Consider the following 57,009-nt stretch of genomic DNA (forward strand, 5'->3'; position numbering starts at 1 on the left):
TCGCTTTCGCTGCGCATACGCCTATCGGCTTAAGCTTGCTCGTTAAATTAAGTCGCTGGCCCATAATACAAAAGGTACGATGTCACCCAGAACGTATCTTGGGCTCCATCTGTTTGTAGGTGTCCGGTTTCAGGTCTATTTCACTCCCCTCGTCGGGGTGCTTTTCACCTTTCCCTCACGGTACTGGTTCACTATCGGTCGCTGAGGAGTACTTAGGCTTGGAGGGTGGTCCCCCCACGTTCAGACAGAATTTCACGTGTTCCGCCTTACTCAAGGATACATCATTGCATTACCCGTACGGGGCTATCACCCTCTGAGGCCCTGCTTTCCTGACAGGTTCCGGTTGTCTTTGATGTATCACTGGCCTGGTCCGCGTTCGCTCGCCACTACTAACGGAGTCTCTGTTGATGTCCTTTCCTCCGGGTACTTAGATGTTTCAGTTCCCCGGGTTCGCTTAAAACCTCCTATGAATTCAGAAGTTTCATACCTTCACTTGATAACTGGAAATCCAAAACCTTACGGCTTGGTCTCACACATTGCTGTATGAACCCCAAATCACAAGGACTTGGAGTTCCAGCTATCGAAGGTGGGTTTCCCCATTCGGAAATCCGTGGATCAAAGCTTCTTCGCAGCTCCCCACGGCTTATCGCAGCGTAGCACGTCCTTCATCGCCTCTCAGCGCCAAGGCATCCACCGAACACCCTTAAGGCACTTGATTGCTCTCATTATCAATGTCCACACACTCGGCAGAATGTAATCCGCACACTTGCCTCAAGACCGAAATCTTGAAGGCGCGCATCCTCGATGAATGCTGCATGCGGATGGACAATGATTAGAAAGACCAGCTTGCTTCGTAAGATCAACCCGATAGCGAGGCGGTCAAGCTTCGCTAAAAAGATCATTTACAACTCATGCATCTTGCGATGAACGAGCGCCGAAATGATCTGGAGATTATGAATTGAATTCCGCAAATTGCTTTGCATATCCAAAACTCGGATCAATCTCCTCTTTACGATGTCAGAAATCCCGCACGCACATCCGAAAGGATGCGACATGCGAAGTGATGTTTCGCGGACGATGTTTGAACGGCAAGCTTTGCTTAAAAGCGTCGATCTTCAATTCCATCTGGTGGAGCCAGACGGGATCGAACCGACGACCTCATGCTTGCAAAGCACGCGCTCTCCCAGCTGAGCTATGGCCCCGTACCAGAAGACGAATGCTTTAACGCTGGATGAGACGCATACGCTCGATCAAGGTGGTGGGCCTGGGAAGACTTGAACTTCCGACCTCACGCTTATCAAGCGCGCGCTCTAACCAACTGAGCTACAAGCCCCCTACACAAGGAGCCGCTCGCGCGCACCGGCTTTCACACCAATGCATCGCACAAGCGCAGCCCCTGGCGCGTGTTCGTCCGCGAAGAAAGAGAAACGAAGACGGCGAAATCCCGCCAATGCAGCTCAACAATCCTGACGATTGTTGGCCACTGATGTTTCTAAAACGATCCGATAGATGGCCGAAGCTATCTGAAGGATCATCCTTAGAAAGGAGGTGATCCAGCCGCAGGTTCCCCTACGGCTACCTTGTTACGACTTCACCCCAGTCGCTGACCCTACCGTGGCCGGCTGCCCCCTTGCGGTTAGCGCACCGTCTTCAGGTAAAACCAACTCCCATGGTGTGACGGGCGGTGTGTACAAGGCCCGGGAACGTATTCACCGTGGCATGCTGATCCACGATTACTAGCGATTCCAACTTCATGGGCTCGAGTTGCAGAGCCCAATCCGAACTGAGACGGCTTTTTGAGATTTGCGAAGGGTTGCCCCTTAGCGTCCCATTGTCACCGCCATTGTAGCACGTGTGTAGCCCAGCCCGTAAGGGCCATGAGGACTTGACGTCATCCCCACCTTCCTCGCGGCTTATCACCGGCAGTCTCCTTAGAGTGCTCAACTAAATGGTAGCAACTAAGGACGGGGGTTGCGCTCGTTGCGGGACTTAACCCAACATCTCACGACACGAGCTGACGACAGCCATGCAGCACCTGTGCTCTAGGCTCCGAAGAGAAGGTCGCGTCTCTGCGACCGGTCCTAGACATGTCAAGGGCTGGTAAGGTTCTGCGCGTTGCGTCGAATTAAACCACATGCTCCACCGCTTGTGCGGGCCCCCGTCAATTCCTTTGAGTTTTAATCTTGCGACCGTACTCCCCAGGCGGAATGCTTAAAGCGTTAGCTGCGCCACTAGTGAGTAAACCCACTAACGGCTGGCATTCATCGTTTACGGCGTGGACTACCAGGGTATCTAATCCTGTTTGCTCCCCACGCTTTCGTGCCTCAGCGTCAGTATCGGGCCAGTGAGCCGCCTTCGCCACTGGTGTTCTTCCAAATATCTACGCATTTCACCGCTACACTAGGAATTCCACTCACCTCTCCCGCACTCAAGATCCTCAGTATCAAAGGCAGTTCCGGAGTTGAGCTCCGGGATTTCACCCCTGACTTAAAGAACCGCCTACGCACCCTTTACGCCCAGTAATTCCGAACAACGCTTGCCCCCTCCGTATTACCGCGGCTGCTGGCACGTAGTTAGCCGGGGCTTATTCTTGCGGTACCGTCATTATCTTCCCGCACAAAAGAGCTTTACAACCCTAAGGCCTTCATCACTCACGCGGCATGGCTGGATCAGGCTTGCGCCCATTGTCCAATATTCCCCACTGCTGCCTCCCGTAGGAGTTTGGGCCGTGTCTCAGTCCCAATGTGGCTGATCATCCTCTCAGACCAGCTACTGATCGTCGCCTTGGTGAGCCGTTACCTCACCAACTAGCTAATCAGACGCGGGCCGATCTTTCGGCGATAAATCTTTCCCCGTAAGGGCTTATCCGGTATTAGCACAAGTTTCCCTGTGTTGTTCCGAACCAAAAGGTACGTTCCCACGCGTTACTCACCCGTCTGCCGCTGACGTATTGCTACGCCCGCTCGACTTGCATGTGTTAAGCCTGCCGCCAGCGTTCGCTCTGAGCCAGGATCAAACTCTCAAGTTGGACTTGAAACTTTAAACCGGCTGATCACAACGTTTGACGAGGTCCCACCATTTTTTGTCAGCCGAAGCCAACAAGCTGCCTGCGATTCACATCGCGGGCAACGATGGTGTAACCTATGTAAACGTGTACCGCCGAAGTCTTTCGTCCAGCCTCAATACTCAAGAACCGAAGTTCTTAAGTGATCGAGACTCGCAAGGACTCCGCCGTCCACGTTTCTCTTTCTTCATCTTCACTTGTCAAACAGCCCGGGTCCGAAGACCCACTTCCATCTCTGGAAGATTGCGAAGCCTCATTTCGACGGCAAATGACAACCGATTACTGTCGGCTGTTGATTCACTCATCTTAATGAGGAGCTTCACAGGCACGGCAACTTGCCTTGACCGAGGGTCAAAGCGGCGCCGCGCTCAGTGGCCGGGTTATAGTCCCCCCCGATCGAAGCTGTCAACACCTGTTGTCAACAAATCGTCGCATCAGGCACGAGAATCTTTGGAGGCCCAAAAGCCCCGATTTTTAGGGACTTTACGCCGTACTTGAGCCACAATCCTGCGACGTTCTGGCATTATCAATGCATTGAATCGCCGATGCCGTGGGGGCTGGCGGCGATTCAAATCTCGGGGGAGCGGCGATTACCCATGACTTCGTCGTCTTTTCCTTGCGACCGACAAACATCGAGAGATCTGCACATCATTGACGTTCGAGCTTCTGGTCATTCTGTTGGCCTTTGATTCCCGAACGTCCACGCTTTACGCCGTGCTCCCGGCTCGTCCATTGAGAGGACGTCAACGGACCACGAATGGGTACAGGTCTTGTAGAATGTCGATGAAATTTGGGGGGACGGCGGTTTGAGCCAGAGGACGTCACGCGGGGGCGGGTACGGACGCGAGACCGGGATCATTGATCTCGGCCACGAGCCGCCACTTTCCGTCGATGGCTCCGAGGCTGCGGTGATCGATCGCCGCCGCGTCTCCGTACAATGGTTTAGCGGCACTATCCTGACTGGTCTGTGCGGCGCAGCTCTGATCGGCGGCGCCGTTTTTGCGTCGCTGGACGGCGAAATGACCTTCGCCAAGGTCCCCGAACGCGTCGAAGGCGCGCTGCGCGGCGCCTTTGGCGCCAACGACCGCAGCGCCAGCCTGCGTAAGAGCGATCGCCTGCCGCCGCCGAGCGAGTCCACCGCCGCCCGCAATGTGGTGCGGGTTTCGACGGTGACCCGGGTCGGCAACCGTGACGTCATGCGGGTGCGGCCGTTCATTCGAATCTCCGGCAATCTGTCGATGACGACGAGCGATCTCAGCGCCAAGATCCCGCCGTTCAACGCCCAGCGCATGCTGAGCGATGTCGGCGCGCCTTCGCCCGCCGCCTCCGACGATGCCAATAATGCGGACGCCGCCGAACCCGATGCCGAGGTCTCGTTCGTCACTAAGGACCTCGCGCCGATCCTGCCCAAGGCCAAGCTCGCCGCGGTAGTCGCGATCGACGAAGTCCTGATGCGGGTCCGCGATGCCTCGAACTGGCGCGGCAATAGCGGCGGCGTGCGCTATACCGCGCTTGCCAACGCGACAGCCGATGCCAGCGGCGCGCAACCCGACCTCAAAATGGCCTATGCGGCCGAGGGCACTGCCGCCGACCCCTATGCCGGCTTTGAAACCCGGGTGGTCCCGGAAAACGTCACGCTATTGGCCAAGACCAAGGATCAGGTCACCGGCGGTAACCCGTCCGGCGAACGTATTCACGTGGTCAAGAAGGGTGACACCATCACCTCGATCATGCGCGATCAGGGCGCCACGCCGGAAGAAGCCAAATCGATCGCCACCACACTCGGCGTCCGTGGCCGCGACGGCGGCCTGAAGGAAGGCGAGAAAGTCCGCATCCTGATGGCGCCCGCCGGCCCGGGCGCGGGCCAGCGGCTGCAGCCCTACCGCGTGATCGTCGCCAACGATTCCGCCGTCGAAGCGGTGGCCGCGCTGTCCGATCTCGGCAAATACGTCGCCGTCGACGTCCAGAGCATGAACACCACTACCGAGACGGCCGAAGCCAGCGACGATGACGATGATGACGGGACCGGCGTGCGGCTCTACCAAAGCATCTATGAGACCGCGCTGCGCAACAAAGTCCCGGCGGCCGTGATCGAAGACATGGTCCGCATCTACTCCTACGACGTCGATTTCCAGCGCAAAGTGCAGCCCGGCGACTCTTTTGATGTATTCTTCGCTGGCGAAGACGAAGGCGCCACCATCACCGAAAAGACCGAAGTGCTGTTCGCCTCACTGACGGTCGGCGGCGAAACCAAGAAATACTACCGCTTCCAGACCCCTGACGACGCCGTCGTCGACTACTACGACGAGACCGGCAAGAGCGCGAAGAAGTTCCTGGTCCGCAAGCCCGTCAACAACGCGATCATGCGATCCGGCTTCGGCAGCCGCCGCCATCCCATCCTCGGCTACGTCAAGATGCATACCGGCGTCGATTGGGCCACGCCCTACGGCACGCCGATTTTCGCCTCCGGCAATGGCGTGGTCGAAACCGCCGGCTGGGAAGGCGGCTACGGCAAATACGTCAAACTGAAGCATAATAACGGGTATGAGACCGCCTACGGCCATATGTCGGCCTTCGCCAAGGGGCTCGAACCCGGCAAGCGGGTACGGCAGGGCCAGGTGATCGGCTTCGTCGGCTCAACCGGCCAATCGACCGGCGCCCACGTCCATTACGAAATCCTGGTCAACGGCCGCTTCGTCGATCCGATGCGCATCAAGCTGCCGCGCGGCCGCTCGCTCGACGGACCGCTGATGGCCGGCTTCGAGAAAGAACGCGATCGTCTCGATGCCATGATGAGCAATCGCGGCGGCGGCCCCGCCCGCGTATCGGACGCCACCGGCACCGCCGGGCCGCGACAAGTCAGCAATCGCTAGAGTCTTCCGCATTCCGCCCCTGATATCGCGCTGATCCCGCTCCAGTTCGGCGTGTCATTTCGCAACCGCGAGAGCCTTCCCTGCGGTAAGTTTCGTTTGCCAAACCATTTCGGCGGACGAATACTCACGCAATATAAAAAAATCGGGAGGGCGTCATGACAAGCAGGCTTGCACTGTATGCGGCTGTCGTAACGACAGTCTTTTCAAGCGCCGGAGCGTCGGCGCAAACATATGAAGTCACCAAACTCGTTCCCGGCTCGGCATTCCACGGCGTACATGGGCTCGGGATCGACAAGGCCGGGCACATGTTCGCCGGCAGCGTGGCCGGTGCAACACTCTATGAAGTCGATCGCACTAACGGCACCGCGAAAATTGCGATACCGACGCCCGAGGGTATGGCGGACGACATCGCGTTTGCGCCGGATGGCACCATGGCGTGGACCGGTTTTCTCACCGGCGAACTCTATGCCCGCAAGGGCGACGGCCCCATCAAAAAGCTCGCTTCGGGCCTGCCCGGGATCAACTCGCTGGCTTATCGCAAGGACGGCCGGCTCTATGCCACCACGGTCTTTCTTGGCGACACCCTCTACGAGATCGACACCGAGGGCGTCAAACCACCGCGTATGATCATGGAAAAGATGGGCGGCCTTAACGGCTTCGAATTCGGTCCGGACGACCTGTTGTACGGGCCGTTGTGGTTCAAGGGCCAGGTCGCCAAGGTGGACGTCGACAAAGCCCAGTTGACCGTGGTTGCCGACGGCTTCAAGACCCCTGCCGCGGTCAATTTCGATTCCAAAGGCAATTTGTGGGTTGTGGACACCGCAACCGGCCAACTGGTTCGGGTCGATCCGAAAACCGGCGCGAAGAAGACGGTCGCGCAGCTCAAGCCATCGCTCGACAATCTCGCGATCGACGACAAGGATCGCATCTACGTCTCCAACATGGCGGATAATGGAATCCAGGAGGTCGATGCCGAGACCGGCGCCGCCAAGCAGATCATTATCGGCAAACTGGCGCTTCCTGGCGGCATCGGTGTCGTCTCCGATAACGGCAAGGATACCATCTACGTCGCCGACGTGTTCGCCTATCGCACCGTGGATGGTACGACCGGGGAAGTCTCTGAACCCGCACGGATGCACGCGGTCGGCGTCACGCTGGAATATCCGATGAGTGCTACCGCGAAGGGCGACGACGTGATCCTGTCGAGCTGGTTTACCGGTACGGTGCAGGTGATCGATCGCAAGACCGGGGCGACGCGCGAGATGCTGCACGGTTTCAAGGCACCGCATGATGCGATCCGGCTCGACGACGGCAGCATCCTCGTCAACGAACTCGGCACCAAATCGCTGGTTCGCGCCAGCGGCGAGCATGGCAAGGACCGCACCGTGGTGATCGGCGATCTCGCCGGGCCGGTCGGGCTCGTCGGCGGCCCCAACGGATCGGTCTATCTGACGGAAGCCTTTTCGGGACAAGTCTCGAAGGTCCAGGGCAACGGCGAAAAGACCGGGATTGCCAAGGACTTGAAAATGCCGGAGGGCATCGCACTGGCGGGCGACGGTAAATTGATCGTCGCAGAGGTCGGCGCCAGGCGGATTGTCCAGATCGATCCTGCGAGCGGAACCGTCACCGAGATCGCGGGCAATCTGCCGATCGGGCTTCCCGGTACGCCCGGAGGATTGCCAACCAACATTCCGACCGGCGTCGGGGTCGGGGCATCAGGCACGATCTACTTCTCATCCGACATCGAGAACGCGATCTACAAGATAACGAAAAAGTAGATTCGCGCCGGCAGCGACCCTAGTCAGGGCCTAAAGACGGTCATGCCCGGGGACAAGCCCGGGCATGACGAGGTTGGATAATCACCCCAGCCGCAATCTCAGTTCAGCTTCCGCTTCGGAACCGGTGCATCGAACTGAGCTATCTCGGCCGTCTGCGGCGCCTTGCCGTTGAAGGTCAGCACATTGCCCTCGGATGAAATGGCGACGTGATCGCCATCTTTCACCTCGCCGGCGAGGATCATCTCCGCCAGCGGATCCTGGACACTGCGCTGGATCACCCGCTTCAACGGCCGCGCGCCATAGGCGGGATCCCAGCCCTTGGCCGCCAGCCAGTCGCGCGCGGCGGCATCCAGCGTCAGCACGATCTTGCGCTCCTCCAACAGCCTCGTGAGCCGGCTGAACTGGATCTCGACGATCCGCCCCATCTCGCTCTTCTGGAGACGATGGAACAGGATGATCTCGTCGACCCGGTTGAGGAATTCGGGGCGGAAATGCGCCCGCACCGTCCCCATCACCTGCTCGCGCACCGCCGAGGTGTCCTCGCCTTCGGGCTGGTTGACCAGGAACTCCGAACCGAGATTCGACGTCATGATGATCAGCGTGTTGCGGAAATCCACGGTGCGGCCCTGACCGTCGGTCAGGCGGCCGTCATCGAGCACCTGCAGCAGCACATTGAAGACATCCGGATGCGCCTTTTCGATCTCGTCGAACAGCACCACCTGATAAGGCCGCCGCCGTACCGCTTCGGTAAGCGCGCCGCCCTCATCATAGCCGACATAACCCGGAGGCGCGCCGATCAACCGCGAGACCGAATGCTTCTCCATGAATTCGGACATGTCGAGGCGAACCATCGCGGTCTCGTCATTGAACAGGTACTCCGCGAGCGCCTTGGTCAGTTCGGTCTTGCCGACGCCGGTGGGCCCCAAGAACATGAACGAGCCCATCGGGCGGTTCGGATCCTGCAGCCCGGCGCGCGAACGGCGCACCGCGGTCGCAACCGCACGCACCGCCTCGGCCTGGCCGACCACCCGGTTGCCCAGGCTGTCTTCCATCCGGAGCAGCTTGTCCTTTTCGCCTTCCAGCATCTTGTCGACGGGCACGCCGGTCCAGCGCGACACCACCTGCGCGATATGGTTGGCGGTGACCGCCTCCTCCATCATCTCGCCGGAGTTTTCCTTCGCTTCGATATCGGCGAGCCGTTTCTCAAGCTCGGGAATCCGGCCATAGGCCAGCTCACCCGCGCGCTGATATTCGCCGCGGCGCTGGGCGTTGGCGAGTTCGATACGCAGGCCGTCGAGCTCGCTTTTGAGCTTCTGCGCGTTCGACAGCTTGTTTTTCTCGGCACTCCAGCGCGACGTCAACGCCGCCGACTTCTCCTCGAGTTCGGCGAGTTCCTTTTCCAAGGTCTGCAGGCGGCTTTTCGAACCGGCATCGCTTTCCTTTTTCAGCGCTTCCTGCTCGATCTTGAGCCGGATGATTTCCCGATCCATCGAATCGAGCTCTTCCGGCTTGGAATCGACCTGCATCTTCAGCCGCGCCGCGGCCTCGTCCATCAGATCAATCGCCTTGTCCGGCAGAAATCGATCGGTGATGTAACGATTCGACAGCGTCGTCGCCGCCACCAAGGCGGAATCGGTGATGCGCACGCCGTGGTGCTGCTCGTATTTGTCCTTCAGGCCGCGCAGGATCGAGATCGTATCCTCGACGGTCGGCTCAGAGACGAAGATCGGCTGGAACCGGCGCGCCAATGCGGCATCTTTTTCGACATGCTTGCGGTATTCGTCGAGCGTGGTCGCGCCGATGCAATGCAATTCACCCCGCGCCAGCGCGGGCTTGAGCAGATTGGACGCATCCATCGCGCCGTCGGCCTTGCCGGCGCCGATCAGCGTGTGCATTTCGTCGATGAACAGAATGATGCTGCCCTCGGCCGAAGTTACCTCCTGCAGCACGGCCTTCAGCCGCTCCTCGAACTCGCCGCGGTATTTCGCACCCGCGATCAGCGCGCCGAGGTCGAGTGACAGCAGCTTCTTGTCTTTAAGGCTTTCCGGCACGTCGCCATTGAGAATCCGCAGCGCCAGCCCCTCGACGATCGCGGTTTTGCCAACGCCGGGCTCGCCGATCAACACCGGGTTGTTCTTGGTGCGGCGGGAAAGAACCTGAATGGTCCGGCGGATTTCCTCGTCGCGCCCGATCACGGGGTCGAGCTTGCCGTCGCGCGCCGCCTGGGTGAGGTCGCGGGCGTATTTCTTCAGCGCATCATAGGCGTTCTCCGCCGTAGCACTGTCGGCGGTGCGGCCCTTGCGCAGCGATTCGATCGCGGCATTAAGGTTTTGAGGCGTCACGCCGCCCTTTTTCAGGATACTGCCGGCATCGCTATCTTTCTCGAGCGTCAGCCCGAGCAACAGCCGCTCGACGGTGACAAAACTGTCGCCGGCCTTTTCGGCGGCTTTTTCCGCGGCATCGAACGCACGCGCGAGTTCCGGCGCGAGATAGACCTGTCCTGCGCCGCTTCCGGAAACCTTTGGCAGCTTGTTCAGTGCGTCCTCGGTCGCCGTGAGGATCGCGCGCGAATTTCCGCCGGCGCGGTCGATCAAACCGCCGGCGAGGCCTTCGCTGTCGTCCAGCAACACTTTGAGCATATGCAACGGCGAAAACTGCTGGTGGCCGTCGCGCATCGCGAGCGATTGCGCCGACTGGATAAAGCCGCGCGCCCGCTCGGTGTATTTTTCAATATTCATTTGTATTCCCTCAGCCTGCCGCTTCGCCCCGAAGGCACGACAGCAGCATCTTCAATGGGTTCGCAGGCCGCATTGACATTCCTCAACCAGCCGGCGGTCGTCGCCGACGTTGGCGCCGGCTTGAGGCAAATGTGGGAACGGGGTTCCGGGAACGGAAGAGGCAATCTCACAAATTCGTGTGCGGTGGCACCACGCCGCGGAATCTCTTAAAAGGCCGGATGTCACCGACCTCTCCAGCGCAGATTGCGAGCCTTTATCGTTATCCGGTCAAGGGCCTGACCCCGGAACCGCTGCCGCGGGTCGCGCTGGAGGTCGGCCAGACGCTTCCGGCAGACCGGCGCTATGCCATCGAGAACGGCCCGAGCGGCTTCGACCCCGCGGCGCCGAAATGGATGCCCAAACCTCATTTCCTGATGCTGATGCGCGACGAATGGCTGGCCGCGCTGGACACCCATTTCGACGACGCGAGCCATGTCCTGACGATCCGCCAAAGCGGCGCCATCACAGTTCAGGGCGATCTCGAAACCATGGAGGGCCGGGCCGCGATCGAGCGCTTTTTCGCGACCGGTTTCGCCGGCCAGATCAAGGGACCGCCCAAGGTTCTCTCAAGCCAAGGCCACAGCTTTTCGGATGTCGCACGCAAGGTCGTCTCGATCATCAATCTCGGCAGCGTCGCGGCGGTCGAGACCATGATCGAGCGCCCGGTGCATCCGCTCCGGTTCCGGGCCAACCTCTATGTCCGCGGCTGGCCGGCCTGGCATGAGTTCGATCTGCTTGACCAGATCCTCACCATTGGCGAGACGCGCCTGAAGGTCGTGAAGCGGATCGTTCGCTGTGCGGCCGTCAACGTCGATCCCGAGAGCGCGGTACGCGACCTCAGCATCCCGCAGACATTGATGCGTCGCCTTGGACACGCCGATTGCGGCATCTATGCCGAAGTGATCGCCGGCGGCAGCATTGCCGTCGGCGATACGATTGCCAGGGAAGAGCTGGCGTCAGTCTGACGATGTTTATGCCGTCTCAGTTGGTCGGCATCACGTAAGCGTAAATCCGGCCGCGCGAGATCGGCGCTTCCCGAACCCGATTGCCGTTATTGCCGGAGACCACGATCGGATTGCCTGAGGCGTCGATGCCGCTGACGATGCCGACATGGCCGCCGCCGCGCCGTCCCATCACCGCGATGGCACCGACCTGCGGGCCGGATACGCGCTGGCCGTAATTTGCGAATGAACTCGCCATATCCGAACCGGTCCCGTGATAACCGGAATGCTGCAGCACCAGGTTCATGAAGCGGGCGCACCACAGACTGCCGCGGCCGGTGGGATTGCCGCCGAGGTAACGACGCGCTTCGGCGACCACGTTCGACGAACCAAAACCGCCAGATGTGCTCATGCCAGAAGAATTCGTGTCCGGCGCAACGCTTGCATTGGTGTCGGCAAGACCGCGCGCCCGCATTTGCGCGACGCCGGCGTCCCAACGCGACAGGCGCGCCACGTGCCGATAATGACGATAAACAGTGTGCTGCCGCATATGATAGCCGCCAGACTGCACATGCGCGTATCGCCTTGCGCCGTGGTGGGGCCTTGCTGAAGCGGCGGAAACCGAGAAGGCGAATGCCGTGAAACACAACGCCAGCGCAACAAGCGACCGGCCAAACGCAGATGACTGAAACATACTCAACTGATCCTCTTTGACACCCCCAATCCCCATCGGCCCCAAGTGACGGCCGACATCCGGGGTCCGTATGCAATTTGGGGTATGGCGAGAGCAAGACGCGATGCGGCGGCGCGGAAACGGTTTCGGGGTGATTCCGCGTTGATTCCGTGACGAAAAAGAATCGCTTCCGCCTCATTGCAGCCGCGAGCATTAACTGCGATTTTCCGCGCCGATCTGGAGCACCAAGAGCAAGAACAACGGAAGGAACAGCCTATGCCCTATGCCGTCACGAGCGATAATGTCCGCCTCTATTTCGAAGAGGCCGGCAGCGGAACACCAATCATTTTCCTGCACGAATTCGCGGCCGATTACACCAATTGGGAACCGCAGATGCGCTATTTTTCGCGCGGGCATCGCTGCATCGCCTACTCCGCCCGTGGCTACACGCCCTCTGAGGTGCCGCCCTCGGCGGAGGTCTACACCTACAAGCATTTCTACACCGATGCGCTCGCCGTGCTGGATCATCTGAAGATCGCCAAGGCGCATTTCATTGGGCTGTCGATGGGCTCCTATTCGTCGCTGCAGGTGGGCCTGAATGCGCCGGAGCGCGCGCTGTCGATGACGCTGGCCGCCGTCGGCTCGGGTTCGGACCTCAATAATCTCGACGCCTTCCGCAAGCAGTGCCGGGCCAATGCCGAGCAATATGAGGCGATCGGCTCTGTCGGGGTCGCCAAAGCCACCCGCGAGGCGCCGAGCCGGATTCCGTTCATGCTGAAGGACCCGCGCGGGCATGCGGATTTCTATGACGCGCTGGCCCGGCACGATGCCAAGGGATCGGCCAACACCATGCGCAGCTTTCAGGGCGGCCGGCCCTCGATCTACACGCTCACCGACGCGATCAGGAAAGTCCCCACACCAGCGCTGATCATCTGCGGCGACGAGGACGATTCCTGCATCGGACCCAGCATGTTCCTCAAGCAACATCTGCCCGCCGCAGGCCTGACGTTCTTCCCGAAGTCCGGCCATGTGCTCAATCTGGAAGAGCCGGCGCTGTTCAACGAAATGGTCGAGCGTTTTATCGCGCTGGTCGAAGCCGGCCGCTGGCCGGTGCGCGACCCCAGATCGATGGTGGCTTGATCGTCATTCCGGGATGGTCAGAAGGACCAGACCCGGAATCTCGAGATTCTCCGATGCGCAATTGCGCATCGTAGTTCGATGCTTTGCATCGCCCCGGAATGACGAATGAGAGCTACCGCCCCTTTCCGGCACGGCTGAGCAGGAACACGCCCTGCTCGCCGAACATGTTCCAGAACCACCAGGGCGCGTTAAGCCGCAGCGGGCGGCCGTAAAGATCGAGCGCGACCGCGCGCTCCATCTTGACGTTGATCTCGTCGCAGAGCTGCACGAAATCCTTGATGGTGCAGAAATGAATGTTCGGCGTGTCGTACCAGGTCGCCGGCAGGTTTTCGGTGCGCGGCATGTGGCCGCCGACCAGCAATTGCAGCCGCATCCGCCAGAACCCGAAATTCGGGAATGACACGATGGCGCGGTGTCCGATCCGCAGCAGATTCTCCAGCACCACGCGTGGCTGACGCGTCGCCTGTAGCGTTTGCGACAGGATCACATAGTCGAAGGCATCGTCGGGATAATTGATCAAGTCGGTGTCGGCGTCGCCCTGCACCACCGCGAGCCCCTTGGCGACACAGCGATTGACGCCTTCGCGCGACAATTCGATGCCGCGGCCATCGATGCCGCGGGTTTCCAGCAGTTGCAGCAGATCGCCGTCGCCGCAGCCGACGTCGAGCACCTTCGAGCCGCGCTCCACCATTTGCGCGACCAGGAGATGATCGCCGCGATAATGCTTGGCGTCCGGTGGCTCCGCGCCGGTCAGCGGCAGGACCTGTTGCTGCGAGCTCATGTCAGCCGCCTGTCGGGATCAGGCCGCGGGCCTTGCCGGCGGATTCCAGAAACGCGCGGGAGATATCCAAGAATTCCGGTACATCCAGCAGGAACGCGTCATGGCCGCGATCGGTCTCGATCTCCGCGAATGACACCCGCGCGCCGCTGGCGTTGAGCGCGTGCACGATGGCGCGCGATTCCGAGGTCGGAAACAGCCAGTCGCTGGTGAACGACACCACGCAGAGCCGCGTCTGAATGCCGCGGAACGCCTGCGCCAGCACGCCGTCATGGTCGGCGGCGATATCGAAATAATCCATTGCCCGTGTCAGATAGAGATAGCTGTTGGCGTCGAAACGTTCGACGAACGACGAGCCCTGATAGCGCAGATAGCTTTCGACCTGGAAATCCGCGTCGAACGAGAATGTCGGCAGCTCGCGGTCCTGCATCCGGCGTCCGAATTTACGATGTAGCGCGGCGTCCGACAAATAAGTGATATGCGCCGCCATCCGCGCCACGCCGAGGCCGCGATGCGGATAGGTGCCCTCTTCGAAATAGCGGCCGTGACGCCAGTCCGGATCGGCCATCACGGCTTGGCGGCCGAGTTCGTGGAACGCGATGTTCTGCGCCGAATGCCGCGTCGCGCAGGCCACCGGCAGCGCCGAGAACACCCGCTTGGGATAGGCCGCGGTCCATTGCAGCGCCTGCATGCCGCCCATCGAGCCGCCGACCACCGAAAACAGCGTGTCGATCCCCAAGCGGTCGATCAGCATGGTCTGCGCCCGCACCATGTCGGGAATCGTGATGACCGGAAAATCCAGCCCCCACAGCCTGCCGGTGGCGGGATTGGTCGATGCCGGACCGGTCGAGCCCATGCAGCCGCCGATCACGTTGGAGCAGATGATGAAATATTTGTCGGTATCGAGCGGACGCCCCGAACCGACCATGGTCTCCCACCAGCCCGGCTTGCCGGTTACCGGGTGACGATTGGCGACATGCTGATCGCCGGTCAGCGCGTGGAAGATCAAAATCGCGTTGGAGCGATCCGCATTGAGCGTGCCGTAGGTCTTGTAGGCGATCTGGAATGGCGTCAGATCGATGCCGCAATCGAGCTTCAGCGGCTGGTCGGCGCCGAACAGCGCCACCAGCGAACTCGGATGGTCCGCTTCGTGGGCGCGCTCTTCGGCGTGGATCGCCGGACTTTGTATCGACTGCACGCTGACCATCGTGACGCGACCTCTTCAGGGGCTCGAAAGCCACCGGAAATCAGGCCATAAAAAACCCGGCCTGAACAATAGGTTCGGCCGGGATCACTTGTGTCCCCGGCCTGTTTAGCGAGTTGTTTAACGTGGCTGCAAGCCGGCCGGCTCAAATGACCACGGAATAGCTGAAATAATAGTCACGATCGGCCCTTTCGTCAAGACAATCCGATGGTTAACCGGGGCGCCAATGGGGCACTTGCGCCGCTTCCGCCCATGAGGGAGAACGGGGCTCATCCCTTGCTGGACACCACCATGTCTCAACCGCCCCCGGCCCCGCCCTCGCTCGAGGTGCTGCGCAAAGAGATCGATAGCATCGACGCGCAGGTGCACGCCTTGCTGATGCAGCGCGGCGACATCATCGACCGGCTGATCTCGGTGAAGCAGACCCAGGAGGTCGGCTCGGCATTCCGCCCGGCGCGCGAGGCCGACATGATGCGCCGGCTGGCGCAGCGCCACCGCGGCATCCTGCCGCTCGACACCGTCGAGAGCATCTGGCGCGTGATCATCTCGACATTCACTTACGTCCAGGCCCCGTTTTCGGTCCATGCCGATATTTCGCTCGGTGAGTCCGCGATGCGGGATTCGGCGCGGTTTCATTTCGGTTTTACGGTTCCCTACATCTCGCACTTCAACGCCAACGCGGCGGTCGACGCGGTGGCCTGGTCCAAGGGCGATCTGGCGCTGGTTTCCGCCACCTCCAGCCGCACCCCATGGTGGATCGCGCTCGAAGCCAGCGGCGCGCCGAAGATCATTGCGCGGCTGCCTTTCATCGAGCGCGCCGATCATCCGGCCGCCTTGCCGGTGTTCGTGGTGTCGCGCGTCGCCGACAGCGCGATGGTGACCGAAGTCGAAATGTGGAGTGTGCGGGTCTCCGGCTGGAACGCCGAGATCGCCCGCGCTTTGTCGCCGCTGGCGGAAATCGTGGCGGTGCCGGACACCGCCTTCGACGGCGCGGCGCTGCTGGTGTCGATCGCGGCCCCCAGCAGCCTCGAGAAGATAACATCGGCATTGATCGAGGCCGGGGCCTCGGTGCGCTCATCGGCCCTCGTCGGCAGCCATGCAACGCGCTATACGGTGCCTCCGAACGGGGCCGCCAAAATCTTAGCCGATAAGTCCTGATAGCCACCCCGACACTCCGGAGCTGAAGATGTCCCGACCCGTGCCGAATCCCGGCATTCTCGATATTGCGCCCTACACGCCAGGCAAGAGCCCGGTGGCGGAGCCCGGCCGCAAGGTGTTCAAGCTGTCGGCCAACGAGACGCCGTTCGGCCCGTCGCCGAAGGCGATCGCGGCCTACACGGAAGCCGCCAAACATCTCGAGGATTATCCGGAGGGAACATCGCGCGTGCTGCGCGAGGCGATCGGCCGCGCCTTCGGGCTCGATCCCGACCGCATCATCTGCGGCGCCGGTTCCGACGAAATCCTCAATCTCCTGGCGCACGCTTATCTCGGCCATGGCGACGAGGCGATCTCCACCACCCACGGCTTCCTGGTGTACCCAATCGCGACCAAGGCCAATGGCGCGATCAATGTCGTGGCGCCTGAGACCAATTTCACCGGGGATGTCGACGAGATCCTCAAACTGGTCACGCCGCGCACCAAGCTTGTTTGGATCGCCAATCCCAACAACCCGACCGGGACTTATCTGCCGTTCGACGAGATCAAGCGGCTGCGCGCCGGCCTGCCCTCGCATGTGCTGCTGGTGCTCGACGCGGCCTATTCCGACTACGTATCGCGCAACGATTACGAGATCGGCATCGAACTGGTCGCAACCACGGAAAACACCGTGATGACCCACACGTTTTCGAAGATCCACGGCCTCGCCGCGCTGCGGGTCGGCTGGATGTTCGGGCCGGCTCACATTGTCGATGCGCTGAATCGCATTCGCGGCCCCTTTAACGTGTCGACGCCGGCGATGCTGGCGGCGGTCGCGGCCATTGAAGATACCGAACATCAGCAGATGTCGAAGACGCACACCGAGAAATGGCGCGCGCTGCTGACTGAGGAGATCACCAAGTTCGGGCTGAAGGTGACGCCGAGCGTGGCGAACTTCATCCTGATTCATTTTCCTCTCGATCAAGGCAAGACCGCGGCCGATGCCGACGCGTTCCTGACCAAGCGCGGCCTCGTGCTGCGGGCGTTGAATAATTATCGCCTGCCTCATGCGCTGCGCCTGACCATCGGCACCGAGGAAGCCAACCTTCTGGTGCTCGAAGGCCTGCGCGACTTCACGGGGTCCAAGTGAATGGTGTTGAAGTGAACGACACGCCGCTGTTCAACAAGATCGCGCTGATCGGCTTCGGGCTGATCGGCGGCTCGATCGCGCGTGCCGCGCGGGCGCAGGGCCTGGCTGGCGAAATCGTCACCACCGCGCGCTCGGCCAAGACCCGCGCGCGGGTGATGGAACTCGGTATCGTCGACGCGGTTCTGGAGACCAACGCACAAGCCGTCGAGAACGCCGATCTCGTCATCCTCTGCATACCCGTCGGCGCCTGCGGCCCGGTCGCGCAGGAAATCGCCGGTCATCTCAAGCCCGGCGCGATCGTGTCCGATGTCGGTTCGGTCAAGGGTGCTGTCGTGCGCGACATGGCGCCGTATTTGCCGGAAGGCGTGCATTTCGTCCCGGCGCATCCGGTCGCAGGTACCGAGCATTCCGGTCCCGATTCCGGCTTCGCGGAGCTGTTCATCAACCGCTGGTGCATCCTGACCCCGCCCGAGGGCACGGATACTGCCGCGGTCGAGAAGCTGCGCGCGTTCTGGGCTGCGATCGGCGCCAAGGTCGAGATCATGACGCCGGACCATCACGACATGGTGCTGGCGATCACCAGCCATCTGCCGCATCTGATCGCCTATACAATTGTAGGCACTGCGGATGAGCTTGAAGGTGTCACGCAATCCGAAGTGCTGAAGTTCTCCGCCGGCGGCTTTCGCGACTTCACGCGTATTGCCGCATCCGACCCGACCATGTGGCGCGACGTGTTCCTGACCAACAAGGACGCGGTGCTGGAAATGCTCGGCACCTTCACCGAGGATTTGTCCAAGCTGACCCGCGCGATCCGCCGCGGCGACGGCGAAGCGCTGTTCGAACATTTCACCCGCACCCGCGCGATCCGCCGCGGCATCGTCGAAATCGGCCAGGATTCGGCTGCAGCGGATTTCGGCCGGCCCCATGCGCATCTCGGGAAGAAGCCGGAGTGAGCTTCTACTTTCCCTCCCCCCGCGAAGCGGTGGGGAGGGATCAAGGGTGGGGGGTAGCGCCGCGAATGCCGCCATCAGCGAATTTGCCGATAGACCCCCCACCCCCGACCCCTCCCCGCCACGCGCTGCGCGCGCGGAGGGAGGGGAGAAGGAAGCGTTGATTTTGTCGCTGCGCCGCTCGCGATGGCCGCATCCTCTCTCCCGTCGTCCTGGCCTTAAGCCGGGACCCATACGCCGCGGCCTCTCGTTAAGAGACGCCGTTCGACGATTTTCACGCAACACCACGTACTGTGGTTATGGGTCCCTGCGTGCGCAGGGACGACACCTGTTGTGTGGCGTGAGCCACTGATTCGATTCTCAAACAGCTAACAAAGAATCAAGCTTGTCATTGCCGGGCTTGACCCGGCAATCCATCCTCTTCGAGAAAATTTCTTGCGAAGATCGATGGATGCCCGGATCAAGTCCGGGCATGACGAGTGAGTGATCGCGACGCAAAGCGCCCGAGTCATGCCTAAATCTTCCCGCCCTCTCTTCAGAGGGCGCAGGGAATGCCGGGCGACCGATGCGCCCGCAGCCGCGTGTGCGAAAGTCGTAGTAAAAAAGCACACGCGTTAGTCAGGTCACACCGGAATCACCCGGCATTCCCTACGCAATGGTTTACGGCTTACTTCGCGCTCTCCCCGGCGATCGGGCTCTTTTGCCACCGTCGCCTTGCGCAGTCTCCTGCGCGAGACTTGACGCCAGCGTCGAGGCGTCAGGACCACACGACTTCGCCGTCCGCTTCAGCCGCCCTCGTCGCAAGCGCCATCCGCGTCCACCGCATCCCATCCCGCGTCCGTGACGATCGCGAACCGCCCCTCATGTGGGACAGGATGGCGGAGATATACCAATGATTTGCGATTTCTGAAAATCAGAATATTTTTCTGGAAGGGGCTGGACAGGCAGACCGGCAAAGCCCAGCGCGCGTGATTGATTTGCCCGTCGGGTCATCCGTGCGGCACCGGCCGGCAGATCAGCGGCAGGAAAATGTCGTAGACGATTTCGCGGATGACCTCGTCGCGAAGTGGCTTCAGGGTCATCATGAATTCGTTGCGCGCCAGATCGCCCGGCAGCGAGATGATGCGTGGCGTGAGGCGCATCGGATCGACCTCACCGCGCCGGATGGCGCGCTCGATGATCTCGCGGAGAAGTTGATCATTGACAATTTCTCCCCGCACTTCGGCGAGGTTGGAGTTCGCAGCCGCGAGGTCGCCGCCCATGTCGAAAGCCAGGCGAAGCAGATCGGGCCGGGCACGATCGGATAACCGGCGGAGCAATAGGCTGATCTCCGCACCGAAATTTCCAAGGTCGGGAATCTCGATCGGGTTGAGCGCGAAGTAGCGGGCTACGGCGGCTGTCGCCAGTTTGATGCGGCTTGGCCAGCGACGATGCAACACAGGCCGGCTCGTTCCCGCGCGCTTCGCAACCGACTCCAGCGTCGTGGCCGCATAGCCGTGTTCGACGAGTTCTGCCCACGCCGCGTCCAGGATTGCCTCTTCCAGCTCTGCCCCACGCCTACGGTTCTGTTCCGCGTCCATGTCGCCTCTCGATAAGATGCTTCATGCATCTAATTTTGGCCATTTTTAAATAAGATGCATAATGCATCCTATGAAGATGAGGCATGTCATGTCAAACGTCGCTGTCCATAAATCCCGCCAGAAATCCCGGTCAGTCCTGATCTCGGGCGCAAGCATAGCGGGGCCGGCCCTGGCGTACTGGCTCGACCGCTATGGCTTCGAGGTCACGGTGGTCGAGCGGGCGCCCTCGATCCGGGTCGGCGGCTACCCGATCGATATCCGCGGTACTGCAATGGGCGTGATCGACCGCATGGGCTTGCGGCCCCAAATCGAAGCCGCGCACATCGCCTCGCGCGCCCTGACCTTCGTCGATACCGAGGGCAAGACCATCGGCGCAATCCCGGTCTATGACCTGACGGGCAACGAGGCGGGCCAGGATGTCGAATTGCCGCGGGGCACGCTGACCACCCTGCTCTACGGTCTGACCAGGAACAGCAACGTCCGCTACCGCTTCGACGATTCGATCGAGGCGATAGCGGACGAGGGCGCCGGCGTGGACGTGCGTTTCAAAAGCGGCGAGCGTCAGCGTTACGATGTCGTCATCGGCGCGGATGGGCTGCACTCGCACACCCGCCGGCTGGCGTTCGGGCCGGAGGAGCCGTTCAACCACTATCTCGGCTACACGTTCAACCTCTTCTCCATGCCGAACGATCGGGGTCTTTCGCATGGTGCGATCGTCTACGCGGAAGCGGGGCGCGCCGCCGTCGTCTTCGCCGTCCGCGACAATCCGGAGCTGTTCGTCGGCCTGATCTTCGCGACCGAGACGCCGCCGTTCGGCGCGCGATTAGATAAAGCGGAGCAGATCCAGCGAACGGAGGCCGCATTCGCCGATGGTGGCTGGGAGGTGCCGCGCCTGCTGGACGCGATGCGGCAGGCGGACGATCTTTTTTTCGACACCGTGAGCCAGATTCGCATGCCATGCTGGTCGAAGGGGCGCTTGGCAGTAACCGGCGACGCTGCCTACGCGCCGTCCTTTCGATCCGGCCAGGGCACGAGCATCGCGCTGGTTGGCGCCTACGTGCTCGCCGGGGAGTTGGCCGCCCATGATGATCCGGCCGATGCCTTCGCCGCCTATGAACGCATCGTGCGCCCGTTCGTCGAGGCGAACCAGGCGCTGGCGATCAGAGAGGCCGGATCGCTCTTACTGCCGCGCACGCAGGAGCAACTGGAGACGCGCAACCGCATGCTTGCTGCGCTCCAGGACGGTCACGCCGCAAAGGCCTTGAGCGGCCATGCGCGGGAAGTGCATAGCTCGCTACGGCTCCCTGACTATTAGTGATCTGGGAAGCGGCGACTTGGGAAGTGGAGACTTGTGAAGTGGAGGCTTGGAAAGTGTAGACTTGGGATAAAGCGGCCGCATCGGTCATCTGCCAAAGGCGGCCGCTCCCTCGCCTTGATCGCGCCACCCAGCGTCGCGGATCAAGCCTCGCCGCGCGGAAGCCCGGCGGTTTGCAGGGCATCGCGCATCTTTTCGCGATAGGACGGCGCGAAGCACCACATTTTGTAATAGGCGTCCGCCTCGCGGATGGTGAATCCGGGCCGCATCCTCAATAACGTCGCGACGTGCATCCTGGCTTGTTCAGTCCGGTCGAGAAACGGCAACGTGTACGCCATGTGGAGATGGCTGATCCATAGCTGCTCGACATAGGATTCGCGAAACGCCTCAAATGCCCGCCCATAATCGCCATGTGCGAAGGCGCGTTTGGCGATGGCCCACCACCACCATCGCGGCGTGCTGGGCGCGGTTAAAGCAATCCCCTTCTCGGCAAGCGCAACGCCTTCGTCCCAAAAACCAGCATAGGCCATCAGGTTACCGAGCGGACCGAGGGTTTGCGGATCATTCGGGTTGAGCGCAATCGCCCGCTTGGTTTCGATTCGCAGCAAATCCGATTGACCCGCCATCCAGGCGGCACGGGCGACTTGTCCGCGGACGAAGGCGTCATTCGGCGCGATTTCGACGGCCCGGTTCGCGGCTTCGACTGCCATGCCGGCCAGATAGAGGCGGCTTTCGACGCTGGCCACTTCACCGGTCGGCGAAGGCAAACCCCAAGTCCGCTGATTGTTGAACACCAGAACGAGCGCGGCCCAGGCGGCGGCGTTTCGCGGCTCCGTGCGCGTCAAACGCTCAAGGCAATCGCGCGCTTTTGCGATCGGCTCCAGAACGGTCGCGTCGGTCGGCGTTCCGATCACGCCCTGCACGATGCATTCGTAAGGCGTCAGCTCCTCGCTGGACTTGCTCTGGATGCGCCTGTATTCGGCCGCGCCGATCGCGCCCCAATAGCTGCCGATCATGGCGCTGACCTGGCCTGAAATCTCGTCCTGAATGGTCAACAGATTGGCGGCGTCAACATTCGTCTTGAACGTCTTGCTCCAGACCTGCGCGCCGCTCCGCGCATCGGTGAGCTCTATGTCGATGCGGCAGAGATCGCCGTCGCGCCGCACATTGCCTTCCACCAGGTAATCGGCGCCAAGCGCGCGCCCGAGGTCTGTCGCGCCCTGGGCGCGGCCCTTGTAGGTCCTGGTCACGCCGCGCGCGAGAACGCGCAGCTCGCCGAAGCGGCCAAGCGCGGAAATGATCTGCTGGGTCAGGCCATCCGCGAACACATCCTGCCCGCCATCTCCAGTATTGTTCTCGAACGGCAGGACGGCCACCGTGGGCCCGCCGGACGCAGTTCCCGGCGACGGAAAGGCCCGCTCCGGAGGCAGGATCATGTAGCCGCGGCGGGGCACGGTTCGGATGAGATCGCGGCCGGCGTCGCCTAACAGGCGACGGATCTCGGAGATGCACTGGGTGAGCGAATCCTCCGTGACGTTTACGCCGGGCCAATTGGTGGCCAACAGCTCGTCCCTGGTAACGACCCGTCCCGCGTTGATCGCGAGATAGCGCAGCACGCCGAACGATCGGTTTCGCAAGTCAATCCGCGCGCCGGCGGCGTCGCGCAGTTCCTCTTGCCGCAGATCGAGCGTCAGGCCGGCGATCTCCAAGCGATCGACCGCGCCGAGATCACCGGATCTGACGGTTTTGGGAAGCTCGTTCATTCCTGGTTCCAGCATCGACAGCGGCTTCTCAGCGCCCCGCGAGATTGCACCCGGCTGCCTGCGCCTGCAAGGCGACCACAGCGGCAAAATCATCGAAATTTCGGAACAATTTGAGCGCGCTTCACCGCGATTTCAGGACTTCATGTGTCCTGGTCCGTTAATTGATCGCACACGCTGATTGGGAACACGCAGACATCGACAGGCCAATGCCCGTCGGACGGTGTCGCGTGACACTTCTCCTCCATGACACTTTAACGAAAAGGCGAAACACCATGTCCAAGAGCCTCGAAGGAAAGATTGCACTCGTGACCGGCGGCTCGCGCGGCATCGGCGCGGCCATTGCCAAGCGTCTGGCCGCCGACGGCGCCAAAGTGGCCATCACCTACACCAAAGGCGCGGACGCGGCTGCTTCGGTCGTCAAGGAGATCGAAGCCGCCGGTGGAAAAGCCATCGCGATTCAGGCTGACGCCACCGATGCCAAGGCCAACAAGGCCGGTGTCGAACAGGCCGTCAAAGCGCTCGGCCGTCTCGATGTGTTCGTGAACAATGCCGGCACCGCCATTCCCAAGCCGTTCGAGGAGGCCACGCTGGAGGAGCTCGACCATGTGATCAACATCAATGTCCGCGGCACCTTCATCGCGACACAGGCGGCGCTCAAGCACATGAACGACGGTGGCCGCATCATCGTCATCGGCTCCTGTGTCGGCGAACGTAACCTGACGCCCGGCCTCGCGGCCTACGCGGCGACGAAGGGCGCGGTCAAGATGTTCGCCCAGAGCCTGTCGAGGGAGGTCGGGGCGCGCGGAATCACCGTCAACAACGTCCAGCCGGGTCCGATCGACACCGACCTCAATCCCGCTTCGGGCGATTGGGCCACGCCGCAAAAGGCCAATACCGCGCTCAACCGCTACGGAACGGTTACGGAAATTGCCGCCCTGGTGGCGTTCGTCGCCAGTCCGGCGGCAGCCTACATCACCGGCGCGAGCCTGACGATCGACGGTGGCACCAACGCCTGATCGCAGGCGGTGACATCAGTCGTTATTGTTGCCTCTAAAAATGCTGCAAGAAATTGAGTTGCAGTTGCGGCTCTCGTCGTTTCCTATTGATTGGGATTGTCAATCAAGGGAGACACGCGTGATCAAGTCGAGAAATGCGGACGTCGAGGCTGTGACGGTGAGCGCCATCGAGGGCAAACCGGTGTATGGCGGCAATCTGTTCGTCAAGCCGCTTATCAAAGGCGACGAGATGACATTCCTCGAGATCCATTATGCGGCGGGAGTCGGCGCCCCGCTTCACACCCACACGCATGAATCGATTGCCTACGTTGTGAAAGGCAAAGTGAAATCGACTGTCGGCTCGGAGGAATTCATCATGGGAGCGGGCGATGTTTGCCGTCATCCCACAGGAGTCCTCCACGGATTGGAGGCCATCGAAGATTCCATCGTGGTCGAGATCAAATCACCGGCGCCGGAGATCGGCGCTTTCTTCGCTGTGCGAAAATAATAATCGGCCGCGCCGGTGAGCCAATCGGCTTTCGCCCTCAAAACAGCGGCGGGATCTGCCCCACCTTCAGCGGGCCGATATAAACCGCGCCGTCGACAAAGCGCAGCGGGAAGGCGCGCGCCTTCTTGCCTTCGAGTTCGGCTTCCTTGCCGAGCGAATTGATCCCGGCCATGACGCCGACATTGACGTTCTGCTTCACGACCTTGCCGAGACCGGGGATCGCCCGGTCGAGCGCGCCCATCAGATTGCTCACATCCTTGCTTTTGACGCCCGGCGCGACGCGATCGAGCGTCGCTTGCGGCACGCCTTCGTCGAGCATTTTATCGAGGCCGAGCGCCGGAATCACCTTCTCGATACCGGCCACCGTCATCTGCAATTCGCCGTCGAGATTTCCCTGCGCCGTCAATCCAAGCGTCCCCGTGGCCACCGCGACCAGATCGCCCTGCACGATCCGCGACTGCACGAGTTCGACATGACCGCCGCTTGCCTGAATCTCGCGGAACCGCTCCGGCCAGGGCTTTGGCGCGAAGTCCTTCAGCCCGCTGAGCAGGGCGCGCATATCGGCATCGAACGGCTGCGTCAGTACCGGATGCACGTCCTGCAAGCTGCCGGTCTGGATATTCACCACGGTTTCGATCACCGGATGATCGAGCGTCGCACCGTCCGCCAGGCGGCCATGCAGTTCGACATGCTTGGCGCGCGCCAGCGGGGTCTGGATCGATCCGCTGATGCGGTCGATCGACGGATCATCGAAAACGATCGAGGCGCGTTGCGGAATGGCCGGCAAACCGACCACGCTCGCGCGCGCGGTACGCCAGTTCACCAGCATCGACGCGCCGCTGCGATCGGAGATCCGGGCCGGCGCGGTGAATTCGGCGATCACCAGTTTCGGATCGTAGACCTGCGCGACCACGAGAATCTGGCCGAGCCGGGCCGTGACGGGCTGCGTCGGCGCCGCCGCCTGCGACTGCAATACCACGCTGGCGCCGTCGCAGCGCACTTCAAGGCGGAACGGGAACCCAGCTACCGAACGCCTGGTGCAATCATAGATCCGGCCGGATTTCGCTTCCTGCGCGCGCCAGGCGTCGGCCTTCACGTCGACCTCGGACGCGGCATAGAACCAGAACCCGCTCCACGCCATCGCGGCGATCAGAACCAGAACGGGCGCGATGAAAAGGCGCCAAAGCGGGCGCCGGCGTGGCGCGAGGGTCATATCTGACATAAAGCGACCTTTCGCGAATCATTTTGTCAATAAAGCGGTGCGCGGAGCCACTATCAGGTTAACGCCTTTTCAGGGCAGAAGAAAATCTGCTAGGCGTGCCGGTAATGGCAGCCAATATCATACCCGAAACAGACCTATCCAAAGGCGACCTGTGGGTGTTCGGCTACGGCTCGCTGATGTGGCGGCCGGGCTTCGACTTCACCGAGCAGGTTCCGGCGCGGCTGATCGGCGAGCACCGGGCGCTGTGCGTCTATTCGTTCGATCACCGCGGCACGCCCGAAAAACCCGGCCTCGTGCTCGGCCTCGACCGTGGCGGCGCCTGCCGCGGCATCGCCTTCCGCGTTGCGGCGGCACGGCGGCATGAGACCGTCGAGTATCTGCGCGGCCGCGAGCAGACCACCAACGTCTACCGCGAAGTGATGCGCTCGGTCTGGCTCGAAAACGAAGCCCGCCAGCGCGTCAGCGCGCTCGCTTATGTGGTCGACCGCGGTCACGTCCAATATGCCGGGCGGCTGTCGCTGACCGAACAGCTACGCTACGTGCAGCAGGGCCACGGCCGTTCCGGCAACAACCGCGATTATGTGCTCTCCACCGTGAAGGCGATCGAGGCGCAAGGCCTGCGCGATCCGCAATTGCATCAACTGGCCGCAATGCTGCACGAAGGGTAGATGTAGCCCGGATGAGCGCCAGCGATATCCGGGGGAACGGCCCCGCATGTCGCGTTGCTCATGCGGGCTACAGACGGACACCTCACACCTTCGCGGAAACCGCGCTTGGCACCCGGCCGAACAATTGCGCCTGCTCGCGGCGCGTTGCTTCGACCAGCCGGTTGGTGGCTTCCTCGATGACAGCGGAAACGCGCGTCAAAAATTCGCGGCGCGACAGACCCGGCGGCAGCGGATCGAGGAATTCGACCACCAGCGTGCCGGGATAGCGCATGAAGGTCCGGCGCGGCCAGAACAGTCCCGAATTGAGCGCCACGGGAATGCACGTCACGCCGCTTTCGACATAAATCTGCGCGACGCCGGACTTGTACTGCGGCGGCGCATCGACTGACGTGCGCGTGCCCTCGGGAAAGATGATCAACTGGCGGCCGCGCCGCACTTCTTCGCCGGCGCCGCGCGCCATGTCGATCAACTTGCGGCCGCCGGCGCCCCGGTTGACCCCGATCATATCGGACTTGATCAGGTACCACCCGAACAGCGGAATCCATTTCAGCTCGCGCTTGAGGATAAAAAGCGGCTGATCGAAGAATTGCAGCAGCGCGAAGGTTTCCCACATCGACTGATGCTTCGAGGCGACGATCAGCGGCCCCTTCGGAATTTTCTCGAGCCCGCGATATTCCACCCTGGTGTTGCAGATCACCCGCATCAGCCAGATGCTGCTGCGCGCCCAATAACGCGCGATGTTCATGATCGCCCAGCGCGGCATGATGTAAGTGGGAATCCCCACGATCACCCAGAACGCGAGCACCAGATAGAACAGCACATTGTAGACCAGCGAACGCACGAAAATCGAAACCATTAAAGACCCGATCAGTTTGGCAAGATCAGTTAGAGAGATCAGTTAGAGAGATCAGTTAGAGAGATCAGTTAGAGAGATCAGTTAGAGAGATCAGTTAGCCTGGGCCGTCGCCGGCCGGCGTGGCGCCAGGGAACCGGTCGGTTGCTCCTGGAGTTCGGGCATCAGTTCGAGACCGGCATCCGCCAGACGCACCCGCACCTCGGCGGCAACGTATTTCACGTATTCCGATAGCAGCAGCCGCAGCGTCGCGCCACTGGTCCACCAGGGTTCGTCGCGCCACCGGTCGCCGACGACAGCGTATGGAATCAGCGCCGTCTCGGGCATTGCATGTGACATTTCGACGATCGCCCGCGGCATGTGATAATTCGATGTCACCACGATCAGGGATTTGAAGCCGCGCTCACGCACCCAGCGCCGCGTCTCCGTCGCATTGCTGCGGGTGTTGACGGCGGAACGGTCGAGATCGACGCAGCAGCCCAGCAACGACTGATTGTCCGACAATGAGCGGGAAATATCGCTGGCGTCGTTGGTCGGATGAACCCCCGAGATCAGCAGCCGCTTGCCATAGCCGTCGGCCAGCAATTCCATCGCATCGGAAACCCGCGACGATCCGCCGGTCAGCACCACGATGCCATCGGCGCGGCGGGCGGGCTTGCTCTCGGTCCCATGCAATTGCGACAGAAACCCGACAAAGCCCACAGCGGCCGCCACGAACACGATCGCCAGCATCGCGACCACACACGCGCGCAACAAGCTGCGCGGAGCAACGGCGGACGCCTGTGGGGATGTATCGTCGAGCGGCAGGTTCATGCGGGTCTGGCAATCCTCACTTGTTCAAGTCCGTTGAAGTCTAGAGGCTTTTCCGGCGATGTGGAGTCCGGCTGACCCCATCTCCAGGCAAACCGCGTCAACCCCAAATCCCGTCAATCGATGTCATCCAGCGTGGCGAACAGTGTCCGCCGCGACGCCCAGGCGGTGATCCCTGCGATCAGCGCCGCCTGCGCCGCCAGCACCAGATAGCCCGACGGGCGCAGCGAAAGCGTCCCCAGCAACGCCACGAACTGGTCCCCGACCGGCGTGCCCGAGAACCAGCCTGCGATCGATTCAGAAAACCCGAAAGCCAGCATCGCGACGCCGCCGCCGATCATGCCGCCCTCGAGGCCCAGCCGCAGAAAATGCCGAAAAAATCGATTGGCGATGTAGCGGTCGCCGGCGCCGACGAAATGCAGCACCTCGACGATCGGGCGATTGGCCGCCATTGCGCCTCGGGTTGCGAACGACACCGAAATGATGGTCGCGATGATCACCAGCCCGAGGATGCCGATGCCGGCGATCACGGTGGCGCCGGTCATCGAGCGCATTCGCTCGATCCAGGCGCGGTGATCGTCGACGCTGGCCGACGGCGACACTGCGCTCACGCGCTTGCGCAACGCGGCCAGATCGAGCGCGGTACCGGGCTGGACCCGCGCCACGATCACGCGCGGCACCGGCAGGTCGTCGAGCGACAATCCAGTGCCGAGCCACGGCTCCAGCAACTTGGCGGATTCTTCCTTGGTGAACGGCCGGATCTCGATGATCCCTGGCTGCCCGCGCATCGCTTCGGTCACCGCCGCCGCGTCGCGGTCGAGATCGCGACCCGGCGCGGGGCGAACTTGAATGGTGATTTCGCTCGCGACGTCCGATTGCCATTCGGCGGCCGATGCGCTGACCAGCAGCACCGCGCCTGTCGTGATCGAGGCGAGGAACGTCATGATCGCGACCACGGCCACCAGCGCGCGGCCGGCGATCGAGGCGCGCGGCACGATCGGCGACAGGTTGCGCGCCCGCGCCGGCACCTGCGGCCGCTCGCGTCCGAGATCGACCAACGGTCCGTGCTGGTCTTCGGTCCTACTCATAGATATGCAGCCGTCCCTGATGCAGCACGAGGCGCCGCGCCTCATACTGGTCCATCAGGGTGATGTCGTGGGTCGCGATGATGACGGCGGTGCCGGACTTGTTCAGTTCGATGAACAGCCGCAGCAGACGCCGCCCCAAAGTGGGATCGACATTGCCGGTCGGCTCGTCCGCCAGCAGCAGATGCGGCCGCGAGATCACGGCGCGTGCGATCGCGGCGCGTTGCTTCTCGCCGCCGGAAAGAATCGGCGGCAGCGCATCCATGCGCTCGCCAAGGCCGACCCATTTCAGGAGATCGATGACTTCCTTGCGATAGCTGGATTCATCCCGGCCCATCACCCGGAACGGCAGCGCGACGTTTTCGTAAGTCGTCATGTGGTCGAGCAGCCGGAAGTCCTGCAGCACGATGCCGATCCGCTTGCGCAGGTCGGCGATTTCGTCCTTGCCGAGCAGCGAGACGTCCTGGCCGAACAGATTGACCAGGCCGCGGGTCGGCCGCAGCGACAGAAACAACAATCGCAACAACGAGGTCTTGCCGGCGCCGGAGGGGCCGGTGAGAAACTGGAAGGAATGGGCGGGGATCAGGAAATTAAGGTCGCGCAGAATCTCCGGGCCGAGCCCGTAACGCAATCCAACATTTTCGAACCGAACCAAGCTCAGCTCCGTTCGATGTGGGGCACAACGGGAAACCTGAAACCGGCGGCCCTCGACTTGCGGGTCGCGCTGTCGTCGCGAACCCAACAAAGTGGTTGTGCTTCGGTTATGGTTTCCGATTCGTTAACGCTCGCCTTGTAGCATCCTATTGCCCTGTTCCCGAAGTTCGCAAACCCTGCAGTATCCTTGTAGAGATTGCCTCCATGCACATCGTCTGCCCCCATTGTACAACGTCCTACGCCATTAATCCGGCTACCTTGGGCGCGGCTGGCCGAACCGTACGCTGTTCCCGCTGCAAGGAAGTCTGGCTGGCGCGGCCGGAGGATGCGGTCGAAGTCCCCGCCCAGATCCCCGCGATGGCGGAAGCCCAAAACCAGGACGCCGCCGCCGAATGGGAAGCCATGGCGCGCGCGGATGCCGGCGAGGCACAGGACACCCCTGTCGTCGACAGCCCCTCGATATCGGGAGACTGGCCGGAAGGTGACGACGCCAAAGCCGACTGGACCTCGATGGCTCGCGACGACGCCCCGGACGGCGGGAGCAGCCGCCTGGGCCGGCTGTCAGGGCTGACGAAGTTTTTAGGACCGGTGGGACGGATTCGCGTGCCGCCGGGAATGGCACTGCCGACAGGCTGCGCCGCGATGGGCGCGCTGGTGCTGGCGCTCTTGATCTGGCGCGTCGATGTGGTGCGGCTGCTGCCGCAGACCGCGGGCTTCTACAAGATGGTCGGGCTTGACGTTAATCTGCGCGGGCTGGCGTTCAAGGACGTCAAGATCACTTCCGAGACGGTGGAAGGCAAACCGGTGCTGGTGATCGAGGGCGTTGTCGTCGGCGAAACCAAAAAGCCGGTCGAACTGCCGCGGCTGCGCTTTAGCGTTCGCGATGCGCAGGGCGCCGAAATCTACGCATGGAACGCAGTGCTGGAGCAGGCGATCCTTCAGCCCGGCGAAAAAGCCTGGTTCAAATCGCGCCTGGCATCACCGCCCCCGGAAGGGCGCAATATCGATGTACGCTTCTTCAGCAAGCGCGATATCGCCCGCGGCAATATCTGAACAGAGCCGCTCGTGAAGCTTGCGAAACAGGTGCTTCGATGCCGCGCGTGCTGATTGCCGACGATGAAGATTCGATGCGCACGCTGGTCGCGCGCGCCATCGCGATGGACGGCCACGACACCGTCACCGCGGAAGATGGCGCCGAAGCGCTGGAAATTCTAACCAGCGAAGACGGCGCGTTCGATCTTCTGCTCACCGATATTCAGATGCCGGTGATGGATGGAATCGCGCTGGCGCTGGCCGCGGCGCGGGATTTTCCGGACCTGACAATTTTGTTGATGACAGGCTTCGCCGCCCAGCGCGAACGCGCCTCCGGCCTCAATGCCATCGTGCATGATGTGATCACCAAGCCGTTTTCGGTGGCGGATATCCGCACGGCGGTGGCAGATGCGCTGGCGGCGCGGAAGAAGGGATAGCGAGAGAGCGTGCGCGCTCCACTCGTCATTGCCGGGCTTGACCCGGCAATCCATCCTCTTCGAAGGACTCTTGCAAGAGAGATGGATACGCGGGTCAAGCCCGCGTATGACGGCTTCTCGTCATTGCGAGCGAAGCGAAGCAATCCACGCTTCCAGTTCACTGCCCGATGGATTGCTTCGCTTCGCTCGCAATGACGATGAGAGTGCGGCCCTAATAATCCTTCAGCAGCCGCTCGATGTAATCGAGTTCGATCTGCGGACGCGCCGGATCGGCGAGGCGGCGGCGCAGTTCTTCCAGAATCCGGCGCACCCGCTGCACATCGATCTCGCCGGGAATCTTGACCGTGAGATCGTCGCCGAATTCGCGGCCGTGCAGCGGCCGTCCCAACGGATCGCTCTGCTGGCCGCCGCTCTGCTGGCGTCCGGCGCGATTGCCGGGACCGTCGCCCTGGCCTTCGCCATCGCCCTGCTGCATCGCCTCGGCGAGGTTTTGGGCGCCCTTGCGCAGCGCATCCAGCGCCTTGCCTTGCGAATCCACCGCGCCATCGGCATTGCCTTCGCCGAGCTTGCCGCCAGCATCGCCCATCGCATTGTCGGCATCGCCGAGACCATCCTGACCGTCGCCGGCCTGCGGATCGCCGTCATCACCCTGTTCCTGACCCGGCTGGCCCTGCTGACCCTTTTGGCCCTGCTGCCCCTTCTGGCCGCGCTGCCCCTGCCCCATGCCGCGCTTGGCCAACTGGTCCTGCAATTTTTTGAGCCGGTCGCGCAGGGCCTGCTGGTCCTGCTGCAGGTCGCTCATGCTCTGGTCGCCCTTGCCGCGCTGGCGGTCGCGCCGCGCATCCTGACCCTGCTTGAAGGTCTTGTCGCGCAACTGCTGCTGCTTGCGGATCATGTCGCCGAGTTCGTTCTGCGCCTGCTCCATCTCGTCGTCGCCGCCCTGGCCGGGCTGGGCCATTTGCAGGTTTTCCAGCATCTGCTGCAATTGTTCCAGCAATTGCCTCGCGGCATCCTTGTCGCCGGAGCGCGACAGCCGCTCCATGCGCTCGATCATGTTGTTGAGATCCTGCTGGCGCATCACCCGCGTATTGGGATCGAGCGGCCGCGCCAGGGCCTGCGGATTGTTGCGCAACTGTTCGGCCAGTTGACGCATCAGATTGTCCAGCGCCGCGCGCAGATCCTGCGTCAGCTTCTTGATTTCTTCGTCGCTGGCGCCGTTTTCCAGCGCCTGCTTGAGCGCGTCCTGCGCGGCCCGCAGCGCCTTGTCGACATCGGTGATGTTGCCGTCCTCGATGGTGACGGCGAGCGCCCACAGGCTCGCAACCACCTCGCGCATCGCATCGTCGGTGCGTGCGGCCTCGAGTTGCCGCGCAATACTATAGAGGCCGAGATAGTGGCCGGTCTCGGGCGTGAACAATTCAGGCGCGATCATCAGCGCATCGAGCGCGTCGAAGACCTGCCCGTTCTGATTGGCGTCGAGCGCCAGAATGCGTCGCTGTTCGATCAGCGCGCGCGCCAGGGGCTTGGTGAACAGCCGCTCCGGCAGCTTCATATTGAACGGCTCGCTGCGCCCCTCATTGCCGGCCTCGTCCCTGGCGGTCAGGGTCAGCGTCACGTCGGCGCCGGCATAGGGATCCTCGCTGAGATCCTTGACGGTCTGGCCGACGCCGTTGCGGGTTCGTGCGTTCGGCAGCACCAGCGCAAATTGCGGCGGCTCGAACAGCGGCCGCGCGTCCGCGGCCTTCGGCGCTTCGCCGCGGCGGGCGGCAAACAGCGCCTTCGCTTCGGTGACGCCGTAATCATCCTCGATCTTGTAGGACATCTGCAGCGAGCCGCGGGCCTGGCGCTCCGGGTCCTTCGCCAGCGCAATGGTCGGCGCGCGATCGGGCGTGGCGCTGAATTTCCATTGCGGCTGACCGGAGGGCGCGCGGACATGCGCGGTACCATCGCCCGCAATGGTGAAATGCCGCTCATTGGTGCCCTTGGGCGCCTCTGCGGCCGGGACTGCCTCGGTCACACCACCGCCGGCCACGACATCAAGTGTGCCTCCGCTGGAGCGCACAATGAGCGTACTGCCGGCCGGAACCGGCAATGGTCCCGACGCCGGTAAAGCCGCAGCTTCCTTGTTGGCGGCCGACAGAATAACCGGCGGCTTGCCGGTATAAAGCGGTGGCGTCACCCAGGCGTCGACCCTCACATTGGCCGGCGCCAGCACGCCGTTCCAGTCGAACGCCGCCGCGACCCGCATCGCGCGTTCGTCGCCAGCCGCCACATAGGTCGCGGCCATCAGGACCGCGATCAGCGCACGCAGCGCCCAGGGATCGTGGATCGCCAGCCGGGGCGACGGCAGCCCGGCGCGGATGCGCTTGATCGAGGCCAGCGTGCGTTCGCGCTGGGCCTGCCACAACGCCAGTGCGACCGGGTCCTGCGTGACCAACGTATCGGTGAGCGAGGTCGCCGGGCGATGCCGGATGCCGGTACCACTGTCGAGTCGGCTCAGGCCCTCCTGGCGGCTCGGCCAGCGAAATCTGAGCAGCGGAAACAGCGCGCCCAAAGCCAGAAAGACAAACAGCCCGAGTCCGACCGCGCGGGCCAAAAACGGCAGCACCAGCCATAATCCGGCCCAGGACGCCACCAGGAACAGTCCGACAACGGTCAAAAGCCGGGCCAGATGCGGCCAGCTCCGCTCCCATGCGATGGCATATTGAGCCCGCTGCAGGGCCTGTGTTAGCTGCAGGCGCGCGATGGCATCGGGGTCGCGCGCTGGCTCTGACGGGTCGGGGGTGGCGCCGCTCAACAAACTCTCCAGGTTGTCGAAAGATCATCCTAACACAACGGCGGCAGTGAGGCACCTGTCCAGGACGGGTAGCCCACACCCGGAAATACGCATAGCACGAAGGCGTGACTGCGGGACGCTGACCTCGTAACGTCATCCACGGAACCACATCCAAAAAGTCTAAGGAAACACAATGGACAAGAAGACATACGACAAGGGACTGGAAGTTCGCACGGCGGTGCTAGGCGAGGCCTATGTCGCAAATGCCCTGAAAAACTCGGATGATTTCAACAAGCCGTTCCAGGAACTGGTCACCGAATATTGCTGGGGTGCGGTCTGGGGCCGCGAGGAACTGCCGCGCAAGACCCGCAGCATGCTCAACCTCTCCATGATCTCGATCCTGAACCGGCCGCACGAATTGCGGGCGCATATCAAGGGCGCGCTCACCAACGGCGTCACCCGCGACGAGATTCGCGAAATCTTCATGCAGGTCGCGATCTATGCCGGCGTGCCCGCCGGCGTCGACAGCTTCCGCATCGCGCGCGAAGTGTTCGCCGAACTCGACAAAGCCTGAGAGTTCAGGCTGAGAACCCGGCCTGAGAACTCGGGCCGGGAATTCAGGCGGCGAATAAACCAGCCGTTTAAACCGTCATTGCGAGCGAAGCGAAGCAATCCATGAAGCCGCAAGGCAGGTATGGATTGCTTCGTCGCTTTGCTCCTCGCCATGACGTTCAGAAGAAACCTCAGGGACACAGCACCATGGACATCGGATTCATCGGCCTTGGAAAAATGGGCTTTCCCATGGCCCGCCGCCTGGTCGAGGCCGGGCATCAACTCGTCGTGTTCGACCAGCGCAGGGAAGTGGTCGATCAACTGGTCGCGCTCGGCGCACAGGCGGCGACCTCGCCGAAAGACGTCGCCGACCGCGTCGAGACCGTATTGGTAAGCCTGCCCTCGCTGCAGGCCTCGCTCGACGTCGCCACCGGCAGCGGCGGCGTGATCGAGGGCAAGAAAATAAAACGCTTCGTCGATCTCTCCACCGTCGGATCGCATATGGCGGTGCGGATTCACGACCTGCTGGCGATCAACAACATCGTGCAGCTCGACTGTCCCGTCAGCGGCGGTGTCGGCGGCGCTGAAAAAGGCACGCTCGCGGTCATGGTGTCCGGCCCCAAGGCGGATTTCGAAACCGTCAAGCCGGCCCTTGGCGTGATCGGCAAGGTGTTCTTCATCGGCGAGAAGCCCGGCTCGGCGCAGACCATGAAGCTCGCCAACAATATGCTATCGGCGACCGCCATGGTCGCGACCTCGGAAGCCGTGGTGATGGGCGTCAAAGCCGGCCTCGATCCGGCCGTCATGATCGACGTGATCAATTCGGGCTCCGGCATGAACACCGCGAGCCGCGACAAGTTTCCGCGCGCGATCCTGCCACGCAGCTTCGATTTCGGTTTTGCCACGGGATTGATGGTGAAGGACGTGCGGCTGTGCCTGGAGGAGGCAAAGGCGCTGGGAATGTCGATGGAAGTCGCCGAAGCGGTCGGGCGCTTGTGGGAAGTCGTGATCCGCGAAGCCGGCGCGGAGTCGGATTTCACGTCAGCGATCAAGCCGATCGAGCAAGCGGCGGGCGTGGTGGTGGGGAAGAAGGGCTAACGCTTGTCGTCCCTGCGAACGCACATAGGGCGTCGTGTTCCGCTAAAGCCCTAGCAATATCGCATTATCACACTTGCCGTACCCAGCGTCCCGCCGATACGTTACCTTGAGGGTCGAATATGGCTCTCGCCGTAGGGCAGGCGCGTTCAAGATCTCGGACTCACGTTTGAGCGTCGGGTTTCCGGCTATGCAGAGAAACGTCGCCGCAATCGACTCTCGATGATGTTACAGGCGTTCATTGATGACAGCGGCAACGACGGAAGATCGCCCGTTTTCGTGCTTGCAGGGTTTATAGCCTCCGCTGACCAATGGAAGGTTTTTTCAGACGAATGGGACAATATCCTAAATCCGAAAATAGGCTTTCGGATGGGCGTCCTGAAGATGGCGGACGTTTATCGAAATAGGGTAAGAGGTAGCCGGTATAAGGGTTTAAGCGACGCTGAGCGTGATGCCAGGTTGAAAGCATTAATACAGCTCGTAAACCGTCACGCGATGCACGGTGTCGTTTCGGTTGTCCCATACGAACTTTATAACTGCATCATAAAAGGCAACTTCAATCTCCAATCGACCAACTCGTTGGACCGCCCATATTTTCTTTCATTTTTTGGGGTGATGACGAGACTTTTCCAAATAACTGAGAAATTGAATCTCGGCGACAAGATCGAATTTATTTTCGACACACAAGACAACGAAAGTAAAGCGATTCTGATGTCCGAATATGATCGTTTTATATCCTTAGCACCGGACAACATTGCCGCGTTGTCGGGAGGTTATCCGTCTTTCAAAAAAGATGAAGAATCGCTTCCCTTGCAGGCGGCCGACATGTTGGCGTGGCACATTAGGAAGCATTACTCCGACCAGGATAGTGGAAAAGACCCCACAAAAGAACCCTCAAACATCTACCTGGCCAATCTGTTCAAGCCCGAACATGATGTTTTTGACCTTTGGGACAAAGACCGACTAACCCAAGTAAGAGACGCACTTTCGAAAACGACTTGGCAGAAGTCGGTCGGCTTAGGCAGAGGCGTCACTATGACTCTGCCCGATCCGACTTCTATTTTTCGTCCCTAGGGACAACAGCTCACAGCCACGGCGCGGGCTTGTCCATCGCGATGAGTTCGTCGACCTCGATGCGCGGGCGCACCACGGCGTATTGATCGCCGTTGACCAGCACTTCCGGCACCAGCGCGCGGGTGTTATAGGTGCCGGACTGCACCGCGCCATAGGCGCCGGCGGTCATGATCGCGAGCAAATCACCGGGCTTGGGTTCGGGCAGCGTGCGGTCGAGCGCCAGATAATCGCCGGTTTCGCAGACCGGGCCAACCACATCGGCGACAATGCTGCGCGCGTCCCTGGCGGCTTCGGCGACCGGCAGGATGTCATGATGCGCTTCATACAGCGTCGGGCGGATCAGATCGTTCATCGCCGCATCGATGATGACGAAGTTCTTGGCATCGCCCGGCTTCACATAGATCACGCGGGTGACGAGGATGCCGGCATTGCCGACGATCATCCGGCCCGGCTCGAACATCAGCGTGCAGCCGAGATTATGCGTCACGCGCTTGACGATCGCGGCATAGGCATCGGGCGCCGGCGGCGCTTCGCGGTCCATGTAATAGGGAATGCCAAGGCCGCCGCCGAAATCGATATGCGAGATGGTGTGGCCGTCGGCGCGCAGCGTCTGGACGAATTCCGCCAGAATCCGGAACGCGGTTTCCATCCGGCTCAGATCCGTGATCTGGCTGCCGATATGCATGTCGGTGCCGGTCACTTCGATTCCGGGGAGCTTGGCCGCGCGGGCATAGACCGCGCGGGCGCGCGCAATCGGAATGCCGAACTTGTTTGCGGATTTGCCGGTTGCGATCTTGGCATGGGTACCGGCATCGACGTCGGGATTGATGCGGATCGAAATCCGCGCGGTCTTGCCGGTTTCCACCGCGAGCCGCGACAGCAATTCGAGTTCGGGCTCGGATTCGACGTTGAGGCACAGAATGTCCGTCGCCAGCGCCGCGCGCAGTTCGGCTTCGGTCTTGCCGACGCCCGAGAACACGATCTTGTTTGGCGGAATGCCCGCCGCCAGCGCGCGCTTCAACTCGCCGCCCGACACGACATCGGCGCCGGCGCCGAGTTTCGCCAGCGTGCGCAGCACCGACTGGTTGGAATTGGCCTTCATCGCGTAGCAGACCAGCGCCTTTTCATCGGCGAAGGCCTCGCTGAACACCCGGTAGTGACGCTCCAGCGTCGCGGTCGAATAGCAATAGAACGGCGTGCCGACGCTGGCCGCCAGATCAGAGAGATTCACCGCCTCGGCGTGCAGCACGCCGTTGCGATAGTCGAAGTGATTCATCGAAAGCTCAGTTGTTGGTGTTCAGCAGCGGATCGAGAATGAACGATTTCTTCTGGCCCTTGGCCGCGGCAGGGGGCGCATCTGTGCCGTAGTTCGGGTTGAACAGGCTCGGTTGGCTTGCCTGGGCCTGAGCCTCGGCCTCAGCGGGCGTCGCGGCGACCGGGTGCTGCGCGGTCGGCGGCAAATCCAGCGGCCCCTTGCGTCCGCAGCCCCCGAGCGCAAGCACGGCGGCGCTCAAAAGGATGATGGTCCATCCCCGAGATGTCGGGCGGTAGTTACGAGTCACGTCAAAATCCCCAATGCGGCGGCACCATACAAAGATTGGCTTGGTCTGGCGAGACCTGTGCTTCAGTGAATTTCCCGCGAGAATCCCGGCTCAGCCCAATTTTCGCTCTTTTTCCAGTCGCTTGAGCCAGGCCTTGGCCTGCGCCTGGACGTTCTTCGGCGCGGTTCCGCCATAGCTGACACGGCTTTTCACCGAGGATTCGACCGACAGCACCGCCAGCGCCTCCTTGGTGATCTTCGGCTCGACCGCCTGCATCGCCTTCAATGGCAATTCATGCAGCGCGACGCCATCCGCCGCAGCCTTGGCGACGATGCGTCCGGTGACGTGATGGGCGTCGCGGAACGGCATTTTCAGCGTCCGCACCAGCCAGTCCGCCAGATCGGTCGCGGTGGCGTAGCCTTCGCCGGCTGCGAGTTTCATCCGCGCTTCGTCCGGCACGATGTCGGCGACCATGCCGGTCATCGCCCGGACCGCCAGCGAGAGCGCACCGAAGGCTTCCATCGCGCCTTGCTTGTCTTCCTGCATGTCCTTTTGATAGGCCAGCGGCAGGCCCTTCATCACGATCAAGAGACCAGTCAATGCGCCGATCACGCGCCCGGTCTTGGCGCGCACCAGCTCGGCCGCGTCGGGGTTGCGCTTCTGCGGCATGATCGAGGAGCCGGACGTGAACTTGTCGCTGAGGCGCACCAGCCCGACCAGCGGCGAGGTCCAGATCACGATTTCCTCGGCGAAGCGCGACAGATGCACCGAGGCGATCGCTGCCGCCGACAGGGTTTCCAGCACGAAATCACGATCCGACACCGCGTCGAGCGAATTGGCCATCGGCTTATCAAAACCCAGCGCCTTGGCGGTCGCGTGGCGATCGATCGGGAATGACGTGCCGGCCAGCGCCGCGGCGCCGAGCGGCGATTCGTTGAGGCGCTTGCGCGCATCGGCGAAGCGGCTGCGGTCGCGCGCCGCCATCTCGACATAGGCCATCAGATGATGCCCGAACGTCACGGGCTGGGCGGTCTGCAGATGGGTGAAGCCGGGCATGACCGTGCCGGCATGTTCCAGCGCCCGCGTCGCCAGCACGTGCTGGAACGCGGCCAGCGCCGCATCTGTTACGTCGATGGTGTCGCGCACATAAAGCCGGAAATCGGTCGCGACCTGGTCGTTGCGCGAGCGCGCGGTATGCAGCCGTCCTGCGGCGGGTCCGATCAGTTCGCCAAGCCGGCTTTCGACATTCATGTGAATGTCCTCGAGCGCGCGCTTGAAATCGAACGATCCCTTGGAGATCTCTGACAAAATCGTGTCTAGACCCTTGCCGATATTTTTCGCATCGTTGGCCGTGATAATGCCTTGCGCGGACAGCATCGCGGCGTGGGCCTTGGACGCGGCAATGTCCTGGGCATAGAGGTGACGATCGACGTCAATGGAGACGTTGATTTCCTCCATGATGGCGTCGGGACGCTCGGTGAACCGGCCGCCCCACATCTTGTTGCTCATGACCTGCTGCTCGTGACCTGTTAGGGATGCCTGCGAAATTATGTCTGCCGCTCTTCATTCGCTGGCCCGCTTTCGCGGTGTGCCGCTAATGATGCAACTGAAACCCTGCATAGCCGTATCTGACACAGAATGACAAACGATATGCCCGAACAACCCTCAATTCCTCCCGTTGCCACGCGGCGGGTGCCCTATGTGATCGGGGCGGTGCTGATCGGTGTGGTGATCGGGTTTGCCGGAATGTACGGCTTCGGCCGGCTTAGACACACGGCCTCGGCGACCGATTCCGTCTGCGCCGGGGCGGTCGCGCTGTCGCAAAAGATAGCCCCTCTGGCGCATGGCGAGGTCGCCGCGCTGACCATGGCGACGGAGCCGCTGAAGCTGCCGGATCTCGCGTTCGAGGACGGCGACGGCAAGCCCCGAAAACTCTCGGATTGGCGTGGCCGCACGGTGCTGGTGAACCTGTGGGCGACTTGGTGCGTGCCCTGTCGTAAAGAGATGCCCGCGCTGGAAAACCTGCAGACCAAGCTCGGCGGGCCGAACTTCGAGGTGGTCGCGATCAATATCGATACCCGCGATCCGGAAAAGCCGAAGAATTTCCTCAAAGACGCCCAGCTAACCCGGATCGGCAACTTCAACGATCAGAAAGCCAAGGTTTTTCAGGATCTTAAGTCCATAGGCCGGGCACTGGGCATGCCTACATCCGTGCTGGTCGACGGCCAGGGCTGCGAGATCGCAACCATCGCCGGCCCCGCGGAATGGGCCAGCGATGACGCGCTCAAGCTGATCACGGCGGCAGTGACGCCGCCGGGTTAGGGGTTGGCTTACTTACCTCTCCCGCTTGCGGGGGAGGTCGACACGCTCGGAGCGCAATTGCGCTCCAGAGCGTGGCGGGTGGGGGAAATCTATCCTCCGCACCGGCGTTGCAGCCCCCACCCCGCCCTCCCCCGCAAGCGGGAGAGGGAGCGCACCTTTGTGTGATCCCGCTAAACTGGATCCCTCAAACCTCGTCAGCCACCGTGTTGCGCAGCAGGCCGATTTTATCGATCTCGACCTCGACGACATCGCCGGGCTTCATCCACAGCGGTGGGGTTCGCCGTGAGCCGACGCCGCCGGGGGTGCCGGTCACGATCACGTCGCCGGGCTCGAGCCGTGTGAAGGCCGAGCAATATTCGATCTGGCGCGGGATATCGAAGATCATCTGGCTGATGGTCGTGTCCTGAACCACCTCGCCATTGAGCCGGGTCTGCAGCCGCAGCGGCCCGAGATCGCCGGCTTCGTCCGGGGTCACCATCCAGGGCCCGAACGCGCCGGTGTCCGGAAAATTCTTGCCCGGCGTGAATTGATGGGTGTGACGCTGATAATCGCGCACGCTGCCTTCATTGTAACAGGCATAGCCCGCGATGTGGTCCCACGCCTTGGCGCGCGAAATATAGCGGCCGGGCGTGCCGATGATAACGGCGAGTTCGCCCTCGTAATCCAGATCCTTCGACACTTTTGGGCGGATGATGTCAGCGAGATGCCCGGTCTGGCTGTTGGCAAAGCGGCCGAACACGGTGGGATTCTCGACCTCGGTGCGGCCGGTTTCCTTGCGGTGGGTCTCGTAATTGAGACCGATGCAGAGAATCTTGTCGGGGTTTGGAATCACCGGCAGCCAGGTGATCGCTGCAAGCGGATGCCGTGCGGCTTTCGGCGCAGCGGCCGCCGCCTGCGCCAGCGCACCGGCCGCGATCGCGGACTTCAGATCGGGAAACTGGCTGCGCAGCACGGCGCCGACATCGATCGCTTCCGCGCCGTCGATAAGGCCCCAGGTCGTGGCGCCGTTGATTTTGAAACTAGCGAACTTCATCTGATAGTCCTGATGCTTTCGTGCGGGATTGGCACGTGGCGATACTCCCGCAGCTACGCGGGGCGCACAAGCTCAGTGATCAAGGGGATAGCGTTTTCAAGCGAAGTGGGTACCGGTTCGCGTGAAGAAAACGCGTCAAAATAAGATTTTACGCCGTGACGTCGACGCTGCCGCCGACACCGGCCGGCAGAGCGGCGGAAGGCGAACTTTGGCTACCCATGCCCAGCAGCGTCTGGACGTCGGATTTCTGCGCGTCGAGATTCGATTTCAGGATCGTGGCCGAAACCTGCGCCTGCAGCTTGCCGGCCTGAAGGGCCATCGCTGCCATTACCAAACTCATATCCATAGAACACACACCCTACCCGTGCGGGCACACTACCGGGCAAAAATTAATGATCTATTTGCTTTAAGGGTCAGGCCGCATTTGCCGAGAACGCCGCGCCAAGGGTGCGCAGCGCCCGGCGCGTCCGCGCGTCGGACAGTTTCGAATGAAGAATGACTTCGCGGGGCGGCAGCGGCGGCAAACCCAGCCGTGGTCCGAGATCGATGGTGCCCGTCGGCGCGACCCGGCGTGCCAGCGCCGCCACCGCCAGACCCGCGGAAATCGCAGCACCAATGGTGGCCAGCCCCCCGCCGACAAACACTTCGGTCCAGGGCACGCCGGCGGCATCGAGCGCATCGACCGCCATCGCGCGCACGCTGCAAGGCTCGGCCTGGGTCGCCAGCCGCAACGGCTCGCCGGACTCGCGATGAAAATCTGGCGCGGCCATCCAGCCGAATTGTTCCGCGAACAAGACCTCGCCGTCGCGGCGGCGGGCGTCATGCTTGAGCACGATCGCGGCATCCAGTGTTCCGCCGTCGAACGCCGCCAATACCTCCCGCGACGCGTCGACATGCAATTCGATCACCAGCCCCGGATCGGTGGCGTTCATCCGCTTCAATAGAGTGGCGAGTTCGGCGCCGACGATGTGATGGCTGATGCCGACGATCAGCCGGCGATGTTCGACCGCGAATGCCCCGACCGCCGACTGATGCGCGGCCACGAGATGGCGCGCCGCGCCAAGGAAGGCCGTGCCCTCGGCGGACAACCGAACCAGCCGCGGCGTCCGCTCCAGCAGTTTGCGGCCAAGGCCGTCTTCCAGGCGTTTGATCTTCAGGCTGACCGCGGACTGCGTGGTGTCCATCGCCGCTGCGGCGCGGGTGAAACTGTTGAGATCAGCGACCAGCACGAAGGCCTGGACCGCCTCGACATCGAGCGTTTTCATGGCCATTCATTTAAATATGAAATCACTGAAATAGTATTTCATATCGTTTTTAAATGGTCAAGGAGAGCCTAGGTTTGGTGGAGCCGATCCATCAACACAGGAGGTCACCATGCCGCTGGCCCGGGTTTCACTAAGGCGGGGCAAGCCCGCCGCCTACCGCAAAGCCATTCTCGAGGGCCTGTATCAGGCCCTGCGCGAGACCTTCAACGTTCCCGAAGGGGATCGCTTCATGATCGTGACCGAGCATGATGCGGATGATTTCGTCTATGACGCAAATTATCTCGGCATCGCGCGCAGCGACGATCTGGTCATCATTCAGATCACCGTCAGCAACACGCGTCCGACCGCGCAAAAGCAAAAACTCTACCGGCGCATCGTCGAGCGGCTGACCGAGAATCCCGGACTGCGCCCGGAAGATGTTTTCATCAATCTGGTCGAAGTGCTTCCGGAAAACTGGTCGTTCGGCCATGGCGAGGCGCAGTACGTCAAATGACCGCCGCCATGCCCGCGCTATCGCCGCGCATGAGCGGCATCCACGCCTCGCCCGCTTCGATTCTGCGCCGCCGCGCCCGCGAGTTGCGCGCCAGCGGCCTGGATATCATCGAACTATCGTCCGGCAATCTCGACTTTGCGACGCCGGATCACGTGATCGCCGCGGCCCACGCCGCCGCGCTGCGCGGAGACACCCGTTACACTGATGTCGATGGCACGCCGGAACTGAAGCAGGCGGTGCGTGCGGCGCTGCTGCGCGATCATCATCTCAGCTATGCGCAGGACGAAATCATCATCGGCAATGGTTCGACGCAGGCGCTCTTCAATGCCTTGCTGGCGACGCTGGCGCCGGGCGATGAGGTCATCATTCCCGCGCCCTACTGGGCACCCTATCTCGATCAGGTGCGGCTGGCCGGCGGCGTGCCGGTCGTTGTGCCCTGCCCGCACAATAACGGCTTCAGGCTGCGCCCAGAAGATCTGCAAGCCGCGATCACGCCGCGAACCCGCTGGCTTATCCTCAACAATCCGGTCAATCCCTCCGGCGCGGTGTACTCCCGCGAACACTTGTCGGATATCGCCACGGTGCTGTTGCAGCATCCGCCTCTATGGATCCTCGCCGATGGACTCTATGAACACATCGTGTTCGGCGAACGCTGCGCGCCCACCCTGGCCGAAATCGAGCCGCGCCTGACGCCGCGGACACTGACCGTCAGCGGCGTTGCCAAGACGTACGCGATGATGGGGTGGCGCATCGGTTATGCCGCCGGCCCCGCCGCGCTGATCGGCGAAATGACAAAAGTCCAGTCGCAGACCACTTCCGGTGCATCGTCGATCGGCCAGGCCGCGGCGGTCGCGGCGCTCAACGGGCCCCAGGATCTGCTGCGCGAACGGGCCATCGTGCTGCGCGCGAAGCGCGATCTGTTCGTCGGGATTCTGAACGATTGCGCGGGCCTGTCGTGCGAACCGCCGGAAGGCACGTTCTATCTGATGGTGAACTGCGCCGGCGAAATCGGCAAAGCGCCGCCGGACGGCAAAACAATCCGCACCGATCGCGATTTCGCCGCCTACCTGCTCGAACAGGCCAATCTGGTGGTGTTTGCCGGCGAGGATTTCGGGTTGTCGCCGTATATCCGCGTCAGCTTCGCCAATTCAAACGCTGCAATCGAAGAAGCCGGCCGGCGGTTGAAGCACGCCTGCGAAAGGCTGCAATGATGCGCATCTATCCCGATGATACGCGCATGGCTCTCACCGCCCAGCTACTCGGGCTCGGCGCAGGCGCGACCATGATTATCGGCCTGACGCCGGCGGCGCTGGCGTTGGTCAGGGCCTTGATCTGAGGTGAAGTCGCGAATGGGTTACCGCGTCGGAACCGGTTTTTCGCCGCGATAGTCGTAGAAACCGCGCTGGGTTTTGCGACCGAGCCAGCCGGCCTCGACATATTTCACCAGCAGCGGGCATGGCCGGTATTTGGAATCCGCCAGTCCCTCATGCAGCACCTGCATGATCGACAGGCACGTATCGAGGCCGATGAAATCCGCCAGTTCCAGCGGGCCCATCGGATGGTGCGCGCCGAGCTTCATCGCCGCATCGATCGCTTCCACGTTACCGACGCCTTCATACAGCGTGTAAATCGCCTCGTTGATCATCGGCAGCAGAATGCGGTTGACGATGAAGGCCGGAAAATCCTCGGACACGGCGATGTGCTTGCCGAGCTTGGTGACGAAATCCTTGGCCGCCTCGAAGGTCGTGTCGTCGGTCGCGATGCCGCGGATCAGCTCGACCAGTTCCATCAGCGGAACCGGATTCATGAAGTGAATGCCGATGAAACGCTCGGGACGGTCGGTCGATGCGGCGAGCCGCGTGATCGAGATCGACGAGGTATTGGAGGCGACGATCGCGCTCGGCTTCAACACCGCGCAGACATCGTGAAAGATCTTGCGCTTGATCTCTTCCTTTTCGACCGCGGTTTCGATCACCAGATCGCAATCGGCGAGGCCGTCCATGGTCTCGGAGGAGGCGATCCGCTCCAGCGCCTGCTTGCGCGCGTCCTCGGTGATGATCTTCTTGGAAACCTGGCGCGACAGATTGCCGTTGACGGTCGCCATCGCGGACTTGAGGCGGTCGGCGGTGACATCGTTGAGCACCACGTCGAACCCGGCCAGCGCCGCCACATGAGCGATGCCGTTGCCCATCTGGCCCGAACCGATCACGCCGACCTTCTTGATCATAACCGCCATTTTGCCATCTCACCGGAGCGACGCGCATCGCGCCGCTCATCCCCTTGCATCAACGCCACCGGGCTATGCTTCACGCATTCTATCGCAAATCAGTCCCCGTTTTTGCGAAATATATGCGTCGTTTCGACCTTTGTTTGGCCGTTACTTGCCGAGCTTGCCGATCGCTTCCGTCAGTTCCGGAACCGCCTGATACAGATCCGCCACCAGGCCGTAATCGGCAACCTGGAAGATCGGCGCGTCCTCATCCTTGTTGATCGCGACGATGACCTTGGAATCCTTCATGCCGGCGAGATGCTGGATCGCGCCGGAAATGCCGATCGCGATATAGAGCTCCGGCGCCACCACCTTGCCGGTCTGGCCGACCTGCCAGTCGTTCGGCGCATAGCCGGCGTCCACCGCGGCGCGCGAAGCGCCCACACCAGCGCCGAGCTTGTCGGCGAGCGGCTCGATATATTTGGCGAAGTTCTCGCGGCTCTGCATCGCGCGGCCGCCTGACACGATGATCTTGGCCGAGGTCAGTTCCGGACGATCGCTCTTGGCGACTTCCTCGCCAACAAAGCTTGAAAGCGCGGGATCGGACACCGCGGCGGCATTTTCCACCTCAGCGCTGCCGCCGTCACCGGCCGCGGCGAAGGTCGAGGTGCGCACGGTGATGACTTTCTTGGCGTCCTTGGACTTCACGGTCTGGATCGCGTTGCCGGCATAGATCGGCCGCTCGAACGTATCGGGCGACACCACCTTGATGATTTCCGACACCTGCATCACGTCGAGCAAGGCTGCCACGCGCGGCATCACGTTCTTGAAGCGCGAGGTCGCGGGCGCCACGAAGGCGTCATAGCCCGGCGCCAACGCCACAATCAGCGCGGCCAGCGGCTCGGCGAGGTCGTGGGCATAGGCGGCATTGTCGGCGAGTATCACCTTCTTGACGCCGGCGAGCTTGGCGGCGGCATCCGCGGCAGCCTTGGCATTTTCGCCGGCCACCAGCACATGCACGTCAGCGCCCAGCGCAGCCGCGGCGGTCAGCGCCTTGTTGGTCGCATCCTTGACCGAGGCATTGTCGTGTTCGGCAATCAACAGCGTCGTCATCTAGAGAACCCCGGCTTCATTCTTGAGCTTCGACACCAACTCGGCGACGTCCTTGACCTTGACGCCACCCTTGCGGCCCGGCGGTTCTGAGGTCTTGAGGATTTCGAGATGGGCGGTGAGATCGACGCTGTAGTCAGCCGCGCTCTTGTCGGCGATCGGCTTCTTCTTCGCCTTCATGATGTTGGGCAGGCTGGCATAACGCGGCTCGTTCAGACGCAGGTCGGTCGTGACGATCGCCGGTCCCTTCAGCTTGACGGTCTGCAGGCCGCCATCGACTTCGCGCGTCACCTTGAAGTCGGAACCGTCGACCTCGAGCTTGGAGGCAAAGGTCGCCTGCGACCAGCCGAGCAGCGCGGCCAGCATCTGGCCGGTCTGGTTGGAGTCGTCGTCGATCGCCTGCTTGCCGAGGATAATGAGGCCCGGTTTTTCTTCGTCGGCGATGGCTTTGAGAATCTTGGCGACCGCCAGCGGTTCGACATTGCCATCGGCCTTGACCAGGATGCCGCGGTCGGCGCCCATCGCGAGACCCGTGCGGATGGTTTCCGACGCCTGCGCCGGACCGATCGAGACCACCACCACCTCGGTCGCCTTGCCGGCCTCTTTCAGGCGCAGGGCTTCCTCGACGGCGATCTCGTCGAATGGATTCATCGACATCTTGACGTTGGACAATTCGACGCCCGTTCCGTCGCTCTTGACGCGGACCTTGACGTTGTAATCCACCACCCGCTTTACCGGCACCAGAACCTTCATCGATCCTCTTTCGCTTGAATTTCAGGTTTGATCAGCTTCGCTTTGCTTGGCTAGTTCTTGGGCGCGGAACCTAAAGCGCCCGCCAACCCCGGTCAACGCGCGAAGGCCAAAAATCGCCCCCCTGCAAGGCCCCCCTCGAACCGGCGCGGTCAGCGGTTCTGGCCTGGTACCCATAATACGTCCCCGGCGCCGTTATGATTGACGGCGCGGCTGGCGACGAACAGGAAATCCGACAGGCGGTTCATATACTGGATCGCGGCATCGCTGACCGGCTCGTTGGGCTGGGCGGCGAGTTCCACCATGATCCGTTCCGCCCGGCGGCATATCGTGCGGGCCAGATGCAGATGCGCCGCCGCCGGCGTGCCGCCGGGCAGCACAAACGAGGTCAAAGGCGACAGTTTTTCGTTCAGATTGTCGATGTCGTGCTCGAGGCGCTCGACCTGGCTCGACAGCATCCGCAGCCGCTCGGTTTTGCCCTCGCGCTGGGGCACCGCCAAATCAGCGCCGAGATCGAACAAATCGTTCTGGATCAGGCCCAGCATCGCGTCGAGTTCAGGCGCTTGAGCCAGATGCAGTCGTACGATGCCAATTGCGGCATTGGTCTCGTCGACGGTTCCATAAGCCTCGATGCGCAGATCGTATTTCGGGCGGCGTTCGCCGCTGCCGAGCGCCGTGGTGCCGTCATCGCCGGTCCGCGTATAGATACGATTGAGGACGACCATAGCGTCTCCTAAAGCTCAGCGGCCCATCGCCCAGACCGCGAGCATGGTGATGACGATCGCGACGAATTGCAGCAAGACCCGCAACCGCATCAGTTTCTGCGAACGGTTCGGCGATCCGCCTCGCATCATGTTGATGAGACCCAGCAGCAGTACCAGTGCGACGGCGCCCACTGCGACGGGAAGAACGATCATGCTCAGGAATGTAGCCATCGGCCGTACATAACACCGTGCCGCGCGCTCCGCCATCGCCGGCATTTGAGCCTGACATTGCCGCAACGATCTGGCTTTTAGCTCAATAATATCAGAAGGTAGGGAAGAATCCTGTTCCCGGGATTCGAAAAGTCCGGTTGAGCCCGTTTGCCCCCAGGTCAGGACGAATTGTGAGGCAACTCCGCTACATCTTTCATGTCAGCCTGGACGCGTTTTACACGTTTCTGGCCGATGACGGCTGGGCGATCGCCAGCCACATCGCGCTGTCGACCTTGATGGCGCTGTTTCCGTTTCTGATCGTGCTGACCTCGCTGGCCGGATTTTTCGGCTCAAAGGAACTCGCCGACCAGGCCGCCGGATTGCTGCTGCAAGTCTGGCCCAAGCAAGTCGCCGATTCCCTGGCCGGCCAGATCCACGAGGTGATGACCACCTCGCGCGGCGATATCCTGACCATCGGCGCGGTGCTCGCGGTGTATTTCGCCTCCAACGGCGTCGAAGCGCTGCGCGTCGCGCTGAATCGTGCTTATTCGATCATCGAGCCACGGCGCTGGTACTGGCTGCGGCTGGAATCGATCGGCTACACCCTGATCGCGGCCGTCACCTCGCTGGCGATGGCGTTCCTGATCGTGCTCGGCCCGCTGATCATCGAGGCGGTGCGGCGGTACGTTCCGCTGATCGTGGAAACCAACGAGCATTTTCTCAATCTGTCGCGCTACGGCATCACCATCGGCGCGCTGATCGTCGCGCTGTTTATCCTGCACGCGTGGCTTCCGGCCGGCCGCCGCAGCTTCGTACAGATCCTGCCCGGCATCATCTTCACGCTGATCGCGTCATTGGTGTCGGGCATCGTATTCGGCCAATATCTGGCGCGCTTCGCCAATAATTACGTGACGATGTATGCGGGCCTCGCCTCGGTCATCATCGCACTGGTGTTTCTGTATTTCATCGCCGCGATCTTCGTGTTCGGCGGCGAACTCAACGCGGCGATCATCAAGTCGCAACTGCCTCACGGCGTGTCGCTTCAAGCAGCGCAGTCGCTAAAGCCCTCGGAGACACAGGCTTGACCAGGAACGCGTCGGCGCCGGCCGCGCGCGACGCCGCCTCGTCGTCGCCGCGGCCCGATACCCCGATGATCGCGATGCGGCCGAGCGGATGCCCCAGCTCGCGAATGCGCTTGATGGCCTCGATGCCGTTGATGCCCGGCAACACCATGTCCATCAGTACCGCGTCAAAACCGCCTTGCGCGATTCGCTCGGTGGCGTCCTCGCCGCGCCCGATGAATTCCGCTTGATGGCCAAGCTCGGTCAATACTGCGTTGAGCACGACGCGGCCGAACGGATTGTCCTCGACGCTGAGAACGCGCAGTGGCCGCACCTGATCCGACGCAACATCGGCATTCGCCCGTGAAGCCCTGGCTTTCGCGACCTTGGCGCGGGTCAGCGACACCATCAACGTGAAGGTGGTGCCGCCGCCCCGCCGCGACGCCACGGCGATGTCGCCGCCCATCGCCTTCGCCAACGCTTTCACCGACGATAATCCGAGGCCCGCACCGCCAAAGCGCGAGGCGATGCTGACATTGGCCTGCGAAAACGGCCGGAACAGCCGTTTGATCTCGGCAAGCGTGAGACCAATGCCGCTGTCGGAAACCGCAAAGGCGACGCCGATTTTGCCTTGAACGCCGCGCACCGGCTTGACCGTCAGCGCGACGCCGCCTTGCTCGGTGAATTTAACGGCATTGTCGATCAGGTTTTCCAGTGCCGCGCGCAGGCGAACGGGATCGCCGATCACGAAGGCCGGCAGTTTATCGGAGATTTCGACCTGGCATTGCAGACCCTTGGCCATCGCCCTGCCGGCCAGCGAATCGCCGGCATTGCGGGCCAGCGTGCGCAAATCGAAAAAATCCTGCCGCGCCCCCAAACCGGAATGGCCGCCTTTGGCGGCATCGACGAACAAGGTCGCCAGACTTGCGAGATGTTCGGCGCCGGCCTTGATGGTGTCGACCCAGCGCCGCTCGCGCTCGTCGAGGCCTGACGTCGCCAGGAGATCGCTGATCGCCAGAATGCCGGTCAGCGGCGTGCGGACTTCATGCGCGAACGCCGCCAGCGCCGCCTCGACAATGCCGGGTGCGGCCGTCTTGACGGTGCGTTTACGCACCTCTTTACGCGCCTTGCGGGCGGCAAGTTTTGGAGTGCGTTTTTTCAGCGTCCGCTTAGGGCGCTGTGTGCGCGATTTCGGCGCCATGATTCCCCCAAGCCGGCTAACGCCAGCATGCCATGGCAGGCTGGCGGGAGTCACGCCGTAGCATTTTTGATGTTGCGATAGAATTCCCGCAAACCGGGCGGTTACATCAGGCCAACGAGGCGGCGGATATCGGCCGGCGTCTTGCCCCCGGCGCGGAGTTCGCGCAAGCCGGTCGCCGCGGTCGATTTCGACAGTTTTCGCCCGGAATCATCCAGCAAAAGACGATGGTGCCGGTAGACCGGTTGCGGCAATTCAAGCAGCCGTTGCAGCAGCCGATGCAGGCTGGTCGACCAGAACAGGTCCTGCCCCCGCACCACCTCGGTCACGCCCTGCAAGGCGTCATCGACGACCACCGAGAGGTGATAGCTGGTCGGCGTCTCCTTGCGCGCGAGGATCACGTCGCCCCACGCCTGCGGCCGGGCGGCGACCGTACCGGTCGCGCCATCAGGACCTTCGCCATGTTCGATCCAGCCGAGGTCACCGACCCGCGCGCAAGCCGCGGCCATATCGAGCCGCAGCGCATAAGGCGTATCTGATCGAAGCAACTTCGCGCGCTCGTCGGACGAGAGCAGCCGCGCCGAACCGGGATAGAGCGGCGCACCGTCAGGGTCGCGCGGCCAGCGGCCGTTCGCCTCCCGCTCCGCCACCAATCTGGCGATCTCCGCGCGGCTCTCGAAACTCGGATAGACCAGCCCCTGGGCTGCGAGACGATCGAGCGCTTCGCGGTAAGCGGTGAGATGATCGGATTGCCGCCGCGCAGGCTCTTCCCAGGCGATGCCGAGCCAGGCCAGATCCTCGTAGATCGCGCTCTCGAATTCCGGCCTGCAACGCGTTGTATCGATATCCTCGATGCGCAGCAGGAAACGCCCGCCAGCCTGAACCGCGAGGTCGAAATTCAGCAACGCCGAAAAAGCGTGGCCGAGATGCAGATGGCCGTTCGGGCTTGGCGCAAAACGGAAAACGGGTGGCATTGATCTCTTTCACCGGACGTGATGGTTTTAAATCGCAATGACCGTTCACCTCAACACCCAGGTCGATCTCGACAACGCCGTCCATGCGTTGGTGAAGCAGGACCCTCGGCTTGAACCCATCCTGAAGGTAGCGGGCATGCCGGCGCTGCGGCGGCGTGAGCCCGGTTATGCGGGACTGTCCGCCATCGTCTGCGGCCAGCAATTGTCCACCGCCAGCGCCGCGGCGATCTGGACCCGCGTGAGTGCTGCGTTCGACCCGTTTCACCATGACGCGCTGCGCCGCGCCCGCGCTGATCGTCTCGGCCGGCTCGGCCTGTCGGCGGCGAAGATCAAAACTCTAAAGAGTCTCGCACACGAAATCGCGGCCGAGCGTCTCGATCTTGCTGCGCTGGCCAACGAGGACGCCGACGCCGCGCACAACAAGCTGACCGCGCTGCATGGCATCGGCCCGTGGACCGCGGATGTGTATCTCTTGTTTTGCCTCGGCCATGGGGACGCCTGGCCCGCGGGCGATCTCGCCGTGCAAGAGGCGGTCAAGATCGGGCTTGGGCTGAAGACGCGGCCGACGCCGAAAGAAATGGCGCCGCTCGCCGAACCCTGGCGGCCGCTGCGCGGCGCCGCGGCGCATCTGTGGTGGAGCTATTATCGCGCGCTGAAGAAACGCGATGGCGTGATCGGTGCGACAGAGAATCCGCCGCCAAAAACGAACGCTGTTTTAAACAAGATAGCTGTTGCAAAACGGTCATCGGTAAAAGCAAAGATCGCAGCAGGAAAAATATCGAGGAAACTGCCGGGATCGAAAAAATGAAATCCACCGACTTTATCGTGGCCCGCGACGATCTTCAGCACCGCAAATTCGTCGAGAGGCAACTGCCCGATCCAGCGACGCTTCCCGACGAAGCGTTGCTGATAAAAGTCGATCGCTTCGCGTTCACCGCCAACAACATTACTTACGCCGTTGCGGGCGATACCCTGAAATACTGGGAGCTGTTTCCGGCGCCTGATCATTTCGGAAATATCCCGGTGTGGGGATTTGGCGATGTGATCGCGTCGCGACATCCCGGCATCTCCGAAGGCGAGCGCCTGTTCGGCTATTTTCCGATGGCGACGCATCTGGTGATCGAGGCCGCCGATGTCAGCAAGCGCGGCCTGCGTGACGCCGCGGCGCATCGCCAAAACGTCGCTCCAGTCTACAACGCCTATGCGCGCGTCAGCGGCGACGCCGCCTTCGCAGACCGCCAGGGCGATTATCAGGCGCTGCTGCGGCCGCTGTTCATGCTGTCGTTTCTGGTCGACGATTACCTGGAAGAAAACGCGTTCTTCGGCGCGCGCAGCGTGATCCTCTCCAGCGCCTCCAGCAAGACCGCCTTCGGCCTCGCGCATCTGCTGCACTTGCGCAAAGATATAAGCGTGATCGGGCTGACCTCGGCCGGCAATGCCGCGTTCGTCAGGTCGCTCGGATGTTATGACGAAGTCGTCGCCTATGACGAGGTGACGTCACTCCCGGCCGATCGGCCAGTCGCCTATGTCGACATGGCCGGCAGCAGCGATTTGCGCGAAAAACTGCATCGGCATTTCGGCGAGGGCATGAAATATTCCGGACGCGTTGGCCTGACTCACCGCAGTTCGTCGCCGAACGAGCCGGGTTTGCCGGGCGCCAAGCCGGCCTGGTTCTTTGCCCCCGACCAGATTCGCAAGCGCGCCAAAGAGTGGGGGCCCGGCGGTATCGACAGGCGCTTTGGCGCGGCATGGGCGGGTTTTGCTCCGATGCTGGACCGCTGCCTTGGGATAGTCGAGGGCCGTGGACGCGCGGCCGTGGAGCAAATCTATCGCGACACGCTCAACGGCCGCGTTCCGCCCGATCAGGGTCACATCCTGTCGGTGTCGGAATAAGGCCAAGCATTCACCGGCCCTTTCTGTCCGGTCCCGAAGCGTATAGGTTTTAAGGATCAGGGAAACGCCGCACAGACGGCCGGTGAAGAGAAGCGCGCATGCTCGATAAGACCGACGATGTTTCGATCGCCGCCGAACACTGGCTGGCGCAGTTCGAAACCGCGCTGACAAAGCCCGATCCTGTCTTGCTGGAGACGCTGTTTCATCCCGACAGTTTCTGGCGCGACGTGCTGGCACTGAGCTGGAACATCCAGACGCTCAACGGCGCCGAACCCATCCTGCACGAATTAAAGACCCTCGCTGCCGGCGCAGCCCCCCATGACTTCAAGATTGCTCCCGGCCGCGCCGCCCCGCGACGCGTCACGCGTGCGGGCACCGGCGCGATCGAGGCGATCTTCCAATTCGAGACCGCGCAAGGCCGCGGCAGCGGAATTCTGCGGCTGATCCCTGACGCCGATGACGCCAACAGGCTCAAAGCCTGGACGCTGCTGACCGCGCTCGACGAACTCAAAGGATTCGAAGAACAACTGGGCTCGGCGCGGCCGCGCGGCCAATCCTACTCGCGCGATTTTCGCGGCCCCAACTGGCTCGATCTGCGCCAAGCTTCAATCGCCTATGCCGATCGCGATCCTACCGTACTGGTGGTCGGCGGCGGACAGGCCGGACTTTCGATCGCGGCGCGGTGCAAGCAATTGCAGTTGGATACGCTGATCGTCGATCGCGAGGCGCGCATCGGCGATAATTGGCGCAAGCGCTATCACGCGCTGACGCTGCACAATCAAGTGCATGTCAATCATCTGCCTTACATGCCATTCCCAGCGAATTGGCCGGTCTATATCCCGAAAGACAAGCTCGCCAACTGGTTCGAATCCTATGTCGATGCGATGGAGCTGAACTACTGGACCGGCACCGAGTTCGAGAGTGGCAGCTATAACGAGGCGAAGGGATGCTGGTCGGTGGTGCTGCGCCGCGCCGATGGCAGCACCCGCACGATGCATCCAAGGCATGTCGTGATGGCGACCGGTGTCAGCGGCATACCGAATGCGCCTGACATTCCGACGCTGAAGAATTTTACGGGCACAATTCTGCATTCCAGCCGATACAGCGACGGTGAGGAATGGAAGGGCAAGACCGCGGTCGTGATCGGGACCGGCAACAGCGGCCACGACATCGCGCAAGACCTGAATTCCAGCGGCGCCAAGGTCACGCTGGTACAGCGCAGCCCGACCCTGATCACCAATATCGAGCCCTCGGCGCAACTGGCTTATGCGGCGTATAGCGAGGGAACGCTCGAGGACAACGACCTGATCGCGACCTCGATGCCGCTGACGCTGGCAAAACGCAGCCATGCGATGATCACCGAGCAATCGAAAATATTCGATCAGGAATTGCTTGATGGTCTGGCGCGTATCGGCTTCAAGCTCGATTACGGCGAAGACAACACCGGCTGGCAGTTCAAATATCTCACCCGCGGCGGCGGCTATTATTTCAATGTCGGCTGCTCCGACATGATCATGCGCGGCGAGATCAAGCTGCTGCAATTTTCGGATATCGAATCATTTGTCGCCGAGGGCGTGCGGATGAAGCGCGGCGACACGCTGGCGGCCGACCTGATCGTGCTGGCCACCGGCTACAAGTCGCAGGAACATCTGGTGCGCAAACTGTTCGGCGAGGCCGTCACCGCACGCGTCGGGCCGATCTGGGGATTCGGCGACGGCCAGGAGTTGCGCAACATGTATGTGCGCACCGGCCAGCCTGGCCTGTGGTTCATCGCCGGCAGCCTCGCGCAATGCCGCATCAATTCGAAATATCTGGCGTTGCAGATCAAGGCAATCGAGGAAGGGCTGTTGCCGCGCGCCATTAAGGCTTGAACGGCATAACAATCGAAACATTTCAGGAGGAAAGCACATGCCGACCATTCTCGGCTCTGGCGAGCATCGTTACCGCGTGGTGGAAAACTGGGCGAAACTGCCGGAGGGATGGAATCTTCCCGACGTCGCCTCCGTCGCCGTCGACAGCAAGGATCGCGTCTACGTCTTCAACCGCGGCGACCATCCGATGGTCGTGCTCGACCGCGAGGGAAATTTCATCAAGAGCTGGGGCGAAGGCCTGTTCGCCCGCCCTCACGGGCTGCATATCGACGCCGACGACAATCTCTATTGCACCGACGATGGCGACCACAGCGTTCGCAAATGCACCACGGATGGAAAGGTCCTGCTCACCATCGGCGTCCCGAAACAGCCGGCGCCTTTCATGAGCGGCGAACCGTTTCATCGCTGCACCCACACCGCGCTCTCTCCCAAGGGCGATATCTATGTCTCCGACGGTTACGGCAATGCCTGCGTCCACAAATACACGCCGGACGGAAAGCTGCTGAAGACATGGGGCGAGCCGGGCACCGATCCCGGGCAGTTCAATATCGTCCACAACATCGTCACCGATGCCGATGGATGGGTCTATGTGGCCGATCGCGAGAACCACCGCGTGCAGGTGTTCGATGGCAACGGCAAATACGAGACGCAGTGGAACAATCTGCACCGGCCCTGCGCGCTGCATTGCTGCGGCGGCAAGCATCCGAATTTCATCATCGGCGAACTCGGCCCGGCTCTGGCGGTCAACCGCAAGGTGCCCAATCTCGGACCACGCCTGAGCATCGTCGACCCCAAGGGAAACCGGATCGCGCGGCTCGGCGGCGAGAACGGCCCTGGCCTCGAGATCGGCAAATTCCTCGCACCCCATGGTCTCGCCATGGATTCGACGGGCAGCATCTATGTCGGCGAAGTCGGCGTCACCGACTGGAAGACCAGTTTTCCGGACACGCCGATGCCCCCTGAGCTCAGGGTAGCCAGATGTCTCCAAAAGCTCGAGAAAATCTAGCCGGGGCAAAACGCCACGGGGATTATATTACGCCGCCCGTTTCACGAATTCCGCATGCGGCTTTTGGGCGAAGTTGGCATCCTCGTGGGCGATCCACAGCATGAAGCCGGAGACGGCAAATGTGAAGGCGACAACAGCGACTTTAAACATGGCAATCTCCTTTAAAGAGATATGGAAAATATAGGTCGCGCCAGCGGCCGTGCCAGTTCGAAAATGCCGGATTTTTTTCCGCCCGATTAGAGCATTTTCGAGCGAAGTGGATGCCGGTTCGCGTGAAGAAAATGCGTCAAAACAAGAAAGTAGAGCCCGGTTCTGATTCAATCAGAACCGATAAGGCTCTAATTACACATTGATGTGATGCGCAAGCGCTTCACTGCCGGACGCGCACCCGTCAATTGTCGCCAATCATATCGCGCCGCTGCCGCTCGGATTCTTCCGCGTAGCGCCGCATCGCGTGGGCTTCGGTCAGAACGCCGACCGGCCGGTGT

The 57,009-nt window shown here is 62.0% G+C and carries 51 protein-coding genes, 2 tRNA genes, 2 rRNA genes and 1 riboswitch (2 of these 56 only partly in view); of the genes, 24 read left to right on the forward strand and 31 right to left on the reverse strand.

What is annotated here, in order from left to right:
* The 4 genes from HB676_RS19625 to HB676_RS19640 all read right to left on the reverse strand — a co-directional run.
* A 23S ribosomal RNA gene (locus HB676_RS19625) occupies window positions 1-718 on the reverse strand (it extends 2,127 nt beyond the left edge of the window).
* Between the two features lie 408 nt (window positions 719-1,126).
* Window positions 1,127-1,202, reverse strand: a tRNA-Ala gene (locus HB676_RS19630).
* A gap of 54 nt (window positions 1,203-1,256) precedes the next feature.
* Window positions 1,257-1,333, reverse strand: a tRNA-Ile gene (locus HB676_RS19635).
* Between the two features lie 208 nt (window positions 1,334-1,541).
* A 16S ribosomal RNA gene (locus HB676_RS19640) occupies window positions 1,542-3,028 on the reverse strand.
* Together the 16S and 23S rRNA genes with 2 tRNA genes alongside form the textbook arrangement of a ribosomal RNA operon.
* A gap of 842 nt (window positions 3,029-3,870) precedes the next feature.
* Here HB676_RS19640 and HB676_RS19645 point away from each other — a divergent pair.
* Both HB676_RS19645 and HB676_RS19650 read left to right on the forward strand, forming a co-directional pair.
* A complete protein-coding gene (locus HB676_RS19645; RefSeq protein WP_213739611.1) occupies window positions 3,871-5,937 on the forward strand; it encodes a M23 family metallopeptidase in 2,067 nt (688 codons plus the stop codon).
* Between the two features lie 155 nt (window positions 5,938-6,092).
* Window positions 6,093-7,715, forward strand: coding sequence for a hypothetical protein (locus HB676_RS19650; protein ID WP_213739612.1), 1,623 nt, complete (start codon window positions 6,093-6,095; stop codon window positions 7,713-7,715).
* A gap of 98 nt (window positions 7,716-7,813) precedes the next feature.
* Here the strand turns inward: HB676_RS19650 and clpB are convergent, their stop codons facing one another.
* Window positions 7,814-10,453, reverse strand: coding sequence for an ATP-dependent chaperone ClpB (gene clpB, locus HB676_RS19655; RefSeq protein ID WP_213739614.1), 2,640 nt, complete (start codon window positions 10,451-10,453; stop codon window positions 7,814-7,816).
* A gap of 218 nt (window positions 10,454-10,671) precedes the next feature.
* Here clpB and HB676_RS19660 point away from each other — a divergent pair, with 218 nt between their 5' ends.
* Window positions 10,672-11,457: an MOSC domain-containing protein gene (locus HB676_RS19660; protein ID WP_213739616.1), complete on the forward strand. Its 786-nt coding sequence runs from the start codon at window positions 10,672-10,674 to the stop codon at window positions 11,455-11,457.
* Between the two features lie 16 nt (window positions 11,458-11,473).
* Here HB676_RS19660 and HB676_RS19665 read toward each other — a convergent pair whose 3' ends face one another.
* Window positions 11,474-12,127, reverse strand: coding sequence for a TIGR02594 family protein (locus tag HB676_RS19665; protein WP_213739618.1), 654 nt, complete (start codon window positions 12,125-12,127; stop codon window positions 11,474-11,476).
* 255 nt (window positions 12,128-12,382) lie between these two features.
* On the opposite strand from HB676_RS19665, the gene HB676_RS19670 reads away from it, so the two are divergent.
* Complete coding sequence (locus HB676_RS19670) at window positions 12,383-13,246, forward strand: alpha/beta hydrolase (RefSeq protein ID WP_213739619.1); 864 nt, start codon at window positions 12,383-12,385, stop codon at window positions 13,244-13,246.
* 112 nt (window positions 13,247-13,358) lie between these two features.
* Here the strand turns inward: HB676_RS19670 and metW are convergent, their stop codons facing one another.
* Window positions 13,359-14,027, reverse strand: a complete 669-nt coding sequence (gene metW / locus HB676_RS19675; RefSeq protein WP_213739621.1) for a methionine biosynthesis protein MetW — start codon at window positions 14,025-14,027, stop codon at window positions 13,359-13,361.
* A gap of 1 nt (window position 14,028) precedes the next feature.
* Window positions 14,029-15,231, reverse strand: a complete 1,203-nt coding sequence (locus HB676_RS19680; RefSeq protein ID WP_213739623.1) for a homoserine O-acetyltransferase — start codon at window positions 15,229-15,231, stop codon at window positions 14,029-14,031.
* Between the two features lie 84 nt (window positions 15,232-15,315).
* Window positions 15,316-15,395: riboswitch (SAM riboswitch) on the reverse strand.
* A gap of 124 nt (window positions 15,396-15,519) precedes the next feature.
* Here HB676_RS19680 and HB676_RS19685 point away from each other — a divergent pair.
* The 3 genes from HB676_RS19685 to HB676_RS19695 are packed head-to-tail and all read left to right on the forward strand — an operon-like array spanning window position 15,520 to window position 18,465.
* Window positions 15,520-16,386 carry a chorismate mutase gene (locus HB676_RS19685; RefSeq protein ID WP_213739624.1) on the forward strand — a complete coding sequence of 289 codons (867 nt, stop codon included), beginning with the start codon at window positions 15,520-15,522 and terminating at the stop codon, window positions 16,384-16,386.
* Window positions 16,387-16,414: 28 nt separating this feature from the next.
* The gene (gene hisC / locus HB676_RS19690; RefSeq protein ID WP_213739625.1) at window positions 16,415-17,512 is read left to right on the forward strand and encodes a histidinol-phosphate transaminase; all 1,098 of its coding nucleotides are present in this window, start codon (window positions 16,415-16,417) and stop codon (window positions 17,510-17,512) included.
* 11 nt (window positions 17,513-17,523) lie between these two features.
* A complete protein-coding gene (locus tag HB676_RS19695) occupies window positions 17,524-18,465 on the forward strand; it encodes a prephenate/arogenate dehydrogenase family protein (protein ID WP_213739901.1) in 942 nt (313 codons plus the stop codon).
* Between the two features lie 986 nt (window positions 18,466-19,451).
* On the opposite strand, the gene HB676_RS19700 is transcribed toward HB676_RS19695, so the two are convergent.
* Window positions 19,452-20,042, reverse strand: coding sequence for a TetR/AcrR family transcriptional regulator (locus HB676_RS19700; RefSeq protein WP_213739626.1), 591 nt, complete (start codon window positions 20,040-20,042; stop codon window positions 19,452-19,454).
* Between the two features lie 88 nt (window positions 20,043-20,130).
* On the opposite strand from HB676_RS19700, the gene HB676_RS19705 reads away from it, so the two are divergent.
* Window positions 20,131-21,357, forward strand: a complete 1,227-nt coding sequence (locus HB676_RS19705) for an FAD-dependent monooxygenase (RefSeq protein WP_213739627.1) — start codon at window positions 20,131-20,133, stop codon at window positions 21,355-21,357.
* A gap of 143 nt (window positions 21,358-21,500) precedes the next feature.
* On the opposite strand, the gene HB676_RS19710 is transcribed toward HB676_RS19705, so the two are convergent.
* The gene (locus HB676_RS19710; RefSeq protein WP_213739628.1) at window positions 21,501-23,120 is read right to left on the reverse strand and encodes a winged helix-turn-helix domain-containing protein; all 1,620 of its coding nucleotides are present in this window, start codon (window positions 23,118-23,120) and stop codon (window positions 21,501-21,503) included.
* A gap of 272 nt (window positions 23,121-23,392) precedes the next feature.
* Between HB676_RS19710 and HB676_RS19715 the strand changes: the two genes are divergently transcribed.
* The gene (locus HB676_RS19715) at window positions 23,393-24,136 is read left to right on the forward strand and encodes a 3-oxoacyl-ACP reductase family protein (protein ID WP_213739629.1); all 744 of its coding nucleotides are present in this window, start codon (window positions 23,393-23,395) and stop codon (window positions 24,134-24,136) included.
* Window positions 24,137-24,254: 118 nt separating this feature from the next.
* Window positions 24,255-24,623, forward strand: coding sequence for a cupin domain-containing protein (locus HB676_RS19720; protein WP_213739630.1), 369 nt, complete (start codon window positions 24,255-24,257; stop codon window positions 24,621-24,623).
* 37 nt (window positions 24,624-24,660) lie between these two features.
* Here HB676_RS19720 and HB676_RS19725 read toward each other — a convergent pair whose 3' ends face one another.
* Window positions 24,661-25,845, reverse strand: coding sequence for a DUF2125 domain-containing protein (locus HB676_RS19725; protein ID WP_213739632.1), 1,185 nt, complete (start codon window positions 25,843-25,845; stop codon window positions 24,661-24,663).
* 104 nt (window positions 25,846-25,949) lie between these two features.
* On the opposite strand from HB676_RS19725, the gene HB676_RS19730 reads away from it, so the two are divergent.
* Window positions 25,950-26,513 (forward strand): gamma-glutamylcyclotransferase, encoded by a 564-nt coding sequence (locus HB676_RS19730; RefSeq protein WP_213739634.1) that lies wholly within the window; start codon window positions 25,950-25,952, stop codon window positions 26,511-26,513.
* An 82-nt stretch (window positions 26,514-26,595) separates the two neighbouring features.
* Here the strand turns inward: HB676_RS19730 and HB676_RS19735 are convergent, their stop codons facing one another.
* The 4 genes from HB676_RS19735 to ftsE all read right to left on the reverse strand — a co-directional run bounded on the left by HB676_RS19735 (window position 26,596) and on the right by ftsE (window position 29,916).
* Window positions 26,596-27,369 (reverse strand): 1-acyl-sn-glycerol-3-phosphate acyltransferase, encoded by a 774-nt coding sequence (locus HB676_RS19735; protein WP_213739636.1) that lies wholly within the window; start codon window positions 27,367-27,369, stop codon window positions 26,596-26,598.
* Window positions 27,370-27,459: 90 nt separating this feature from the next.
* Complete coding sequence (locus HB676_RS19740) at window positions 27,460-28,179, reverse strand: YdcF family protein (RefSeq protein WP_213739638.1); 720 nt, start codon at window positions 28,177-28,179, stop codon at window positions 27,460-27,462.
* Between the two features lie 113 nt (window positions 28,180-28,292).
* A complete protein-coding gene (locus tag HB676_RS19745) occupies window positions 28,293-29,264 on the reverse strand; it encodes an ABC transporter permease (protein ID WP_213739639.1) in 972 nt (323 codons plus the stop codon).
* Complete coding sequence (gene ftsE, locus HB676_RS19750; protein ID WP_213739641.1) at window positions 29,257-29,916, reverse strand: cell division ATP-binding protein FtsE; 660 nt, start codon at window positions 29,914-29,916, stop codon at window positions 29,257-29,259. Before ftsE ends, HB676_RS19745 begins: the two co-directional genes overlap by 8 nt.
* 203 nt (window positions 29,917-30,119) lie before the next feature.
* Between ftsE and HB676_RS19755 the strand changes: the two genes are divergently transcribed.
* Both HB676_RS19755 and HB676_RS19760 read left to right on the forward strand, forming a co-directional pair.
* Entirely contained in the window at window positions 30,120-30,968 is an 849-nt protein-coding gene (locus HB676_RS19755) for an MJ0042-type zinc finger domain-containing protein (protein WP_213739643.1), read from the forward strand.
* A 38-nt stretch (window positions 30,969-31,006) separates the two neighbouring features.
* Window positions 31,007-31,384, forward strand: coding sequence for a response regulator (locus tag HB676_RS19760; protein ID WP_213739645.1), 378 nt, complete (start codon window positions 31,007-31,009; stop codon window positions 31,382-31,384).
* 211 nt (window positions 31,385-31,595) lie between these two features.
* Here the strand turns inward: HB676_RS19760 and HB676_RS19765 are convergent, their stop codons facing one another.
* Window positions 31,596-34,181, reverse strand: a complete 2,586-nt coding sequence (locus HB676_RS19765) for a TIGR02302 family protein (RefSeq protein ID WP_213739647.1) — start codon at window positions 34,179-34,181, stop codon at window positions 31,596-31,598.
* Between the two features lie 172 nt (window positions 34,182-34,353).
* Between HB676_RS19765 and HB676_RS19770 the strand changes: the two genes are divergently transcribed.
* The 3 genes from HB676_RS19770 to HB676_RS19780 all read left to right on the forward strand — a co-directional run bounded on the left by HB676_RS19770 (window position 34,354) and on the right by HB676_RS19780 (window position 36,881).
* The gene (locus HB676_RS19770) at window positions 34,354-34,734 is read left to right on the forward strand and encodes a carboxymuconolactone decarboxylase family protein (protein ID WP_213739649.1); all 381 of its coding nucleotides are present in this window, start codon (window positions 34,354-34,356) and stop codon (window positions 34,732-34,734) included.
* A 185-nt stretch (window positions 34,735-34,919) separates the two neighbouring features.
* Window positions 34,920-35,810 carry an NAD(P)-dependent oxidoreductase gene (locus tag HB676_RS19775; protein WP_213739651.1) on the forward strand — a complete coding sequence of 297 codons (891 nt, stop codon included), beginning with the start codon at window positions 34,920-34,922 and terminating at the stop codon, window positions 35,808-35,810.
* 219 nt (window positions 35,811-36,029) lie between these two features.
* Window positions 36,030-36,881: a DUF3800 domain-containing protein gene (locus tag HB676_RS19780; RefSeq protein ID WP_213739653.1), complete on the forward strand. Its 852-nt coding sequence runs from the start codon at window positions 36,030-36,032 to the stop codon at window positions 36,879-36,881.
* A 10-nt stretch (window positions 36,882-36,891) separates the two neighbouring features.
* On the opposite strand, the gene lysA is transcribed toward HB676_RS19780, so the two are convergent.
* From lysA to argH, 3 genes are all read right to left on the reverse strand, one after another.
* Complete coding sequence (gene lysA, locus HB676_RS19785) at window positions 36,892-38,157, reverse strand: diaminopimelate decarboxylase (protein ID WP_213739655.1); 1,266 nt, start codon at window positions 38,155-38,157, stop codon at window positions 36,892-36,894.
* Between the two features lie 7 nt (window positions 38,158-38,164).
* A complete protein-coding gene (locus HB676_RS19790) occupies window positions 38,165-38,443 on the reverse strand; it encodes a lipoprotein (protein ID WP_213739657.1) in 279 nt (92 codons plus the stop codon).
* A gap of 90 nt (window positions 38,444-38,533) precedes the next feature.
* A complete protein-coding gene (gene argH / locus HB676_RS19795; RefSeq protein WP_213739659.1) occupies window positions 38,534-39,931 on the reverse strand; it encodes an argininosuccinate lyase in 1,398 nt (465 codons plus the stop codon).
* Window positions 39,932-40,072: 141 nt separating this feature from the next.
* On the opposite strand from argH, the gene HB676_RS19800 reads away from it, so the two are divergent.
* Window positions 40,073-40,744 (forward strand): TlpA disulfide reductase family protein, encoded by a 672-nt coding sequence (locus tag HB676_RS19800; protein WP_249780352.1) that lies wholly within the window; start codon window positions 40,073-40,075, stop codon window positions 40,742-40,744.
* Window positions 40,745-40,928: 184 nt separating this feature from the next.
* On the opposite strand, the gene HB676_RS19805 is transcribed toward HB676_RS19800, so the two are convergent.
* From HB676_RS19805 to HB676_RS19815, 3 genes are all read right to left on the reverse strand, one after another.
* Window positions 40,929-41,777 carry a fumarylacetoacetate hydrolase family protein gene (locus HB676_RS19805; RefSeq protein ID WP_213739662.1) on the reverse strand — a complete coding sequence of 283 codons (849 nt, stop codon included), beginning with the start codon at window positions 41,775-41,777 and terminating at the stop codon, window positions 40,929-40,931.
* 148 nt (window positions 41,778-41,925) lie between these two features.
* On the reverse strand, window positions 41,926-42,105 hold the full coding sequence (locus tag HB676_RS19810) for a YjfB family protein (protein WP_249780353.1): 180 nt from the start codon (window positions 42,103-42,105) through the stop codon (window positions 41,926-41,928).
* An 85-nt stretch (window positions 42,106-42,190) separates the two neighbouring features.
* Window positions 42,191-43,042: a LysR substrate-binding domain-containing protein gene (locus tag HB676_RS19815; protein WP_213739666.1), complete on the reverse strand. Its 852-nt coding sequence runs from the start codon at window positions 43,040-43,042 to the stop codon at window positions 42,191-42,193.
* Between the two features lie 109 nt (window positions 43,043-43,151).
* On the opposite strand from HB676_RS19815, the gene HB676_RS19820 reads away from it, so the two are divergent.
* The gene (locus HB676_RS19820; RefSeq protein WP_213739668.1) at window positions 43,152-43,535 is read left to right on the forward strand and encodes a tautomerase family protein; all 384 of its coding nucleotides are present in this window, start codon (window positions 43,152-43,154) and stop codon (window positions 43,533-43,535) included.
* A complete protein-coding gene (locus HB676_RS19825) occupies window positions 43,532-44,746 on the forward strand; it encodes a pyridoxal phosphate-dependent aminotransferase (protein ID WP_249780354.1) in 1,215 nt (404 codons plus the stop codon). Before HB676_RS19820 ends, HB676_RS19825 begins: the two co-directional genes overlap by 4 nt.
* 143 nt (window positions 44,747-44,889) lie before the next feature.
* On the opposite strand, the gene HB676_RS19830 is transcribed toward HB676_RS19825, so the two are convergent.
* The 5 genes from HB676_RS19830 to HB676_RS19850 form a co-directional block, all read right to left on the reverse strand.
* Window positions 44,890-45,771 (reverse strand): 3-hydroxybutyryl-CoA dehydrogenase, encoded by an 882-nt coding sequence (locus HB676_RS19830; protein WP_213739670.1) that lies wholly within the window; start codon window positions 45,769-45,771, stop codon window positions 44,890-44,892.
* 141 nt (window positions 45,772-45,912) lie between these two features.
* A complete protein-coding gene (locus tag HB676_RS19835) occupies window positions 45,913-46,857 on the reverse strand; it encodes an FAD-binding protein (RefSeq protein WP_213739672.1) in 945 nt (314 codons plus the stop codon).
* Window positions 46,858-47,607, reverse strand: coding sequence for an electron transfer flavoprotein subunit beta/FixA family protein (locus HB676_RS19840; protein ID WP_213739674.1), 750 nt, complete (start codon window positions 47,605-47,607; stop codon window positions 46,858-46,860). It lies immediately after the preceding gene.
* Window positions 47,608-47,756: 149 nt separating this feature from the next.
* The gene (locus HB676_RS19845) at window positions 47,757-48,329 is read right to left on the reverse strand and encodes a cob(I)yrinic acid a,c-diamide adenosyltransferase (protein ID WP_213739676.1); all 573 of its coding nucleotides are present in this window, start codon (window positions 48,327-48,329) and stop codon (window positions 47,757-47,759) included.
* A gap of 15 nt (window positions 48,330-48,344) precedes the next feature.
* Window positions 48,345-48,539: a twin transmembrane helix small protein gene (locus HB676_RS19850; protein ID WP_213739678.1), complete on the reverse strand. Its 195-nt coding sequence runs from the start codon at window positions 48,537-48,539 to the stop codon at window positions 48,345-48,347.
* A gap of 170 nt (window positions 48,540-48,709) precedes the next feature.
* Between HB676_RS19850 and HB676_RS19855 the strand changes: the two genes are divergently transcribed.
* Complete coding sequence (locus HB676_RS19855; protein WP_213739681.1) at window positions 48,710-49,603, forward strand: YhjD/YihY/BrkB family envelope integrity protein; 894 nt, start codon at window positions 48,710-48,712, stop codon at window positions 49,601-49,603.
* Here the strand turns inward: HB676_RS19855 and HB676_RS19860 are convergent.
* Both HB676_RS19860 and gluQRS read right to left on the reverse strand, forming a co-directional pair.
* Window positions 49,530-50,780, reverse strand: coding sequence for an ATP-binding protein (locus HB676_RS19860; RefSeq protein WP_213739682.1), 1,251 nt, complete (start codon window positions 50,778-50,780; stop codon window positions 49,530-49,532). The two genes, HB676_RS19855 and HB676_RS19860, sit on opposite strands and share 74 nt — an antisense overlap.
* Window positions 50,781-50,881: 101 nt before the next feature.
* Window positions 50,882-51,751: a tRNA glutamyl-Q(34) synthetase GluQRS gene (gluQRS, locus tag HB676_RS19865; RefSeq protein ID WP_213739683.1), complete on the reverse strand. Its 870-nt coding sequence runs from the start codon at window positions 51,749-51,751 to the stop codon at window positions 50,882-50,884.
* Window positions 51,752-51,788: 37 nt separating this feature from the next.
* Here gluQRS and HB676_RS19870 point away from each other — a divergent pair, with 37 nt between their 5' ends.
* The 4 genes from HB676_RS19870 (at window position 51,789) to HB676_RS19885 (ending at window position 56,521) form a co-directional block, all read left to right on the forward strand.
* The gene (locus tag HB676_RS19870; RefSeq protein WP_213739686.1) at window positions 51,789-52,559 is read left to right on the forward strand and encodes a DNA-3-methyladenine glycosylase 2 family protein; all 771 of its coding nucleotides are present in this window, start codon (window positions 51,789-51,791) and stop codon (window positions 52,557-52,559) included.
* A complete protein-coding gene (locus HB676_RS19875; RefSeq protein WP_213739688.1) occupies window positions 52,556-53,644 on the forward strand; it encodes a DUF2855 family protein in 1,089 nt (362 codons plus the stop codon). Before HB676_RS19870 ends, HB676_RS19875 begins: the two co-directional genes overlap by 4 nt.
* Before the next feature lie 98 nt (window positions 53,645-53,742).
* Window positions 53,743-55,515, forward strand: coding sequence for an NAD(P)/FAD-dependent oxidoreductase (locus HB676_RS19880; protein ID WP_213739690.1), 1,773 nt, complete (start codon window positions 53,743-53,745; stop codon window positions 55,513-55,515).
* Window positions 55,516-55,552: 37 nt separating this feature from the next.
* On the forward strand, window positions 55,553-56,521 hold the full coding sequence (locus tag HB676_RS19885) for a peptidyl-alpha-hydroxyglycine alpha-amidating lyase family protein (RefSeq protein ID WP_213739691.1): 969 nt from the start codon (window positions 55,553-55,555) through the stop codon (window positions 56,519-56,521).
* Between the two features lie 27 nt (window positions 56,522-56,548).
* Here HB676_RS19885 and HB676_RS34100 read toward each other — a convergent pair whose 3' ends face one another.
* Both HB676_RS34100 and HB676_RS19890 read right to left on the reverse strand, forming a co-directional pair.
* A complete protein-coding gene (locus HB676_RS34100) occupies window positions 56,549-56,671 on the reverse strand; it encodes a hypothetical protein (RefSeq protein ID WP_275944952.1) in 123 nt (40 codons plus the stop codon).
* Between the two features lie 241 nt (window positions 56,672-56,912).
* Window positions 56,913-57,009, reverse strand: partial view of a chloride channel protein gene (locus HB676_RS19890; protein ID WP_213739693.1) — the 3' portion only. It continues 1,664 nt past the right edge of the window; the window shows 97 of its 1,761 coding nt (coding positions 1,665-1,761); the start codon falls outside the window, past its right edge; it ends in the stop codon at window positions 56,913-56,915.

The sequence above is a fragment of the Bradyrhizobium sp. dw_411 genome, assembly GCF_018449695.1.
Taxonomy (GTDB): domain Bacteria; phylum Pseudomonadota; class Alphaproteobacteria; order Rhizobiales; family Xanthobacteraceae; genus Bradyrhizobium.

Coding starts and splice junctions, on each gene's coding strand:
- HB676_RS19650 (WP_213739612.1), top strand. CDS start 6,093: ATGACAAGCAGGCTTGCACTGTATGCGGCTGTCGTAACGACAGTCTTT.
- clpB (WP_213739614.1), bottom strand. CDS start 10,453: ATGAATATTGAAAAATACACCGAGCGGGCGCGCGGCTTTATCCAGTCG.
- HB676_RS19660 (WP_213739616.1), top strand. CDS start 10,672: ATGTCACCGACCTCTCCAGCGCAGATTGCGAGCCTTTATCGTTATCCG.
- HB676_RS19665 (WP_213739618.1), bottom strand. CDS start 12,127: ATGTTTCAGTCATCTGCGTTTGGCCGGTCGCTTGTTGCGCTGGCGTTG.
- HB676_RS19670 (WP_213739619.1), top strand. CDS start 12,383: ATGCCCTATGCCGTCACGAGCGATAATGTCCGCCTCTATTTCGAAGAG.
- metW (WP_213739621.1), bottom strand. CDS start 14,027: ATGAGCTCGCAGCAACAGGTCCTGCCGCTGACCGGCGCGGAGCCACCG.
- HB676_RS19680 (WP_213739623.1), bottom strand. CDS start 15,231: ATGGTCAGCGTGCAGTCGATACAAAGTCCGGCGATCCACGCCGAAGAG.
- HB676_RS19685 (WP_213739624.1), top strand. CDS start 15,520: ATGTCTCAACCGCCCCCGGCCCCGCCCTCGCTCGAGGTGCTGCGCAAA.
- hisC (WP_213739625.1), top strand. CDS start 16,415: ATGTCCCGACCCGTGCCGAATCCCGGCATTCTCGATATTGCGCCCTAC.
- HB676_RS19700 (WP_213739626.1), bottom strand. CDS start 20,042: ATGGACGCGGAACAGAACCGTAGGCGTGGGGCAGAGCTGGAAGAGGCA.
- HB676_RS19705 (WP_213739627.1), top strand. CDS start 20,131: ATGTCAAACGTCGCTGTCCATAAATCCCGCCAGAAATCCCGGTCAGTC.
- HB676_RS19710 (WP_213739628.1), bottom strand. CDS start 23,120: ATGAACGAGCTTCCCAAAACCGTCAGATCCGGTGATCTCGGCGCGGTC.
- HB676_RS19715 (WP_213739629.1), top strand. CDS start 23,393: ATGTCCAAGAGCCTCGAAGGAAAGATTGCACTCGTGACCGGCGGCTCG.
- HB676_RS19725 (WP_213739632.1), bottom strand. CDS start 25,845: ATGTCAGATATGACCCTCGCGCCACGCCGGCGCCCGCTTTGGCGCCTT.
- HB676_RS19730 (WP_213739634.1), top strand. CDS start 25,950: ATGGCAGCCAATATCATACCCGAAACAGACCTATCCAAAGGCGACCTG.
- HB676_RS19735 (WP_213739636.1), bottom strand. CDS start 27,369: ATGGTTTCGATTTTCGTGCGTTCGCTGGTCTACAATGTGCTGTTCTAT.
- HB676_RS19740 (WP_213739638.1), bottom strand. CDS start 28,179: ATGAACCTGCCGCTCGACGATACATCCCCACAGGCGTCCGCCGTTGCT.
- HB676_RS19745 (WP_213739639.1), bottom strand. CDS start 29,264: ATGAGTAGGACCGAAGACCAGCACGGACCGTTGGTCGATCTCGGACGC.
- HB676_RS19755 (WP_213739643.1), top strand. CDS start 30,120: ATGCACATCGTCTGCCCCCATTGTACAACGTCCTACGCCATTAATCCG.
- HB676_RS19760 (WP_213739645.1), top strand. CDS start 31,007: ATGCCGCGCGTGCTGATTGCCGACGATGAAGATTCGATGCGCACGCTG.
- HB676_RS19770 (WP_213739649.1), top strand. CDS start 34,354: ATGGACAAGAAGACATACGACAAGGGACTGGAAGTTCGCACGGCGGTG.
- HB676_RS19775 (WP_213739651.1), top strand. CDS start 34,920: ATGGACATCGGATTCATCGGCCTTGGAAAAATGGGCTTTCCCATGGCC.
- HB676_RS19780 (WP_213739653.1), top strand. CDS start 36,030: ATGATGTTACAGGCGTTCATTGATGACAGCGGCAACGACGGAAGATCG.
- lysA (WP_213739655.1), bottom strand. CDS start 38,157: ATGAATCACTTCGACTATCGCAACGGCGTGCTGCACGCCGAGGCGGTG.
- argH (WP_213739659.1), bottom strand. CDS start 39,931: ATGAGCAACAAGATGTGGGGCGGCCGGTTCACCGAGCGTCCCGACGCC.
- HB676_RS19800 (WP_249780352.1), top strand. CDS start 40,073: ATGCCCGAACAACCCTCAATTCCTCCCGTTGCCACGCGGCGGGTGCCC.
- HB676_RS19805 (WP_213739662.1), bottom strand. CDS start 41,777: ATGAAGTTCGCTAGTTTCAAAATCAACGGCGCCACGACCTGGGGCCTT.
- HB676_RS19810 (WP_249780353.1), bottom strand. CDS start 42,105: ATGGCAGCGATGGCCCTTCAGGCCGGCAAGCTGCAGGCGCAGGTTTCG.
- HB676_RS19815 (WP_213739666.1), bottom strand. CDS start 43,042: ATGAAAACGCTCGATGTCGAGGCGGTCCAGGCCTTCGTGCTGGTCGCT.
- HB676_RS19820 (WP_213739668.1), top strand. CDS start 43,152: ATGCCGCTGGCCCGGGTTTCACTAAGGCGGGGCAAGCCCGCCGCCTAC.
- HB676_RS19825 (WP_249780354.1), top strand. CDS start 43,532: ATGACCGCCGCCATGCCCGCGCTATCGCCGCGCATGAGCGGCATCCAC.
- HB676_RS19830 (WP_213739670.1), bottom strand. CDS start 45,771: ATGGCGGTTATGATCAAGAAGGTCGGCGTGATCGGTTCGGGCCAGATG.
- HB676_RS19835 (WP_213739672.1), bottom strand. CDS start 46,857: ATGACGACGCTGTTGATTGCCGAACACGACAATGCCTCGGTCAAGGAT.
- HB676_RS19840 (WP_213739674.1), bottom strand. CDS start 47,607: ATGAAGGTTCTGGTGCCGGTAAAGCGGGTGGTGGATTACAACGTCAAG.
- HB676_RS19845 (WP_213739676.1), bottom strand. CDS start 48,329: ATGGTCGTCCTCAATCGTATCTATACGCGGACCGGCGATGACGGCACC.
- HB676_RS19850 (WP_213739678.1), bottom strand. CDS start 48,539: ATGGCTACATTCCTGAGCATGATCGTTCTTCCCGTCGCAGTGGGCGCC.
- HB676_RS19860 (WP_213739682.1), bottom strand. CDS start 50,780: ATGGCGCCGAAATCGCGCACACAGCGCCCTAAGCGGACGCTGAAAAAA.
- gluQRS (WP_213739683.1), bottom strand. CDS start 51,751: ATGCCACCCGTTTTCCGTTTTGCGCCAAGCCCGAACGGCCATCTGCAT.
- HB676_RS19870 (WP_213739686.1), top strand. CDS start 51,789: ATGACCGTTCACCTCAACACCCAGGTCGATCTCGACAACGCCGTCCAT.
- HB676_RS19875 (WP_213739688.1), top strand. CDS start 52,556: ATGAAATCCACCGACTTTATCGTGGCCCGCGACGATCTTCAGCACCGC.
- HB676_RS19880 (WP_213739690.1), top strand. CDS start 53,743: ATGCTCGATAAGACCGACGATGTTTCGATCGCCGCCGAACACTGGCTG.
- HB676_RS19885 (WP_213739691.1), top strand. CDS start 55,553: ATGCCGACCATTCTCGGCTCTGGCGAGCATCGTTACCGCGTGGTGGAA.
- HB676_RS34100 (WP_275944952.1), bottom strand. CDS start 56,671: ATGTTTAAAGTCGCTGTTGTCGCCTTCACATTTGCCGTCTCCGGCTTC.